Source organism: Pseudomonas sp. EU05-FHT14B02 (genome assembly GCF_058791055.1).
Genome location: NZ_JBYTDD010000025.1, coordinates 1 through 57,671, shown reverse-complemented (window position 1 = coordinate 57,671; position 57,671 = coordinate 1). Strand labels below are relative to the sequence as shown.

43 protein-coding genes and 6 pseudogenes (1 of these 49 running past the window's edge) are annotated in these 57,671 nt (G+C 59.7%); 24 read left to right on the top strand and 25 right to left on the bottom strand.

What is annotated here, in order from left to right; translation table 11 throughout:
• The 3 genes and pseudogenes from AC3WTM_RS21570 to AC3WTM_RS21560 all read right to left on the bottom strand — a co-directional run.
• On the bottom strand, nucleotides 1-860 hold the 5' portion of the coding sequence (locus tag AC3WTM_RS21570) for an NAD(P)/FAD-dependent oxidoreductase (protein WP_102672345.1). It extends 424 nt beyond the left edge of the window; 860 of the gene's 1,284 nt are visible here — the first part of the coding sequence; it begins with the start codon at nucleotides 858-860; its stop codon lies off the left edge, out of view.
• Between the two features lie 475 nt (nucleotides 861-1,335).
• Nucleotides 1,336-2,694 carry a chromate efflux transporter gene (chrA, locus tag AC3WTM_RS21565; protein ID WP_102672343.1) on the bottom strand — a complete coding sequence of 453 codons (1,359 nt, stop codon included), beginning with the start codon at nucleotides 2,692-2,694 and terminating at the stop codon, nucleotides 1,336-1,338.
• A gap of 208 nt (nucleotides 2,695-2,902) precedes the next feature.
• Nucleotides 2,903-3,346, bottom strand: a pseudogene (locus AC3WTM_RS21560) (LysR family transcriptional regulator); the annotation flags it as partial.
• 285 nt (nucleotides 3,347-3,631) lie between these two features.
• Between AC3WTM_RS21560 and AC3WTM_RS21555 the strand changes: the two are divergent.
• The 3 pseudogenes from AC3WTM_RS21555 to AC3WTM_RS21545 form a co-directional block, all read left to right on the top strand.
• Nucleotides 3,632-3,945, top strand: a pseudogene (locus AC3WTM_RS21555) (molybdopterin-binding protein).
• Nucleotides 3,942-4,239, top strand: a pseudogene (locus tag AC3WTM_RS21550) (molybdopterin molybdenumtransferase MoeA); the annotation flags it as partial. The pseudogenes AC3WTM_RS21555 and AC3WTM_RS21550, both read left to right, overlap by 4 nt.
• Nucleotides 4,211-4,294 (top strand): annotated as a pseudogene (locus tag AC3WTM_RS21545) (hypothetical protein); the annotation flags it as partial. The pseudogenes AC3WTM_RS21550 and AC3WTM_RS21545, both read left to right, overlap by 29 nt.
• Nucleotides 4,295-4,460: 166 nt before the next feature.
• Here the strand turns inward: AC3WTM_RS21545 and AC3WTM_RS21540 are convergent.
• Together AC3WTM_RS21540 and moaA are read right to left on the bottom strand one after the other, a co-directional pair.
• Nucleotides 4,461-5,360 carry a bestrophin family protein gene (locus AC3WTM_RS21540; RefSeq protein ID WP_090456124.1) on the bottom strand — a complete coding sequence of 300 codons (900 nt, stop codon included), beginning with the start codon at nucleotides 5,358-5,360 and terminating at the stop codon, nucleotides 4,461-4,463.
• Between the two features lie 5 nt (nucleotides 5,361-5,365).
• Nucleotides 5,366-6,364 carry a GTP 3',8-cyclase MoaA gene (moaA, locus tag AC3WTM_RS21535; RefSeq protein WP_102672342.1) on the bottom strand — a complete coding sequence of 333 codons (999 nt, stop codon included), beginning with the start codon at nucleotides 6,362-6,364 and terminating at the stop codon, nucleotides 5,366-5,368.
• Nucleotides 6,365-6,675: 311 nt separating this feature from the next.
• On the opposite strand from moaA, the pseudogene AC3WTM_RS21530 reads away from it, so the two are divergent.
• Both AC3WTM_RS21530 and AC3WTM_RS21525 read left to right on the top strand, forming a co-directional pair.
• Nucleotides 6,676-7,332, top strand: a pseudogene (locus tag AC3WTM_RS21530) (cytochrome d ubiquinol oxidase subunit II); the annotation flags it as partial.
• Entirely contained in the window at nucleotides 7,319-7,468 is a 150-nt protein-coding gene (locus AC3WTM_RS21525; protein ID WP_102672341.1) for a DUF2474 domain-containing protein, read from the top strand. The pseudogene AC3WTM_RS21530 and the gene AC3WTM_RS21525, both read left to right, overlap by 14 nt.
• Nucleotides 7,469-8,104: 636 nt before the next feature.
• Here AC3WTM_RS21525 and proS read toward each other — a convergent pair.
• Both proS and AC3WTM_RS21515 read right to left on the bottom strand, forming a co-directional pair.
• Complete coding sequence (proS, locus tag AC3WTM_RS21520; protein WP_102672340.1) at nucleotides 8,105-9,595, bottom strand: proline--tRNA ligase; 1,491 nt, start codon at nucleotides 9,593-9,595, stop codon at nucleotides 8,105-8,107.
• Between the two features lie 218 nt (nucleotides 9,596-9,813).
• Nucleotides 9,814-10,665 carry a CAP domain-containing protein gene (locus AC3WTM_RS21515; protein WP_102672339.1) on the bottom strand — a complete coding sequence of 284 codons (852 nt, stop codon included), beginning with the start codon at nucleotides 10,663-10,665 and terminating at the stop codon, nucleotides 9,814-9,816.
• A 142-nt stretch (nucleotides 10,666-10,807) separates the two neighbouring features.
• Here AC3WTM_RS21515 and AC3WTM_RS21510 point away from each other — a divergent pair, with 142 nt between their 5' ends.
• The 5 genes from AC3WTM_RS21510 (at nucleotide 10,808) to AC3WTM_RS21490 (ending at nucleotide 15,223) form a co-directional block, all read left to right on the top strand.
• Nucleotides 10,808-11,428 (top strand): cell wall hydrolase, encoded by a 621-nt coding sequence (locus tag AC3WTM_RS21510; protein ID WP_102672338.1) that lies wholly within the window; start codon nucleotides 10,808-10,810, stop codon nucleotides 11,426-11,428.
• 199 nt (nucleotides 11,429-11,627) lie between these two features.
• Nucleotides 11,628-12,605: an NAD-dependent epimerase gene (locus AC3WTM_RS21505; protein ID WP_102672337.1), complete on the top strand. Its 978-nt coding sequence runs from the start codon at nucleotides 11,628-11,630 to the stop codon at nucleotides 12,603-12,605.
• Between the two features lie 48 nt (nucleotides 12,606-12,653).
• Nucleotides 12,654-13,394: a glycosyltransferase family 2 protein gene (locus AC3WTM_RS21500; protein WP_102672336.1), complete on the top strand. Its 741-nt coding sequence runs from the start codon at nucleotides 12,654-12,656 to the stop codon at nucleotides 13,392-13,394.
• Nucleotides 13,391-13,669 (top strand): lipid-A-disaccharide synthase N-terminal domain-containing protein, encoded by a 279-nt coding sequence (locus tag AC3WTM_RS21495; protein ID WP_102672335.1) that lies wholly within the window; start codon nucleotides 13,391-13,393, stop codon nucleotides 13,667-13,669. Before AC3WTM_RS21500 ends, AC3WTM_RS21495 begins: the two co-directional genes overlap by 4 nt.
• A gap of 3 nt (nucleotides 13,670-13,672) precedes the next feature.
• Nucleotides 13,673-15,223: an ArnT family glycosyltransferase gene (locus AC3WTM_RS21490; protein ID WP_102672334.1), complete on the top strand. Its 1,551-nt coding sequence runs from the start codon at nucleotides 13,673-13,675 to the stop codon at nucleotides 15,221-15,223.
• Between the two features lie 125 nt (nucleotides 15,224-15,348).
• Here AC3WTM_RS21490 and ahr read toward each other — a convergent pair whose 3' ends face one another.
• On the bottom strand, nucleotides 15,349-16,380 hold the full coding sequence (ahr, locus tag AC3WTM_RS21485; protein WP_102672333.1) for an NADPH-dependent aldehyde reductase Ahr: 1,032 nt from the start codon (nucleotides 16,378-16,380) through the stop codon (nucleotides 15,349-15,351).
• A gap of 199 nt (nucleotides 16,381-16,579) precedes the next feature.
• Between ahr and AC3WTM_RS21480 the strand changes: the two genes are divergently transcribed.
• Complete coding sequence (locus tag AC3WTM_RS21480) at nucleotides 16,580-16,780, top strand: YbdD/YjiX family protein (protein ID WP_102672332.1); 201 nt, start codon at nucleotides 16,580-16,582, stop codon at nucleotides 16,778-16,780.
• A 208-nt stretch (nucleotides 16,781-16,988) separates the two neighbouring features.
• On the opposite strand, the gene AC3WTM_RS21475 is transcribed toward AC3WTM_RS21480, so the two are convergent.
• The 3 genes from AC3WTM_RS21475 to AC3WTM_RS21465 form a co-directional block, all read right to left on the bottom strand.
• Nucleotides 16,989-17,756 carry a metallophosphoesterase gene (locus AC3WTM_RS21475; protein WP_102672331.1) on the bottom strand — a complete coding sequence of 256 codons (768 nt, stop codon included), beginning with the start codon at nucleotides 17,754-17,756 and terminating at the stop codon, nucleotides 16,989-16,991.
• Between the two features lie 199 nt (nucleotides 17,757-17,955).
• Nucleotides 17,956-19,128, bottom strand: coding sequence for an acetyltransferase domain-containing protein (locus tag AC3WTM_RS21470; RefSeq protein WP_102672330.1), 1,173 nt, complete (start codon nucleotides 19,126-19,128; stop codon nucleotides 17,956-17,958).
• Nucleotides 19,129-19,420: 292 nt separating this feature from the next.
• Nucleotides 19,421-19,819 (bottom strand): hypothetical protein, encoded by a 399-nt coding sequence (locus AC3WTM_RS21465; protein WP_102672329.1) that lies wholly within the window; start codon nucleotides 19,817-19,819, stop codon nucleotides 19,421-19,423.
• A 509-nt stretch (nucleotides 19,820-20,328) separates the two neighbouring features.
• On the opposite strand from AC3WTM_RS21465, the gene AC3WTM_RS21460 reads away from it, so the two are divergent.
• Complete coding sequence (locus AC3WTM_RS21460) at nucleotides 20,329-21,231, top strand: universal stress protein (protein ID WP_102672328.1); 903 nt, start codon at nucleotides 20,329-20,331, stop codon at nucleotides 21,229-21,231.
• 105 nt (nucleotides 21,232-21,336) lie between these two features.
• On the opposite strand, the pseudogene AC3WTM_RS21455 reads toward AC3WTM_RS21460, so the two are convergent.
• From AC3WTM_RS21455 to AC3WTM_RS21425, 7 genes and pseudogenes are all read right to left on the bottom strand, one after another.
• A pseudogene (locus AC3WTM_RS21455) lies at nucleotides 21,337-22,513 on the bottom strand (PAS domain-containing sensor histidine kinase).
• A gap of 484 nt (nucleotides 22,514-22,997) precedes the next feature.
• Nucleotides 22,998-23,360, bottom strand: coding sequence for a hypothetical protein (locus tag AC3WTM_RS21450; protein ID WP_492587646.1), 363 nt, complete (start codon nucleotides 23,358-23,360; stop codon nucleotides 22,998-23,000).
• Between the two features lie 604 nt (nucleotides 23,361-23,964).
• Nucleotides 23,965-25,392 carry a GGDEF domain-containing protein gene (locus tag AC3WTM_RS21445; protein WP_102672436.1) on the bottom strand — a complete coding sequence of 476 codons (1,428 nt, stop codon included), beginning with the start codon at nucleotides 25,390-25,392 and terminating at the stop codon, nucleotides 23,965-23,967.
• A gap of 24 nt (nucleotides 25,393-25,416) precedes the next feature.
• Nucleotides 25,417-26,376, bottom strand: coding sequence for an alpha/beta fold hydrolase (locus AC3WTM_RS21440; protein ID WP_102672413.1), 960 nt, complete (start codon nucleotides 26,374-26,376; stop codon nucleotides 25,417-25,419).
• Between the two features lie 16 nt (nucleotides 26,377-26,392).
• Nucleotides 26,393-27,805 (bottom strand): FAD/NAD(P)-binding protein, encoded by a 1,413-nt coding sequence (locus tag AC3WTM_RS21435; protein WP_102672414.1) that lies wholly within the window; start codon nucleotides 27,803-27,805, stop codon nucleotides 26,393-26,395.
• A 261-nt stretch (nucleotides 27,806-28,066) separates the two neighbouring features.
• Complete coding sequence (locus tag AC3WTM_RS21430) at nucleotides 28,067-28,501, bottom strand: GFA family protein (RefSeq protein WP_102672415.1); 435 nt, start codon at nucleotides 28,499-28,501, stop codon at nucleotides 28,067-28,069.
• Nucleotides 28,502-28,572: 71 nt separating this feature from the next.
• On the bottom strand, nucleotides 28,573-29,514 hold the full coding sequence (locus AC3WTM_RS21425; protein WP_102672416.1) for a carbon-nitrogen hydrolase family protein: 942 nt from the start codon (nucleotides 29,512-29,514) through the stop codon (nucleotides 28,573-28,575).
• Between the two features lie 103 nt (nucleotides 29,515-29,617).
• On the opposite strand from AC3WTM_RS21425, the gene AC3WTM_RS21420 reads away from it, so the two are divergent.
• The 8 genes from AC3WTM_RS21420 (at nucleotide 29,618) to AC3WTM_RS21385 (ending at nucleotide 42,916) form a co-directional block, all read left to right on the top strand.
• Complete coding sequence (locus AC3WTM_RS21420) at nucleotides 29,618-30,322, top strand: winged helix-turn-helix transcriptional regulator (protein WP_102672417.1); 705 nt, start codon at nucleotides 29,618-29,620, stop codon at nucleotides 30,320-30,322.
• 621 nt (nucleotides 30,323-30,943) lie between these two features.
• The gene (locus AC3WTM_RS21415; protein ID WP_102672418.1) at nucleotides 30,944-32,194 is read left to right on the top strand and encodes an OprD family outer membrane porin; all 1,251 of its coding nucleotides are present in this window, start codon (nucleotides 30,944-30,946) and stop codon (nucleotides 32,192-32,194) included.
• A 148-nt stretch (nucleotides 32,195-32,342) separates the two neighbouring features.
• Nucleotides 32,343-33,698: a spinster family MFS transporter gene (locus AC3WTM_RS21410; protein WP_102672419.1), complete on the top strand. Its 1,356-nt coding sequence runs from the start codon at nucleotides 32,343-32,345 to the stop codon at nucleotides 33,696-33,698.
• Between the two features lie 85 nt (nucleotides 33,699-33,783).
• Nucleotides 33,784-34,758 (top strand): AraC family transcriptional regulator, encoded by a 975-nt coding sequence (locus tag AC3WTM_RS21405; protein WP_102672420.1) that lies wholly within the window; start codon nucleotides 33,784-33,786, stop codon nucleotides 34,756-34,758.
• Nucleotides 34,759-34,854: 96 nt separating this feature from the next.
• Entirely contained in the window at nucleotides 34,855-35,961 is a 1,107-nt protein-coding gene (locus tag AC3WTM_RS21400; protein ID WP_102672421.1) for an NAD/NADP-dependent octopine/nopaline dehydrogenase family protein, read from the top strand.
• Nucleotides 35,961-36,959 carry a 3-hydroxybutyryl-CoA dehydrogenase gene (locus AC3WTM_RS21395; protein WP_102672422.1) on the top strand — a complete coding sequence of 333 codons (999 nt, stop codon included), beginning with the start codon at nucleotides 35,961-35,963 and terminating at the stop codon, nucleotides 36,957-36,959. The genes AC3WTM_RS21400 and AC3WTM_RS21395 overlap by 1 nt, the downstream gene beginning before the upstream one ends.
• A 338-nt stretch (nucleotides 36,960-37,297) precedes the next feature.
• Nucleotides 37,298-38,455, top strand: a complete 1,158-nt coding sequence (locus AC3WTM_RS21390; protein WP_102672423.1) for an HD-GYP domain-containing protein — start codon at nucleotides 37,298-37,300, stop codon at nucleotides 38,453-38,455.
• Nucleotides 38,456-38,506: 51 nt separating this feature from the next.
• The gene (locus tag AC3WTM_RS21385) at nucleotides 38,507-42,916 is read left to right on the top strand and encodes a response regulator (protein WP_102672424.1); all 4,410 of its coding nucleotides are present in this window, start codon (nucleotides 38,507-38,509) and stop codon (nucleotides 42,914-42,916) included.
• Nucleotides 42,917-42,920: 4 nt separating this feature from the next.
• Here AC3WTM_RS21385 and AC3WTM_RS21380 read toward each other — a convergent pair whose 3' ends face one another.
• On the bottom strand, nucleotides 42,921-43,556 hold the full coding sequence (locus tag AC3WTM_RS21380) for a response regulator transcription factor (RefSeq protein WP_102672425.1): 636 nt from the start codon (nucleotides 43,554-43,556) through the stop codon (nucleotides 42,921-42,923).
• Between the two features lie 10 nt (nucleotides 43,557-43,566).
• Complete coding sequence (locus tag AC3WTM_RS21375; RefSeq protein WP_102672426.1) at nucleotides 43,567-45,840, bottom strand: PAS domain-containing sensor histidine kinase; 2,274 nt, start codon at nucleotides 45,838-45,840, stop codon at nucleotides 43,567-43,569.
• A gap of 230 nt (nucleotides 45,841-46,070) precedes the next feature.
• On the opposite strand from AC3WTM_RS21375, the gene AC3WTM_RS21370 reads away from it, so the two are divergent.
• The 4 genes from AC3WTM_RS21370 to AC3WTM_RS21355 all read left to right on the top strand — a co-directional run bounded on the left by AC3WTM_RS21370 (nucleotide 46,071) and on the right by AC3WTM_RS21355 (nucleotide 51,710).
• Nucleotides 46,071-47,693, top strand: coding sequence for an acyl-CoA synthetase (locus tag AC3WTM_RS21370; RefSeq protein WP_102672427.1), 1,623 nt, complete (start codon nucleotides 46,071-46,073; stop codon nucleotides 47,691-47,693).
• Nucleotides 47,694-47,811: 118 nt separating this feature from the next.
• The gene (locus AC3WTM_RS21365; protein ID WP_102672428.1) at nucleotides 47,812-49,584 is read left to right on the top strand and encodes an acyl-CoA dehydrogenase C-terminal domain-containing protein; all 1,773 of its coding nucleotides are present in this window, start codon (nucleotides 47,812-47,814) and stop codon (nucleotides 49,582-49,584) included.
• 86 nt (nucleotides 49,585-49,670) lie between these two features.
• Nucleotides 49,671-50,627: a LysR family transcriptional regulator gene (locus AC3WTM_RS21360; RefSeq protein WP_102672429.1), complete on the top strand. Its 957-nt coding sequence runs from the start codon at nucleotides 49,671-49,673 to the stop codon at nucleotides 50,625-50,627.
• A gap of 54 nt (nucleotides 50,628-50,681) precedes the next feature.
• Nucleotides 50,682-51,710 (top strand): AraC family transcriptional regulator, encoded by a 1,029-nt coding sequence (locus AC3WTM_RS21355; RefSeq protein ID WP_102672430.1) that lies wholly within the window; start codon nucleotides 50,682-50,684, stop codon nucleotides 51,708-51,710.
• A 67-nt stretch (nucleotides 51,711-51,777) separates the two neighbouring features.
• Here the strand turns inward: AC3WTM_RS21355 and AC3WTM_RS21350 are convergent, their stop codons facing one another.
• The 5 genes from AC3WTM_RS21350 to AC3WTM_RS21330 all read right to left on the bottom strand — a co-directional run.
• On the bottom strand, nucleotides 51,778-52,701 hold the full coding sequence (locus tag AC3WTM_RS21350) for a transporter (RefSeq protein ID WP_102672431.1): 924 nt from the start codon (nucleotides 52,699-52,701) through the stop codon (nucleotides 51,778-51,780).
• A gap of 107 nt (nucleotides 52,702-52,808) precedes the next feature.
• A complete protein-coding gene (gene acmB / locus AC3WTM_RS21345; protein ID WP_102672432.1) occupies nucleotides 52,809-53,993 on the bottom strand; it encodes a methyl acetate hydrolase AcmB in 1,185 nt (394 codons plus the stop codon).
• Between the two features lie 178 nt (nucleotides 53,994-54,171).
• Nucleotides 54,172-54,852 carry a TetR/AcrR family transcriptional regulator gene (locus AC3WTM_RS21340; protein ID WP_102672433.1) on the bottom strand — a complete coding sequence of 227 codons (681 nt, stop codon included), beginning with the start codon at nucleotides 54,850-54,852 and terminating at the stop codon, nucleotides 54,172-54,174.
• The gene (locus AC3WTM_RS21335) at nucleotides 54,849-56,477 is read right to left on the bottom strand and encodes a methyl-accepting chemotaxis protein (protein WP_102672434.1); all 1,629 of its coding nucleotides are present in this window, start codon (nucleotides 56,475-56,477) and stop codon (nucleotides 54,849-54,851) included. Before AC3WTM_RS21335 ends, AC3WTM_RS21340 begins: the two co-directional genes overlap by 4 nt.
• A gap of 66 nt (nucleotides 56,478-56,543) precedes the next feature.
• On the bottom strand, nucleotides 56,544-57,671 hold a 1,128-nt coding region (locus AC3WTM_RS21330), incomplete at its 5' end, for an acyl-CoA dehydrogenase family protein (protein ID WP_492587644.1).

Sequence of the window (57,671 nt, the reverse complement as noted above, 5' to 3'; positions counted from 1 at the left end):
AGCACGAAGCGGCAGTCATAGACCGCAAGGTCTTCGGGGTTGATCTGCCTGGCCAGATCGCCCAGCGGCGCAGTGGTGACGATGCCGCCCATGGCCGGGAAAATCTTGCCCTTGAGCTTGCCCGGTTCCAGTTTGTGGTAGACGTCGCCGGCCAGCAGCACCTGGTTGGCGTCGATGTGTCCGTGGGCGGTGCGCACTCCAGGCGTGTCCCCATGGATGATCTCCAGTACTTCGCTGTTCTCGAAGATCAACGCACCGAGGCTTTCGGCTGCGCGGGCCTCGCCGATGCACAGGTTGAGCGGGTGCAGGTGCATGTTGCGGGTGTTCTTGATCGCGCCGTGGTAGAGGTCGCTTTGCAGCAGGTCGCGCACCTGGCTGCGGTCGAGCAGGCTGACCTCGTTGCCCATGCCACGGTGCACCGCCTCATCGTAATCCTTGCGCAAGCCGGCCATGTGCGCGGGTTTGTACGCCGCATGCAGGTGGCCGTGCTTGAGGTCGCAGGCGATGCCGTATTTTTCCACGCGCTGCCGGATGATCTGGTGCCCGCGCCAGCGCAGGTTCCAGATGAAATCATCAACTTCATCACCAAGGGTGCGGCGCATCTGTTTGCGCATGGCTTCATCGCCCGACAGGCTGCCGGTGACCTGGCCGCCGTTGCGCCCGGTGGCGCCCCAGCCGATCTTGTGGCTTTCGACGATGGCGACCTTCAGGCCTTTTTCCGCCAGCTCGACGGCAGTGGCCACACCAGTGAAACCGCCGCCGATGATCACCACGTCAACCCGGTGCCGGCCTTGCAGCGTCGGGTAATCGGTGTCTTGGTTAAGGGTGGCGGTGTAGTAGGAATTGCAACGTTGAGTCATGTCGGTGTCCAGGCAGAATGGGGAGAAGCTCAATGCCGGTCAGTCGAAGTGCGCAACCTGTAGGAGCGAGTCTGCTCGCGATAGCAGAGTGTCATTCACCGTTGATGTCGAATGACACTCCGCTATCGCGAGCAAGCTCGCTCCCACAGGTATTGCATACGCTGAGCAAACGCAGGGATAGCGAAAGGAGGGGGCTCGCCGGTCAGGCGGGCAGGGCGCTATCCGGCGGACGTGCGGAGTGACGCAGTTTGGAGCGGCGCAGGGCCATGGGCAGGTTGACGATGCGCTTCATGCAATGCCGTCCACGGCCAGCAGCGAGGAGGCCTGGATCGAGAGGTTCAGCAGGTGCTGTTCTGACGGCAAAGTACGCATGGCGCAGGTTTCCGGCTGCGGAAATCGTCGGTGGCCAGTAGCACAAGCCATCCGGGGGATGGCTGGATACTAGGGAGGATTGCGGCGCGTGTAAATGTTTGATTCAGAACATCAGGTGCACACCCAGGCCGATCAACCCGCAGCCGATCAACACCTCGATCACCCCGCGTTTGAATCCAAGCAATGCAACGCCCGCGACTATCGCGATCAGCAGCGAAGGCCAGTCCAGTGCTCCTTCGAAGCCTTTGGGCCACAGCACGTGGTAGGCAAAGAAACAGGCCAGGTTGAGAATCACGCCCACCACGGCGGCCGTAATGGCCGTCAGTGGCGCGGTGAACTTGAGTTCGTTGTGCGTCGATTCCACCAGCGGCCCGCCGGCGAGGATGAACAGGAACGAGGGCAGGAAGGTGAACCAGGTCACCAGCGTCGCGGCGATGGCGCCGGCAACGAAGGCCTGATCCGGGCCAAAGACCTGATGCACGTAGGCGCCGATAAAACCGACGAAGGCGACAACCATGATCAACGGACCTGGCGTGGTTTCACCGAGCGCCAGGCCGTCGATCATCTGCGTCGGCGTCAGCCATCCGTAGTGGCCGACCGCGCCCTGGTAGACGTACGGTAACACCGCGTAGGCGCCGCCAAAGGTCAGCAGCGCGGCCTTGGTGAAGAACCAGGCCATCTGGGTCAGCGTGCCTTCCCAGCCGAACAGTGCGGTGAGCATGGCCATGGGCAGCGTCCACAAGATCGCACCGATCACAGCCAGGCGCGCCAGTTTCCAGCCACTGAAGCGGGCGTGTCCGGGGGGTGGGGTGTCGTCGTCGATCACTGCCGGGCCGTAGGAGCGTTTCGCAGCGCTGTGGCCACCGGTCCTGAATTTTTCCGGTGCCAGTCGCCCGCCGAAATAACCGATGACCGCCGCGCCGAGCACGATCAACGGAAACGGCACGTTGACCACGAAGATGGCCATGAAGGACGCGGCGGCGATGCCCCATAACCAGCCGTTCTTCAGCGCCCTCGAGCCGATCCGGTGAGCCGCCTGCACCACGATTGCCGTGACCGCAGGCTTGATCCCGTAGAACAGTCCGGCGACCACGGGCACGTCACCAAAGGCGATGTACACCCAGGACAGCGCAATCAGGATGAACAGCGAAGGCAATACGAACAGCACGCCAGCGATCACACCGCCCCAGGTCCGGTGCATCAGCCAGCCGATGTAGGTCGCCAACTGCTGAGCCTCAGGCCCGGGCAGCAACATGCAATAGTTGAGGGCATGCAGAAAGCGCCGCTCGGAGATCCAGCGCCGGCGTTCGACCAGCTCCTGATGCATGATCGAAATCTGCCCCGCCGGCCCGCCGAAACTGATGAAACCAAGCTTGAGCCAGAACAGGAAGGCTTCGCGCAGGCTGATGGACCGGGGTTGCAGTACATCCTGTTGCGTGATCGGGGAGGGCGTGGGGCTCAAGCGGAAACTCCTTGTGCAGAAAAGCTTTGAGCCGATGACTGTAGCCAGGCCGGAGCGCGTTGCATAGCCGCCTCATGCGGCCTATCTGCCCAGCGCTCGACGGCTGCATCTGCAGTCGACGCACGTCCTCGATGGTCTTGAGGCTGTCGGTCAGGGGCAGTTTTTCACCGCCCAGGTTGAGCTGCTCGCGGTAACGGGCTTCGATGGGCTCTTCCAGTCCACTGTCCAGCGGCATGATCGCGCAGCAGAAACCCTCGTGAATCGCCTGCAGCAACTGGTAAGTCGAATCGCTTTCCAGGATCGGCTGCGGGTCCAGTCCGCGGCTGCGAAAGCTCAGGTCGATGGATTTGCGGTAGTGCATGCCGTTGCTGCGCATCCCCAGCGCCAGTTCGGCGGCTTCCTCCCAGTTCATTTGCGTGCCGTCGAAATGGAAGTGGCGATTATCGTACAGCAGGCCGACGCGGGTCTCGCCGACCTCGGTAAAACCCTCGAAGCGCTGGCCTCGGGTGACCAGCACCAGGTCCAGTTCATCCTCCAGGTTGCGCAGGCGCATCGACAGCGTTGGCTGGGTGAGGTGGCAGCGCGCGGCCGCCTGGCCGAAGTGGCGGGTCTGCTCCAGGGCAATCAGGAACTTGAGTTGTTTGATGTCCATGACGGCACCTGCTGGCGGGGGCGAGAAGGGTTAAGTATTGACTCAGGTGCGCAAGACACAAGACGAGGCAGAAATCGTGAGCCGAGACGACCTCATTGTCTTCGGTGTGCATCCAATCACTGCGATCTAAGGTGTTATCGACGGGCTCTATCATTGCTGTTGTTTCCGGTCTTTTTATATTGATAGATTGGCTCGATAGTCTGGTTGGTTAGAGTGATTAGACACGGCTTGAATTATCGAATGAGTCTCCGGAAGTCATTTAATCAATATCTGCCTGAGAACCCCATGGGCGTCAAACCGGATGCATTGTTTATACCCCTGAATATTGCCGTGTTGACTGTTAGCGATACCCGTGAATATGCCAATGACACCTCCGGCCAATTACTCATCAGTCGATTGCTGGAAGCCGGTCATACCCTCAGCGAGCGCAACCTGCTCAAGGACGACCTGTACAAGATCCGCGCGCAGGTAGCGAACTGGATTGCCGACGACGGCATCCAGGTGGTGCTGATCACGGGCAGCAGCTCGACGCGCGCCACCGGCCGTGCAATTTCGTACCGCACCTCAAGCCAATGCAAACTTGCGGGACGCGCGGATGAGCTATTCACCGTTGATGCCGGTGGAGGATGCCATCGAACGGTTGCTGACAATGGCCGAGGCACAGTGGATTGAAGACAGTGAAACGGTGCCGCTCAGTGCCGCACGGCAAAGGGTGTTGGCCAATGACCTGGTGGCGACCCTCGATCTTCCGCCGTGGCCGAGCAGCGCCATGGACGGCTATGCCCTGAATGTCGATGGTTGGGACGGGGCACCGCTGACCGTGTCGCAACAGGTATTTGCCGGTCACGCCCCCGGTTCCGCCGGGTGCCAACGGCGTGGAGATGCAGGAGAATCCATCCGAACCAGAGTTCCGGCGTATTGCTGGGCGCATCCTGGGCCGATGGGCTGGTGGAAGTGCCGGAAGGCTGCACGCTGGAAGTTGGCGATACGGCGCGGTTTATTCCATTCAGCGAGCTTGCTCGCGATGAGGCCGGCAAATCCAATAGAGATATTGGCAGGCAGACCGCTATCGCGAGCAGGCTCGCTTCCACAGTTTTTGTGTATTTCCTGAGACTCAGTTCAACACAAAATCCACCGGCTCCAGTTGCGGTGGCAGTTCCGTCACACCCAGGGCCGCCAGCACATCGCGCTCGATATTGCGCACGATGGCATCGGTGGGCAGGTCGTTTTCGTCGCGGCCGAAGGGGTCTTCCAGTTCATCGGCAATCGCATCCAGTCCGAAAAAGGTGTAGCTGACAATCGCGGTGAAAATCGGTGTCAGCCAGCCCAGGGGTTCGGCCATGGCAAAGGGTAAGAGGATGCAGAACAGGTAGATGGTGCGGTGCAGGAGCAAGGTGTAGGGGAAGGGTAGCGGGGTGTTCTTGATCCGTTCACAGACGGCCTGGGCATGGGTCAGGCTGGTCAAATGGTTGGCCATGAGCGTGTAGCGCCAGTCGTTGATCGCCCCGGATTCGTTGAGTGACGAGCACTGTTGACCGACCTGCATCAGTATCTGCCCGCTGATGTCCGTGGTGTTGCCCTTGGGCATCGGGTGCAGCCAGTCGCCACTGGCGGCCATTTCGTTTTCCTGGCGCAGCCGCGCGTTGAGGGCATGGGCGAAGCCGCAGAGGTTGCTGAGGATCGTGTGGCGCTCAGCGGTGTCCTTGATCACCAGGGTTTCACGAATCATCGAGCGGATCTCCACGATCACATCGCCCCAGGCCTTGCGCGCTTCATACCAGCGGTCGTAGCAGGCGTTGTTGCGAAAGCTCATGAAGATCGACAGCGACAAACCCAGCAGCGTGAAGGGCGTGGCGCTGACCTTGGAAAAGTAGCTGGGATGCAGGGTTTCGATGAGCACGATGGCCGAGGCGAGCAGCGTCACCATCAGGCTGCGCCAGGCGATGCGTTTGGCAATCGAACCCTTGAGGGACGTCAGCACGCCGATCAGGTTGGGTTTGGGTCTCACGATCATGGATTTCAGCCGCCCGTCATGTTCATGAAGCGAATGACCTGAACATCGTCGTTCACTTCGAAGTTGTGTCGATAAGGCTTGAGTTTCATCGCCTCGATAATGGCTTTTTCCAAGCGCTCGGGCTGTCCGGGGTGGCTGCGCAAGACCGCCTTGAGATCCACGGAGTGCTCATTGCCCAGGCACAGCAGCAGACGTCCCTCCACGGTCAGCCGTACCCGATTGCAGGTGCCGCAAAAGTTGTGGCTGTGGGGTGAGATGAACCCCAGGCGAATCTGCGGCGCCTCGGCCAGGCGCCAGTAGCGCGACGGTCCTTGGGTCGACTCGGCGGAATCAATCAATGTGTAGCGTTCGGCAATGCGTTCGCGGACCTGGCTACTTGCGAAAAACGATTCGGCGCGGCTGTGCTCGTCGATGGTGCCCAATGGCATTTCCTCGATGAAGGAGATGTCGAGGTTACGGTCGATGGCGAAGCTCACCAGATCATTGATCTCATGGTCGTTGCGGCCTTTCATCACCACGCAATTGAGCTTGGTGTTGCGAAATCCGGCTTGGTTGGCGGCGTCGATGCCCTTGATCACCTGCGCCAGGTCACCGGTGCGTGTCAGTTCGCGAAAACGTTGCGGGTCCAGGCAATCGAGGCTGATGTTGAGGCGCTTGACCCCGGCTTCGAACAACGGCCCGGCCAATTTGGCCAGCTGCGAACCGTTGGTGGTCATGCACAGTTCACGCAGGCCGGGCAGGGCGGCGATCTTCTCGCACAACTGCACCACGCCGGGACGGATCAGCGGCTCGCCCCCGGTCAGGCGGATCTTGCGGGTGCCCAGCGCCACGAAGCTTTGTGCAAGTTGATAAATCTCTTCCAGGGTCAGCACCCGTTGGCGGGGCAGAAACTGCATGTCCTCGGCCATGCAATACACGCAACGGAAATCGCAGCGGTCGGTGACCGACATCCGCAGATAGTCCACGCGCCGGGAGAATTCATCGATCAAGACGCGTTCTGACATGGCACCCTCGCTTGGCACGCATTGAATGAATGTTCTGTGTAGGAGCGAGCTCTGCTCGCAATGGTCGTGAACGATTACGCCTGCTTGTTGGCTGAACGCGGTGCTCTTGAGTCCATCGCGAGCAGAGCTCGCTCCTACAAAAAATGCGCTGATAACGGATTTGTTGAGTGCAGGCTAAGAGCAACTTTAGGGGCCGTCCAATCACTATTGGCAACCGGTTGATCGACTGGGTCTATGATGGATTAAATTGCTGCCTAAATGACTGTTAATGTTTTATAAGTAACTGAAAAATAACAATAAAAACAATGATAAGTATCCTCGGCGGTTCGCTGCTGGCGACCTTTTCCCAGGGCGTGGTGATCGGCACTTACATTGCCGGCATCCCAGTGGTCGATCGCCAGTTCGCCGGCGGTTCGCTGGACTGGCTGGCACCGTTTCCGCTGTTCTGCGGTGTCGGTCTGATCGTCGCTTATGCGCTGCTCGGCAGCACCTGGTTGCTGGTCAAGACCGAAGGCATACTGGAATCGCGTATGCGTCTGTTCACCCGGCCCCTGGCCTGGCTGCTGTTGGCGGTAATCGGCGTGATCTGTGTGTGGACGCCGATTCTGCATCCGGAAATCGCCACGCGCTGGTTTGCCCATGCGCACCTGGTGGTGTTCGGTGGTCTGGCGGCGCTGGCCTTGCTGGCGATGTTCGGCTTGCTCAGGACCCTGCGCCAACGTCACACCCATTGGCCGTTCGCCTTCACCTTGATGCTGGTGTTCCTGGGTTACATCGGCCTGGCGTTCAGCATCTGGCCGAACATCGTGCCGCCATCGATCAGCCTGTGGGCAGCGGCGTTACCGGCGACCAGCCAGTTGTTCATCCTGATCGGGACGTTGTTCATTTTGCCGATCATCTTGATGTACACGGTCTGGAGCTACTACGTGTTCCGCGGCAAAGTGAGGATTGGCGATGGCTATCATTGATTCTTGTGAACGGGCACCTTGGTACAAGCGACTTGGGTGGCTGGTGGTGATCTGGTTGGGCAGTGTGGTTGCGTTGGGAGTGGTGGCGGGGGGATTGAGGATGTTGATGCATGCGGCCGGGATGAGTAGCCACTGATGGCAAGTCGTTAAGGGGGGGGCAGTTCAGTTTGAGGCGTACGTTTGTATGGATTGGATTGGATTGAGTGAATATCCATTTCTGCGGTATTGGCCGCTGACGGTTCCGCTTTTACAGCGGGTTACTTGGAAGAGCCCCAAGTAACCAAGGGCTCTTGCCCCTGACGTTCGGTGCCTCGCCCAGGCTCGGCCTCTCGACGGGGCAAGAAGATCAAAAGCAAAAGCGAGGCGGCCTGCGGGCCGACCTGGTTTTGGCTGGCGTCCCCGATTCCCTGTAGGAGCGAGCTTGCTCGCGAAAAACGTCTAAACAACGCGATCATTCAGACAGCCCGCGTTATCGTTGACGTCCATCGCGAGCAAGCTCGCTCCTACAGGTACGAAGTAGACGGCAAACGGCCCAACTGAGAACCTGGCAACAGATCATCGAGGGTCGGGCGTTGTTGCAGCAACGCTCACAACGAGCCCGGATACATTTGCGCAAGCCAGCTTTACCGAAAACAGCCCATGAAGTTGCAGGAGATGGGCTGACCATAAATTTTGTTGGATAGGCAGTGTGGTTTTTTACAAAGCAGGCGGCAAGTTGGTTTCTTTGGAAACAATACAGCCCCGCAATAGCGGGGCTGTAGGTGATCAGCGATCAATATGACTTTGCATAAAGTGCCCACGTGTCCGTTTTACGACCGGTGAATAAACAGGTTGCGGAAACTCTAGGTTGTTTTAGCGGAATACAGCGAACGGTTACTCCAAGCTCTCCGATAGCTTTTTCAACTTTTTTATCTTCGGTGAAGGGGGCGAGAACAAAAGCGTTAAGTTTTACGTTCTGTTTAAAGTGTTTTTTGAGTTCATCCAGAGTAGTGACGGTTGTGGTGTTATCGGACAATTTTTTCTGTGCCATCTCCAACATGTTTTTTTGAAGTGTGGCCAGTGTTTTCGAGATGTTATTAACGAAAGCTTCAATGTCAAGTTTTAGAAGGTTTTTGGAGTTGTTTCGACAGGAATAGGACACTCCATTTTGCTCCAGTTCCTTTATGCCAATCTCGACCCGGACAGGGACGCCACGCTTGATGTGGTACCACTTTTTTTCGCCACTGTTCAGGTCCCGCCAATCAACACTGGCCCGAAGGTTTTGCCCCTTCAGTTTTTTCCGGCAAATCTGCTTTTGCAGTTTTTTGCAGTACTCATGAATGGCATCTGCATGCTGTTCGTTGCGCACGATCGGGATAATGACGACTTGTGTCGGTGCCACGAGGGGCGGGAGCACTAGCCCGTCATCGTCACCATGGGCCATTATCATCGCGCCGATCAATCGCGTGGATACTCCCCAAGACGTGGTCCATGCCAGTTCTTTTATCCCTTCTTTGTTCACGAAGCGGATGTCTGAACTCTGTGCGAAGTTCTGGCCTAAAAAATGAGAAGTACCAGCTTGCAAGGCCTTGCCGTCTTGCATCATTGCTTCAATGGTGTAGGTGCTGACGGCCCCCGGAAAACGTTCCCAGGAGCACTTTTCGCCCTTGATTACCGGTATGGCCAGGTGCTCGGTAGTAAAGCGCTCGTAGATATCCAACATCTTTAGCGTTTCGTCCAAGGCCTCATCATGAGTTGCGTGAACGGTGTGGCCTTCCTGCCATAGGAATTCCGATGAGCGAAGGAAAATCCGAGGGCGCATTTCCCAGCGCAGTACGTTCGCCCATTGATTGATAAGTAGAGGCAGATCCCGATAACTTTGTACCCATCGTGAAAAGGATGCACCGATGACCGTTTCACTGGTGGGTCTGATGATCAACGGTTCTTCTAGTGCTCCTGCGGGAGTAAGCGCTCCATCTGCTGACTTTTCGAGACGGTGATGGGTTACAACTGCGCACTCTTTGGCAAAGCCTTCAACATGCTCGGCTTCTTTTTGAAGAAAGGATAACGGAATCAAAAGTGGGAAATATGCGTTTGAATGTCCTGTGTCTTTGATTTTTTTATCAAGTTCTCGTTGAATCTGCTCCCATATGCCATACCCCCAAGGGCGGATAACCATGCAGCCTCGAACCGGAGAGTTCTCAGCCATTTCCGACTGGATAATCACTTGTTGATACCAGTCAGAAAAGTTTTCATTTTTTGTAGGTGATATTGCGTTTTTCATAGGTCCCTTGCTTTGAAGTCGAAATTGTTATTCGAAATGGCATCGTAAGGGGTAGGTATATTTATTGATCTTTGAAATTTCAAGACTTCATGTGTGGTTTTTCATATTTCAGAAATTTCCTTCTGAAGGATCTTTCTTTTTGTAAAGTTACTCCGCTCTTCGACGTATTCGTTGACTACAAACAGCCCCCAAAGCAATCGCTTCGGGGGCTATGGCACTCACTGCGCCCCAAACATCGCCGTCCAGTAAATCCCCGCATCGCTCTTCGGATCGGTCGCGTAAGCCGCGCCCAGTTCGCGGAACTGTGGGTTCATCAGGTTGGCGCAATGGCCGGGGCTGGCCAGCCAGCCTTCGACCACCTTATGCGCGGTGTCTTGGCCGGCGGCGATGTTTTCGCCGATTTGCTGGAAGTCGTAGCCGGCCAGTTCCGCGCGGTCGCCCGGGGTGCGGCCATCGCGGTCTTTGTGATCGAAGTAGTTGTTGTTGGCCATGGAGCGGGCGTTGCCTTCGGCGGCGGTGGCCAGGGTGGCGTTCCAGGCCAGCGGTGGCGCGGCGGCGAAGGATTGCGCGCCGCACTGGCGTGGCCGGGTGCGTGCGGCGTTGAGTTCGGTGAGCAGCTTCTGGCCTTCGGCCTGTGCGTCGCCCAGGCGTGCGCTCAACAACGGCCGTGCGACCACGATGCGCCATTCACGGTCCTGGCGGCTGACACCGACATCGACGAATTGCGGGTCGAGGACGATCTGACAAAAGCTCTCCTGAATCGCCTTCATCGCCGAGGCCGCATCGCGAGGCCCGGACAGGCTGATGGCCTGCACATTCTTCATGGGATAACCCGCAGTGGCCATGGCCTGTTGCAGATTGCCGATGCTCGGGGCGGTCAGCACCAGGCGTGGATCGGCCGACAGCGGCGGCAGCTCAGAGGAGACCTGGCCGGCACAGCGCTGCAGTTGGCTACGGTAGACGTTGATCGATTCGATCAATTGCGCTTCGTCGGCCGTGACGGCGTTGGCGGCGAATACCAGGCCCAGTGATACACCGGCCAAACGCATTGCGGATGAAATGAAACCCATGAAAATCCCCCTTGAGCAGATTGCGCCCATGATGCGCGAAGTTGGCCCATCTAAGACAACGGATTTATCCAGAGTGTAGTGGGGTGGGCGAAATCATTTCACTACTAGACTCAATTGAACCACTCACCCTGTGACACCGACCATGCGCTTCGACTGGATCGCCACCTGCCTCGCCCTGACGTTGCTTGCCTGCCCGGTATCCGCTGTGGATCAAGTGCAAAAACAGGAATCGGCCGAGAACAAGGCCGAGGTACTGGAACACAAAGCCGCCGAGAGTAACAACCCGGCACCAGCGCCCAAGGCAGAAGCCATTACCCCTTCAGAAGTCCAGGCCGTCGACCCGGCCGGCGCTGCGCCGCTGGACGATGCGATCACCTGCCTGGCCCGGTCCATTTACTGGGAAGCCAAGGGCAAGGATGCCGCCGACATGGAGGCGGTGGCCAATGTGGTCATGAATCGCCTGGGCCACGAGGGCTTTCCGGACACGGTGTGCAAAGTGGTCAAGCAGGGTTCGGAAACCAAGAGTTGCCAGTTTTCCTGGTGGTGCGACGGTAAATCCGATTCGGTCCAGGAGGAAGTGCCTTACGCGATGGCCAAGGAAATCGCGCGCAAGGCCCTGAACAAGGAACTGCCGGATCGCACCCAGGGTGCCCTGTATTTCCATGATCGTACCGTCAAGCCGGATTGGGCCAGGCAATACATCAGGACCGTGGATATCGGTTTGTTCCGGTTTTACAAACCCCATGGCGGATCGGCCAGATAGCCACGGTGTTTTCGGCCGGATATTTTATTTTTTTCGAGGTGGCGCGAGGCGTTATCCAAACTGAAATGTGTCTGTTTTATAAGCTTCATAACGCAACCGTGCTCGAATGAAGCCATAAGCAGGGACTACACATGAAGTTGACGAGGGTCCGGATCAGTCATCTCGCGTCGATCGCGGCGCAGTCGCCGGCGCGTTTCCCATGACCGTCCTGGTCACCGGTGCGGCCGGTTTCATCGGCTTTCATACGGTGCAGCGCTTGTGCCGCGAAGGTCAGGAGGTCGTTGGTATCGATAACCTCAACGACTATTACGACGTGGAACTCAAGCACGCACGCCTCAAGGTGCTGGAGACTCTGCCGGGTTTTCGCTTCCGGAAAATGGACATCGTCGACAAATCTGCCCTGATGAACCTGTTTCAACAACACGCTTTTACCGAGGTGGTGCACCTGGCCGCCCAGGCCGGGGTGCGCTACTCGCTGGACAACCCGGATGTCTACGGGCAATCGAACCTGGTGGGTTTCCTCAATGTGCTCGAAGCCTGTCGGCACCATCGCCCGGAGCACCTGATCTACGCCTCGAGCAGTTCGGTGTACGGCGCCAACAGCAAGATGCCGTTCAGTGTCGAGGACCCGGTCGATCATCCCGTTTCGCTGTACGCCGCCAGCAAGCGCGCCAATGAACTGCTGGCTGAAAGTTACTGCCATTTGTATGGCCTGAAAGCCAGTGGCCTGCGCTTCTTTACCGTCTACGGCCCGTGGGGTCGCCCGGACATGGCGCTGTTCAAGTTTACCGACGCCATCCTCAAAGGCCTGCCCATCGACATCTACAACCAGGGGCAGATGTACCGCGACTTTACCTTTGTCGACGACATTGTCGAAGGGATCGCCCGACTGCGCCCAAGGCCTCCGGTGCCGGAAGGCTCTGTCGCCGGGGTCAACCGGCTCTTCAACATCGGTCGCGGCATGCCGGTGGCGTTGCTGGATTTCGTCGAGTGCCTGGAATCAGCCCTGGATCTGCAGGCCCGGCGCAACTACTTGCCAATGCAGGCCGGTGACGTGGTCAAGACCTGGGCCGATGTCTCGGCGCTGGCCGATTGGGTGGGCTTCAGCCCGCAGGTGACGCTGGAAGCCGGTGTCGGTGAATTCGTGAAGTGGTATCGGCAGTTCTATCAGATTTGAAGCGTTCGCCTCTGATCTCGAACAATCAAAAAAGGCGAGAGAGCCCCCATGAGCCAAGACATTTTTGTATCCGTACTGATTCCCGCCAAAAACGAAGCGAACAACCTCAAGCCATTGCTTGAAGAAGTCCGCGTGGCGCTGGCCGATGAGGCTTACGAAATCATCGTGGTCGACGATGGCAGCACCGATTCGACCCTGCAGGAACTGCGGCAGATCCGCCAAAACGGCTTGAACACCTTGCGCATCCTGCATCACGAGCGGTCGCTGGGGCAGAGCACCTCGCTGTACCACGCGGCCCGTGAGGCACGCGGGCAGTGGCTGGTGACCCTCGATGGCGACGGCCAGAACGACCCGGCGGACATTCCCGGCATGCTGGCGCTGGTGCGCGGTGAACCGGGCAAGGTCGATGTACAACTGGTGGCCGGACACCGGATCAATCGCCGTGACACCGCAAGCAAGCGCTACGCCTCGCGGTTCGCCAACAACCTGCGTCGGCGCCTGCTCAAGGACTCCACCCCGGACACCGGTTGTGGCCTGAAGCTGATTGAGCGAGCGGCGTTCTTGCGCCTGCCGTACTTCGACCACATGCATCGCTATATTCCGGCGCTGATCCAGCGTCATAACGGGCGCATGATCGTGCACCCGGTCAACCATCGTCCGCGCACGGCCGGGGTATCGAAATACGGCAACCTCGACCGTGCGCTGGTCGGCATTCTTGACTTGATCGGCGTCTGGTGGCTGATCAAACGCACGCGCCTGAACACCCAGGCCCAGGAGCTCGAAGGATGATTCTGACCCGTGAAACCCTGTGGTTGCTGGTCGGCTTTGCCGGGCAGGCTGCCTTTACCGGGCGGTTTGTCTTGCAGTGGTTGTACAGCGAGTACAAGAAACGCAGCGTGATCCCGACCAACTTCTGGTACCTGAGCATCGTCGGTAGCACCTTGTTGCTCGCCTATGCCATTTACCGCCAGGACCCGGTGTTCATCGTCGGGCAGGCGTTTGGCTCCCTGGTCTATTTTCGCAACCTGCAATTGATTGCCAAAAGCAAAAGCGCAAAGGAATAAGCAATGCGTAGATCGTTGTCGCCCAGGGTCGAGTGCCTGGGTCTGATGCTGCTTGCCCTGTTGCTGATCGGCGCGGGCATGGGGCTGCGTCAGGCTCAGAATGTGGACGAAGAGCGTTTCCTCGGTGTCGCGCTGGAGATGCTGCAGAACGGCTCGTGGCTGATCCCGCACCGGGCCGCCGAGATCTACGGTGACAAGCCGCCGATTTTCATGTGGACGGTGGCGTTCTTCACCTGGCTGACCGGCAAACCCAACATCGCGCTTTATATCCCGGGACTGTTTTCGGCGGTGACTGTCACGGCGATGGTCTATGACCTGGGCCGTCGCCTGTGGACCCAGCGTACCGGGCGCAACGCCGCGCTGTTGTACCTGGCGACCTACCAGACCTACAGCATCCTGCGCACCGGTCAGATCGACAGTTTCTTGATTCTGTTCACCTCCCTGGGCCTGTACGGTCTGGCGCGGCACCTGCTGCTGGGGCCTGTGTGGCGCTGGTTCTACGCGGGCTGCGTGGCCATGGGCATTGGCGTGATCACCAAAGGTGTGGGTTTCCTGCCGGCGCTGTTGCTGATTCCCTACGCCTATGGGGTGCGCAAAGGCTGGCCCGGTGTGGTGGCGATGCCGGGCGAGGCGCGCAAGTGGTTGCTCGGGTTTGCGCTGATGCTTGGCGCCATCGCGATCTGGCTGTTGCCCCTGGCCTTGTCCATCCTCTTCAATGGCAGCGCGGAGGAAGTTGCCTATGCACGGGAGATCCTCCTGCGCCAGACCGCGGGCCGCTATGCCGCCGCGTGGCATCACCGCGAACCGTTCTGGTATTTCTTCACCAACGTAATCCCGCAGTATTGGCTACCACTGGTGCTGGTGCTGCCATGGCTGGTGCCGGCCTGGCGCCGTCAGTTGCAAAAACGCGACGGCCGGGTCTTGGTGTTGCTCGGCTGGGTGGTGCTGGTGGTGCTGTTTTTCTGCATCAGCACAGGCAAGCGCAAGTTGTACATCTACCCGGCGCTGCCTGGGCTGGTGCTGGTCGCCGCGCCGTTGATCCCGTGGCTGCTCACGCGCTGGTTCAAACGGCACCCGCGTATGCGTCGGGTGTTCCCGGCACTGGTTGCGACCTGGTTCGCGTTGTGGTTCGCCCGTGGTTTCATCGAACCGCTCAAGGACGGCACCAACGTTGATCAGGTGCTCATGACCCAGGCGGCGTCCATGACCCGGGGCGCCGATCTGGTGTTGGTCAACTGGGAGGAGGGACACTGGTTGTTCGCCCGGCAACCGATCGTGCATTTCGGCATGGACAATTCGACCGTCGAAATGGCCGCGCTGTATCTGCGCGAACACCCCAAGGCCTACGCATTGGTGCCGGATGACGTACTGAAGCAGTGCTTCAAACCCGAAGCGGCCCGTGAATTGGGGGAAAACGCCCGGGCGAACTGGTCGATCGTGAGCGCGGATGCCGACAACGGCAAATGCCTGCCGCAAGAGGCCGGCAGATCTTATAGGTTCAGCTGGAATGACCCGCACATGCCATTGGCGCCTGCGCAGGTAGCCATTCCCTGAGGGGATTTGTAGGAGCCGGCTTGCCGGCGATGGACTCAAATGCGCCGCGTTTATCCAGCTCACGCGCGTTATCGTTAACGACCATCGCTGCGATGCGGCGACCCGACAAGCCAGCTCCTACAAGGTTACTGACTGGCGTCCAGCACCACGCGGTAGCGCGCCTTGCCACTGCGCAAGTGATCGATGGCCTCGTTGATGCGGCTCATGGGAAACATCTCGACCTGCGGCACAATCTGGTGGCGTGCGCAGAATTCCAGCATGGTCGCGGTGTTGGCGGGCGAGCCGACCGGTGAGGCGGACATGGTTTTTTGCTGGGGAATCAGCTCGAACACGTGCATCGGTATGGCATCGGGCACGACGCCGACAAAGTGCAGGCGACCCTTGCCGCGCAGGGTGGCGAGCATGGCGCTCCAGTCGAGGTTGGCGTTGGCGGTGACCAGCAGAAAATCCAGGGTGCCGGCAATGGCATTGAGCGCATTGGTATCGGTCGAGGCGACCACCTTGTGTGCGCCCAGTCGCTTGGCTTCGTCCTGCTTGCTCAGCGATGAGGTGAACGCAGTGACTTCGCAGCCCCAGGCGTTGAGGAAGCGCAGCGCCAGGTGACCGAGACCGCCAATACCCACCACGCCGACCCGGTCAGTGGGCTTGATGCCGAATTCCATCAGCGGGTTGAACACGGTCGAACCGGCACAGAACAGCGGCCCGGCCATTGCCGGATCGAGTCCGGCCGGGATCGGCAGGGCCCAGGCCCAGTGCGAACGAATGCGGTCGGCAAAGCCGCCGTTGCTGCCGATGATGGTCGGTTGCACGGTGCGACACAGGTTATGGGAACCTTCGATGCACGACGTGCAATGCATGCAACTGCCCTTGTACCAACCGATGCCCACCCGTTGCCCCATTTCCAGACCGCGAACCTGGTCGCCCAGCCGCACGATACGGCCGACCACCTCATGGCCGGGAATAAACGGGTAGTGGCTGATACCCCAATCGTTGTCGATCAACGACTGGTCGGAGTGGCAGACGCCGCAATACTCCACGGCGACTTCCACCTCGTCGTTGCCCAACGGACCGGGATCGTAGCTGTAGCGTTCCAGCGGCGCGCCTGCTGCGGTGGCGGCCCAGCCGGTAAAGGTGGTGAGTTCGCTGCTGTCGCTCATGGGATACCTCCAGATCAGTAGTCAGGGGTCTTGACCGCTTTGGTGCCGCGGCGGAGCGAGGAAAGTGTAGCGGGTTGCCGGCGTTCCATCGGGTGCGAGCCTGGATACATAAAAATACAAAGGCGCCCGATGTGGACACAGTGCAGATACATGAGCGCGGTTTCATGGGGCAGGTCCCACGCATACAGAGAGATCAGTCATGTTCCGCAAACTGCAGCAGGTTGCCAGATTGTTCAGCCAGAGCGCCCGATTGATGGTGGGCGTTCCCGAGTACGACAACTATGTGGCACAGATGGCCCGCACCCGTCCGGGCGAGCCAGTCATGAGCTATGAGATGTTTTTCCGCGAACGCCAGGAAGCGCGTTTTGGCCGGGGCAAATGCAATACGCGGTGTTGTTGAAGGCGTTGGGCGTATGCGCGGTGATTTACCCGATCACGCCATTCACGCCGGAAAAGATTCCGTTCTGGTAATCGACAGCGACCGCCAGGAAGTGCTGGATGGCAAGTTCCGGCAGACCGTAGCTCTGCAGGTGCTGTCGATACCCCTCCAGCGTGGACGTACTCAGGAAGGTGTTCGATACGCTGGAACTGTTGATCTGAGGGTTGCCTCAGATCTCCAGATCGATCACGAAGGCATCATCGAAATCAGGATTTTCATTGATGCCATTCTTGGCATAGCCCCGGGGGTTGCAGATCACGCGGGTGTTACCCACTCGATAATCAAAGCTGCCATGGGTATGGCCATGCAGCCACAGTGCCGGCTGCCAGTCCTTGATCCGCGCTTCGAGGTCCGAGACAAAGCTTGAGTTGATCGGCGAACCGGCAAAGGTCGGGCTGATGCTCGACTTTGTCGGGGCAAAATGAGAGACCACCACCGTGGGTGTGCTGCTGTCGCGGGTGAAGCAGTCTTCCAGCCAGGTGACCGTCTGCAGAAACACCAGCTGGGAAATGGCTGGCGTGAACAGGTCAGGGAAATCGGGGGCGATCTTGATGTGGCTGAAGTCACGAATCAGCCGGGTCGCCAGATCGATGCCCAGCGCCCGGTCCCCGGGGACGTCGAGAAGGCGATAGTCAGACCACAAGGTGCAACCGAGAAAACGCACGCCGTCGTGGACGTACTCCGAACGTTCCAGAACGTGGATCTGCGTACCTTGCGTCAGGCTGTTCAACTGTTCGTAGGTGGAGACCAGGTCACTGCCATAAAACTCGTGATTGCCTGCCACGTACAGCAATGGAACCGGGCAGGCTCTGGCCCACTCGATGGCCTTGGCCGGCCGGGCGATGTCCCCGGCGAGCACGACAATATCGGCATCCACGACGGGAAACGGGATCGTGTTGACGGACAGGTGCATGTCGGACAGCAAGGCGATGCGCATGGATCAACTCCGGCGTGTCGTTAAGGGCAGGCCATCAACTTACGCGTTGATAACCCGTTGCCACAAGTCTGCCGCCCACAGTTTTGATCCTCGGTGAACGCTAATCCAACAACCGGCCACTATCCCTCTGGAAGGCGCCCAAACGCTTACTTGACTGGCATTGCTACCCAGGGGCCGTTTTTGTGAGCAAATGTCCTTATCAGAAATATTTGAGCCATCTGATATCGCGACGGCGTGCCTTCAATGCCGCGAACCAGCGCACGGGTAGATACAGGGATAAAGCCAGGAGCACCGCCGTCAGCCACACAGCCCAAATGCTGTCGAAACCGAAAAAATTTCCCTGGTTCAATCCGAACAACGCCACGCTGACCAGATACAGCGCCTTGAGTACGTAAAGGTGGAGCAAGTAGAAGAACATCGGCGCCGCGCCAAAGACTGCCAATGCATTGACCCATTTGCGTTGTTGAGCCTGTTCCAAGGCACGAAGCAGTAACAGGCCCATGCCCAACGTCAGCAAAAGGAACAACAGGGAGGGCGGGTATTTTGTAATGTTGAAGAAGCTCATGAGGGTTTGCGTGATGCCTTCATGGGCGACCCAATGCACCTCGCCATAACCATTGACTGCTCGCAGTGCGACAAATCCGACCAATGTCCCGGCCCCGGCAAGCAGCAGGGTACGTTGACGCTCCGCGGCCAGAACCTGGCCAGCAAACCAGGGGCCGATGCTGTATCCAAGGGCGATCACACCGATCCAGGGAAGCACAGGATAAGAGGTGCGCAGACGTAAGCTGTCGCAGACATCGATCCAGCCGCGATCATGCAGAATGGCCCAGGGAATATGCATGGGCGAGCCTGTCGCGAATTGCACATTATCCAGCAGATTGTGCCCGGCCACGATCACCAGGCCCAGGCAGCACAAAATGGGCCTGGGTAACCAAACCAGTCCGGCCAGGGCCATCATGCAGATGCCAATGGCCCAAATCACTTGCATGTAGATCGCCGTAGGTGGGAGCTGAAATGTCCAGGCGAAATTCACCAGGGTGAACTCCAGCAGTACGAGCAATAGACCACGCTTGAACAAAAAGGCTGACACATCGCCCTTGCCCTGGTGCTTTTGGCCATACAGGTAAGCGGAAAGTCCAGTGAGCAGTATGAACACCGGCGCACACAAGTGAGCAAGTGTGCGGCTGAAAAACAGCGCCGGCTCAGTGGATTCGATGTCCATGGGGTCTGCTACTTGACGGTGCAAAAAGAACGTCTCGCGCACGTGATCCAGCAGCATAAGGAGGATTACCAATCCCCTCAGGGCATCAATGGACAGCAGGCGTTGGTTCAAGCTTTTGATGGGGGGGATGTGAGTAGAAGTTGTCATCGAATGTCGCAAGCAGGGAGTGGATGGCTCTGCCAGTGGCAACTGACAGTTCATGTTTCTATAAGATATAACATAACATGAGTGCCTGCCTCGTGTGCATTCGCATGGGGGGGCCAATTTCGGTGTCATCGGAACTGGAGGAGGGCGGCAGCAAAACAATGATCGTTTGCATATCGCTTTTCACGCCGGCGAGGAGGGCGAAAGGGAGTCGCTCGTACCTCGTCGACGTTTCTAGCCAGCTTCTACAACCAGTGCATGCCCGTGTTACAGGCGAATTGCCCTTGGCGTCGCACTAGCGACGATAGTAGCGGCGATCATCTTCATAGCGGTGCCGCATGGCCCGATCATGGTGGCGTTCCCAATAACGTTGGCGTTCTGCTTCGCGGCGGGCCTGCTCTCTGCGCCAGTTATCTCTACGCCAGTCGTCACGGCGCCAATCGTCTCTACGAGAGTGCCAGCGGCCGTCATGCCAGTATCGGTCGTCATGGGCAAGCAATGGCCCTGGCTGCTTGTCGACCATGCTGGCCAAGGTCGGCCAAGGATTGCCGACAGTCTGGGCCGGCACCTGAACTGCTACGACTTCAGGCGCGAAAACAGGGGTTGAGGTCTTCATCTGTGTTGCTGATGCCGAGCCCACTGCCGCGAACGCGAACAGGCCGAAGAGCACCATCCGTGGGTCATGGAATTTCATGAGCGAAGACAACCTCTGGTTGATTTGTGGGCGTGTGGCCATCCAGCTGCGAGGGAGCCTGCGGGTTCGCGTTTACCGAATGGATGTGGCTATCCACATAGACCGATAAATAGAGAAAAGTTCTAGGGGCCACTGCTTAAATAGCTAACGACGCCAGCGTGCGGCCCCTTTGAGGTTCGCTTTCACGAGAACCGTTCCTGGCGGTTTTAATGTCTTTAGTGAACAGCGGTAAACGACAGGGGATTCAACTGGTCATGCGTCCAGTAAATCGGGGCGACTCAAATACAACGCACTGACAGTGGGCTTTGGGTCGAATATTGGCGACGGCGACCGGCAGCGTTCGGTCAATTCCGTTGAAAAAGTGGACTCGGCCAAGTAGGGGGTTGATGGCATCCAGGCGTATATTGATAGTGTCGATCCAGATAGTTGAGGCGATAGTAAATCGTCGGTGGTGTGACAGACGAGAGCGCTGGGGGAGCTAGATATCCCGGAGCATTTGGAGGTGTTACATGAGCCAATATCAACGAATCTTTCTGATAGCCGGTCCAGTCATGCGTCACACCCCGGCATTGGAGCGAGCTGTCGCCATTGCCGAAGCCACTGGCGCAGCGCTGCATATCACGGTGTTTATCGAAGACTCCCACCTCTTGGGTTTGATGAGCGCCGGTGCGCGCTTTCGTGAGGCCTGTCAGCAAGAAAACGAAAAGTGGCTGAAGGATGAGGCTGATCTAATCCGCGGACGCGGAGTTGCAGTGAGCACCGAAGTGATTGTTACGCGCACCGCGCTGCAGGAAATACTTCGGCATGTGGCAGAAATGCAACCGGATCTGGTTATCAAGGACGTGCAACACGAGTCAGCGCTCAAACGCGTTTTCATTACGCCTCTGGATTGGCACTTGTTGCGCGAATGTCCGGTGGCTGTGCATCTGGTCAGCGAACTCAGGTGTCCACTTCCACGGGTGGTAGTGGCGGCAGTTGATCCGTCACAACCCGAGACTCAGATCACTGGCATCAACGACCGCATCATCCAGGCGGCGAACGGGTTGTCGATGCAATGCAACGCAGAGTTGCATCTGCTGTATGCCTACGATCTATCGCTGACACATATATCCGACGCAGGCGCTGGTGCAGTGACGATGCCAGGCTTCAGCAGCGATGTACGCAAGTCACTGCAAAAGTCATTTATCGCATTGGCCGACCACTATGGAGTGCCCACTGAGCGGCAACACTTCGTTGCAGGGCCGCCTGGCAAAGCGCTGGCCGACTTTGCAGCGCATCACCGGGCCGATGTGATCGTCATGGGAAATGCGCATCGCAAGGGACTGGGCAAATGGGTGGGCAGTACGACGGAGCATGTTCTGTATCAAGTGCCCTGCAACATTTTCGCCGTAGCGGGTTCTGCGGATCAGTGATTGAGAAGCCGCACTTGGTTGTGGGTTCAACCGGTTGAATCCACAACCAAGTGCGGCCAGTCACGCCGGGCTATCGTCGGCTAGCAATGGAGGGGCGATTCCAAGCTAATTTAAAGTGCGAGGAAAGGTTGCAGTGAATGTTGTACCGGTGGTGAGAGTAGAAGTGACAGCCACTTCGCCATTGTGCGCCTTTACGATCTCCCGAACGATGAACAGACCCAACCCGACACTTCTGAGTTCGGCATTGTCATGACTGCCTCGGATCATCGGCTCGAACAAATCCCCAAGCAACACCTCAGGTATCGGGGTGCCAAAATTGTGCACGGTAATAACGACCGCTTGATCTTCAATGCGTGTAGAAACGGTGACTTCGCTATCGGCGGCGCCGTAGGCGACTGCATTGGCGACCAGGTTGCCGATGAGCTGATAGAGCCGATCACTGTCTGCAGAAAAATCACCTTGCCCATACCTCAGATGGGTCAACTTATGCCCGGGAAAGGCCAGGCTCAACTCGTCCAGGCAATCGGCCACCAGTTCGTGTAAATCGACGGGTTTGGGCAGGACTGAGATACCTCGTCCGACCTGAGTCAAGGTGAAATCCAGCAGATCGGCCACCAGGCGCTGCGCACGCTCAGCCGAATGGGTGATGTGGCCAAGTATCTGGACCTGTTTGGCATCCATTTCTCTGCGGCCCAGCAGTTCCGCCGCCAGTTTTATGGCCGACAACGGGTTGCGCAGGTCATGACTGACAATCCCGATAAGCTGCTCGGCGAACAGAGCCCTGTCCTCAGCCGCGGCGTACGTGATACGCAACTTGTCCTGGGTCATATCCAGTACGCGTTGGTCCTTGAGGTGTTTCGCCAAATGCCTTTCGGCAAGCATTCGGGCATTGAGCAGGTCGCGCTCGTACCTTTGGCTATCCGCGGCTTTGAACAGCGTCATTTCATGAAATATGCCAGCAGAATGCTCACAGCTGATGGCGCTGAGCATCATTGGAATGGAATGTCCGTTGTAGTGAACGAGATCGAACTTCACCTCAGCCACTACGCCCTGTATCTGCATGAAGGGGGGCCCAGTACATCTTGTGGAACGTCCTTCCCTCGAGGCTCATCAAGTCCTGGATGTGACGACCGAGCAGCTCGTCTCGCCGGTAGCCTAACCAGCGGCAGAACGTCAGGTTGACCTGTGCGATCTCGCCATTTTCTGCGGTAAGCAGTAAGCCGCAGTCAGCTTCGTCGAAGAGAACGTCAGAACTGGGCAGCGACTCGTCATCTGCGGGCATTTGTATTCACTGACCAATAGGGCCGATATCTGAAAAATTATAGACACGACTGGCGCAAGGCCCCACCGAATTTACCCCTTTCGCAGTGAATGGTCTCGACGTTCGGGGGATACACCCGCTGTGAATGAGCGTTTATGGCCGATTGCTACCTGTCGCGAATGCCGATCGGCTGAGGGGCGATGCTCCAATGGGTCAGGTTGAAGTTTTTGCTCAACGCACGCTTTGGTCCTGATACTCATTTTTTGAACTCGGGCTGAAAGCACTCATCTAACATAAACGTGGGAATATTTCCCGCGCAACGTTACTGACTGGCTTTGAAGGATCGTGCGGAAACCGCAGTTGCTCGTTAATGCTGCAGATTTATGACCGTGCCGGTTGGCTGGCCGCTCCAATGGGCGGCCGGGAACTCACTGGACATTGCGTTCGATACGGAGATAACGACGCAACTCCAAGCGGAGGTTGCAACATGCAGCTCAAAAAATGTTTATTGGCTCTGGCAATTGGCGCAGTCCTGTCGGCATCGACTGTCCTGGTGCCCGATTACATCGGTAGTTTCTCCAGCGCGTATGCCAAAGATGGCGGCAGCGGCAGCGGCAGCGGCGGTGGTGGTAGCGGCGGAGGCGGAGGCGGTGGCGGTGGCGGTGGCGGTCACGGCGGTGGTGGCGGTTCCGGAGGCGGTGGTCACGGTGGTGGCGGTGGCTCCGGAAGCGGCGGTCACGGTGGCGACCACGGAGAGGGTGGCGATCATGGTGCTGCAGGCCATGACGGTGATGGTCATGGAGGCCCGGGGCGCGGCGACGCTGACCATGGTGGTGTTGCCGGGAACAAAGGCCCGGGCAAAGCGCATGACAATAACAACGATGCCGCAGATGCAACCCGGGACGCTGCCAAAAACGACGCAGATACAGCGCGGGATGCGGCAAAAGCTACTGCAAATGCAACCAGAGACGCCGCCAGAGCTGAGGCGGATGCAGCCAGAGACGCCGCAAAAGCTGCTGGCGTAGCCGGCGCAGATGCAACCAGAGATGCTGCCAGGGCCGCTGCAGATGCAGCCAGGGACGCCGCCAAGGCAGACGCAGATGCAGCCAGAGATGCTGCCAAAGCTTCTGCAGATGCAGCCAGGGACACAGCCAAAGGTGACGCGAAAGCAGCCAGAGAGGCAGCCAAAGTTGAGGCGAAAGATGCCCGAGACGATGTGGCTGACGCACCAGACGCCCCAGACGCCCCGGATTTCGACGCGGTTGAGGTACACAACTAGGCCTGCACGTTCCGCAATGAACATGGTTGGCCTGGCCGTAGAAAACGTCCCGGGAGCTTGAGGGGCGTATCACCAATGAGTCGCAAGTCCCGAAGCATAGTGGGGTTTGCGACTTTTCTTAAATCTGTCGCACAGTCCGAAACACTGACACGGGGTATCGGTGCCGACGCTTTCAGCGACATCGAGACGATGGTCAAGGAATAGGTTGGAGGCTGGTTTTGGAGGTAGTGACCACACGGTTACGGCCTTCGTGTTTAGCGTGATACAGGCGTTGATCGGCTGTACGCAGAATTGCCTCGATGGTGTCGCCATCGCGACCGGATTGCGATACGCCGATGCTCACTGTGACCACGGTTGACCGCTGCTGGCCATGGAAAACACTATTTGCAACGGTGCTTCGCAGACGCTCAGCGATTTCGTGCGCGCCTTCAAGTGAAGTCTGAGGCAGCAGTATCATGAATTCCTCCCCGCCCACTCGGGCTACACCGTCATACGGGCGGATCGAATCGAGGCATTTCTCCACGAAACTCTTCAGGATGTCATCGCCAACCTGATGCCCGAAGCGATCGTTGATGGACTTGAAATTATCCAGATCGAGTGCCAACACGGAGAACGGCGCACCGCCGCGGTTGGTCCGGCCCATTTCGACTTCGACCCGCTCCATGAACCGACGCCGATTATCAGCGCCGGTCAGTGGATCGGTCGCCGCAAGGTGCCCGAGCTCTTGATTGGTGCGCTGGAGTTCCTGCAGGGCGCTCTCGGCATACGCCATCGCTTCGGCAAGACGCACCATCAACTCCTCCTGGCTGTAAATCTTCGAAAACGACCGCGTGGTGAGGAACGCTTGCACTACCCCATAGCTCAACATGAAGAATCCACCGGCGAAGATCGCGTGAGCGAGCCACCACATATGGTTCCAGGGACGTGCAAGGATGAAGGCAAGAGAGGACAGCGCGAACGCGGTGACCGAGACGATAAAAATGGTCATCAGCGGCGAACGGATACGGCGCAGCAGGAGTATTGTCACGGTCAATGTGGAAAGAACGAGGGCACCACCTTCCATCGACAGGCGCACCGCGAGATTGCTGGCGATTGGCGAATTCGCGACGTACGCCACTGCCACGTCGACCAGCAGGAACAGTCCTATCCAGGTCAACCACGGGCGGGCCTTCATTCGTTGGTCCGCGGCAACAGGTGGGCGGTGGTACGACAGCATTCCGACTAACAGCAGAATCGACATGACCAGGCGAGAGGCCGGTCCATAAAGCAGGAAGAGCCAGATATTGTTGTGTGCTTGCCCGGTGAATGCGCCATGCAATGCATAGATCAGTACAAAGCCGAGAAAACCAAGCGTCATCCATCGCAGCAGCGGATCTCCCGATGACTGATAGCAGCGCCACGTTACGTACGTAACAAACGAGCCGGCCAGGGTGGCTGTCGTGATCGCAACTATATGGAACAGGTGATTCTCGAATGTAAGCGTGGGGTCCTGAAAAAAGTACAAGTACCCAATCAGATAGGCCGGAACAAACGCAAATCCTGCGAGTAGCAAGTAGGCGTAAACCCTGACCATGAGGCGAACGGCTTCAGGTGACTCGTCGGTGGCGATGAGATTGCTCATGGTTCCCTCCAGTTTTAAATCCATTCAGAGTTCCTTCAGGAAGCCCAGTAGCAGCTCATTGACCTCTGTCGCGCGCTCTTGCTGTATCCAGTGGCCTGCACCTTCGAGGATATGACTCCCGCGCAGTCCCGGCAGTGTCTGCGCGAAGGCTTCGATCTGCCGCGGGGAGCCGGGAAACTTCAGCACGCCGTCGCGGCTCCCGGCAATGAACATCGACGGCTGCCGGATAATGCAACCGCGCCAAGGTGCCAGAAGCGCCCATGAGCGCGTCATGTTGCGGTACCAGTTCAAGCCGCCGCGAAATCCGCTGCGGGTGAATTCGCGGGTGTAATAGGCAATGTCCTCAAGGCTTAGCCAGACTGGCAGGGTTTCGGGCTCGACCATCGCGCCCAGGAAGCCCTGGCCCGGCTTCAGCTGGCCGAACACAGGCCAATCGGGTCCGTCACCCGAGCCACTGAAGTAGATGCGCCGGATCGACGACTCGACGTCCCTTTCCAGCTCGGCCTCGGCCACACCCGGCGTCTGGAAATACTGGATGTAGAAGTCGCTGATACCCCGCGAGGCAAGCGCACTGAGGAGCTCCACGCGCGCCGGTGGCGAGAAGGGAACGCTCATGCCGACCACCGCGCGGAACAGATCGGGTCGCATCAATGCTGCGCTCCAGGCCACCAGCGCCCCCCAGTCATGGCCGACGATCACGGCTTGCTGTTCGCCGAGAGCGTGGACCAGTTCGACCATGTCGCCTACCAGATGGAGCGTGGTGTAGGCGTCGGGTTCGGCCGGCGCATCTGTGCCGCCACAGCCGCGCATGTCGGGCGCTACCGCTCTGTAGCCGGCGGCCGCCAGCGCAGCAAGCTGGTTGCGCCACGAGTACCCCAGCTCCGGGAATCCGTGGCATAGCAAGACCAAGGGACCGGAGCCCTGGATGGCGACCTGCATACGGATGCCATTGATGTCGAGCAGTTCGAGGTGTGGCTCGTTCATGTGCGCTTCCTGCGATTCAAGCGATGGCCTCCAGCAAACGCGGCAGATTCGTCAGAGCCTGTTGTCTGCTGACAGCGAGCCGATGCAGCTGTGCCAGTTTCTCGGTGTCGGTTTCTTGCAAGCCCCTGACCACCGCCGTCATGAAGTACAAACGCGACTGCCTGATCCAGCGGGACAGACCTTCATGCTCTCCCCAGCGTAGTTGGTTACCCAGGTAGACCGCCCAGATTCTGATCCAGTCCGTGGGGACGTGAGGCGGGGGGACCATTGTGCAAAACGCGTTCATTTGTGCTTGATCGTCCAGGTGGCTTTCCACATAAGCGATCAAGGCCGCGCTGAACAAGGGTTGGCAGCTGCTTACCATCAACAGGTTGATCTTGTCGCCGTCGAATACCTGCATTTCGGGGAGTGTCGGGATGGCACTGGCGCTGCAATCAATGTGCAGAGCATTTGGGCTTGTGGCGATGCTGCCCTGCTCGAGCACGATGCGCGTTGGCTCGATAACGCTCACTCTCCCCAGGCGCACAATATTGTCGATGCGTCGAAGCTCGCGCATTTCCGCTTGAGTGACGGTGGCGCAGCGGTAAGCGGTGGGTTCGACGGACGTATCCATGCGCAAGAGCTGGCCCGCCGCCTCAAGCCTGGAGAACAGGTCCGGGATCGAGTCCGCGGCTGCGATAGCGTCGAACTGTGCCGTGAGGCCGCCGATTGTTCGTTCGAAGCTGTCGAGGCCGGGTTGCAAGTTGGCCCGGTCGATCAACCACGGATCGTTCGGCATGATCCAGCAGATTTTTTCGGGCGCAACACCGTTTTGCAGGCACCACAGGCAGGCGTCGATCCCGGTCTTGCCCGATCCCACCACTACGTAGCCAGTGTGTGGGTGCCGGATCTTCGGCAGGTCGTTCAGTGGCACGCATTGCACACCGGGCTCCACCTTGTATCTGGGCGGGTGGGTCGAGGGCACAGCCGTCTGGGCATGGGTGGCGTCCACCACCTTTTTGTGCACCCGCACCTGATGGCTTACGCCGCTGATCAGCGAGGTAAACCGGTGGTCGTCAATGCGGTCGCCGGTGTAGTCGCACATGGGGAAGTAACGGACCTGACCTGACGGCAGAAACTGCTGATTCATCACCTGGTCGAAGTAGCTCATCACCTCGGCGCCGGAGGCTAGCTCATACAAGCCCTCGTTCAGCGCCGTCGTGTCCTTCGTTCCGCTGCCCAGTTCCCGTGAGTTGACGCCATAGAAGGCCGAGGGCTGGTGCAATCGGACAAAGGGGTAGGCATCATTCCAGTGCCCGCCAGGTCGACCGTGTCGATCCACCATCACGATACGTGCATTCGTTTCCTTGAGTAGCGTATCGACGAAGGCCATGGCCGTCGCGCCAGCCCCGATGATCAGATAGTCGGTTTCGATCGGATTTTCGTCCATATGGTTGCACCTTCCTGACGGTTGCCCCCCTCAACCTCCGTAGATTAGCCACCCATGCCGCGCGCAATAGAACGAATGCTCCTCACCCACATAACCAATGGAATTAATGGCTGCCGCCTGAATGTCCATACTCAAGCCGGCATGCGCGAAGAAAAACTACGCGGCCTGGATTTCAGTTAACCGGTAGTCATGACATTGCCGAACAGATGGCAACTGGCGTAATCAGGCAAGGTTGGATCGCCGCACGCTAGCGTGCTGGCGCTATTCGTCCATGCTGACGCCCGATCCTCCTAATTCGCTGGGGACATCCTTCAGCTTGGGCAACCCGTCTTTGATGCGTAGCCTTGCCTCCTGATAGTGCACGTGAACCCCTGGCGAATACGCGAGATCCGGGATGACAGCGGCATACACGTCGATGAGCCCCATCCCAGGGTGTTCGGTAAAGAGGTGTCCGCCGCAACTCTTGCACCATTTGCGATAACTCTGCGGTGTCTTGTTGTAGGTACCAATGTTGTCAGCCCCCCGAGTTACTTGCACCGCCTCGGGTTTCCACAGCGTGAAGGCGTTGACCGGCGCTGCTGACCAATGTCGACACGACTCGCAATGGCAATAGCCCATTGCGGCCGGCTCACCGCTGACGGTGAACTCGACTGCGCCGCAAAAACAACAGCCTTTGTAAGACCTTTGGATGCTCATGGAATGACTCCTTCATCAGTTATTACACATACCGTCGAAGTTGGGATGGATCGCCTGAGCGTTGGTTAGCGTCACTCGTCGATGAGGCGCACCGCTGTCGCCGGCGTGCGTCGCACCTGCAGTTCAAAAATGTCAGGGCGCGCATAATGCCCGGTGACGTCGAGCGTCCGTCGCGCTGGCGCCACGAGTGAGGTGTCGATGTCCGCATACAGAATGCCTGCCTCACGGTGTAATGGACCGGCTGTGATCCGGCCTTGAGGGTTGACCACCACCGAGTCGCCATCGTTGATCCACTCTTGCGGATCGGGAAACAGTTGCATGCGAGCCGGAAAATCATCGGGAATGTCGCTGCCACGCAACGAGGTGCCACTGCCGATCACCCAGCATCGACCTTCCAGTGCAATGTGACGCATCGTGCTGATCCAGCCATCGCCGGTGTCGTACGTGGGGGCGACATAGATTTCCACTCCCTGGGCATACAATGAATAGCGCGCCAGGGGCATGTAGTTTTCCCAGCAGATGAGCGCACCAATGCGGCCGACGGGTGTATCGACCGTACGCAACCCCGACGCATCACCGAAACCATGGACCATGCGCTCGGGGTTCGTTGGCATCAGCTTGCGATGCCGGTTGAGCACTTCACCGTTCGTACCGATAACGACTACGCTGTTGTAGAGCGTGCCGCCTCCATTGCGCCGCTCGCATTCATTTATGCCGCATACGATTGTCACGGCATGAGCGCTGGCGACCTCGCACAATTCGTTCAGGTCACCGTTCGCGATATCAACGGCGTTGGCCAGCAGACGCGTGTGTAACTGGCCCATTAAAGCCCCGTCTTTTCCCGCCGCCAGCCGCCAGATCCACGACGGGTAACCTGGAATGAACGATTCGGGTAAAACAACCAACGAGGCTCCAGCCGCCGCAGCCTCAGCGACCGATTGCACGGCTCGGGCGATCGTCGCGCTGCGATCGAGCAGCACTGGCGGCCGCTGAATGATGGCTATCTTGGTCATGGCGTTCTCCTGATACGGTGGCTTTGGCAGGTTTCAGCGTGCACGTGGCGATACCGCGAGGCTAGTTCAGAATCTGAAGCGTTGTATGTGCGGAGGACAGGCAATGGATGAAAGCTACGGTCAGTTCTGTACGGTCGCGCGCGGTGCTGAAGCACTGTGCGAGCGCTGGACGCCTTTGGTCGTGCGCGAACTGCTGTGCGGCAGTAAGCGCTTCAATGAACTGCACCGCGGCGTACCACGGATGTCCACCAGCTTGCTGGCACAGCGGCTGCGCCACCTGGAAGATATCGGTGTCGTACATCGCACGGCCACGGGCAAAGTCTGGGAGTACAGCCTGACCGAGGCAGGCGAGGAACTGCGCCCCATCATCATGGCGCTAGGGCATTGGGGCGCGCGTTGGATAGGTAGTCGCCTTCGCGATAACGAACTCGACGCGGGCCTGCTCATGTGGGACGTGCGCCGGTTCGCGCGCATCGAGATGTTCCCGTCCCGGGCGGTGGTCATTCACTTCAGGTTCCGCGACGCGCGGTCCGGCGAGCAAGAGTGGTGGCTCGTGGTCGAACATGGTGTGGCAGATCTGTGCCGCGACGACCCCGGACGCGAACTCACACTCGTCGTGGACTCTAGCGTGCGCGCGTTGACCGAGGTGTGGACTGGCGACCGCACACCAAGGGAGGTTCTTCAGTCGCGAGAGCTGCGTGTGGACGGCGCTGTGCAGGATGCGGAAAACCTGTGGCGCTGGCTTGGCACGAGTGCGTTCGCCGGTACCCGGAGCGCTGCAATCCAGCCTTTGCAATATCCATCTTGAGATTGCGATACAGCATCAGCAGCTTGTGCGCTTCCGGATGGCCCGGCGCCAGGGGATGGGCTTCCAGTTCGCCGAATGGCGCGGCGAAGTGCTGTTGCTGCAGGGGGGCTTGCAGGCTGCAGTGCTCAGGCAGTCTGCATCAGGCTGCGCAATTGGAGAATCGCCTGCGCAATCGGGGAGGTTGGCAGGCAGTGCAATCGCTAGCTTAGGGCCCATCCAACAACAAGACCTCGCTTAAGGAAGGCTTATGCAATTCAGGCTTGCCATCTCCCTCCGTGTGCCCTGCGCTTTTGAGTCGACTAAGGGAAACCTTTAGCTGGGTTGAAGTTTTCCCCCCAACGGATGCTGTTCATCTCGATATCGGCGCGGCGCCTACTCGCTTACCTTGGGTAGACAAGAGGTGTGTCCTCTTGGCTGGCTGTTCCACTGAGCCCGCCTGGCGCTTTACCCCATAACAACAATAGGTCTGACAATGCTCGAACCCATCGTTCTTTATATCCCTGATGCAATCCGCCTTGCTGCTCAAGAGGGCTCGGTGTTCGGCTGCCGGCATTTTTAGTTTTAGTTCGAATCTGCTCCTATAAATACAGTGCCCAGCACATACAGATGTGGAGAAGTTAGATGTATCAGGTAAATCAATGTTGCCGTGGGCTCGGTATTGCCGGTGTGTTGGGAATTATCTGTTCGCCATTGACAGCCTATGCCGATATTGTTGATGACAGTCACTTGAAAGTGGATACGCGAAACTTCTACTTGCACCGTAACTACACCAATACCAATGCGCCGGTTTCTGAAGTGCATAGTTGGTCCCAGGGTTTCGATGCGCAGTTTACCTCCGGTTACACCGACACGGCCCTGGCAATCGGCCTTGATGTGGATGCGCAGTACGCCGTTCGCCTGGATTCGTCGGGCAATGACGGTTCGCTGCCGTACAGCGTCCGCGACCAGCAGACGGCCGATGACTACAGTCGCGCCGGTGCAACCTTCAAGATGCGCTACAGCAAGACCGAATTGAAGGTCGGTGATCTTCGTCCACAACTGCCGGTGGCGTCCGATGACCCCAGTCGGCAACTGGATACGATCTATCAAGGGGCCGTGGTCGAGTCCAGGGAAGTCGATGGGTTGACGATGACCGGTGGCCGGTTCTGGTCTGCCGTGACACGGGAATCTTCCAACCACGAGAAGCTGTACAAGTTTGGTTCCACCGATAATCTCGACAGTGACGGCCTGGACTTCGGCGGTGCAACTTACGACATTGCCAAGAACCTGCAAGCCAGTTATTTCTACGGCGTGTTGCACGACATTTATCAGCAACACTATTTCGGCCTGATGCATATGGCTGACTTGGGTAATGGATACAAACTTAAAACTGACTTGCGCTACTTCAATAACAATGAAGATGGCAATGCGTTGAACGGTGAGATCGACAACCGTTCCTACGGCGCCTTGTTCACTTTGCTCAAAGGCGCCCACATGTTTGGCCTCAGTTACCAGCGTATGCTCGGTGACAGCGTGTTCCCGACGATGAACGGTTATATCCCGCAACCTTACCTGGTGCACTGGTCGTCCCTGGGGTTTGTCCGCCCGGATGAAAAGTCCTGGGGGGCGCGGTACAGCTATGACTTTGCCGGGATGGGCGTGCCAGGGCTGAAGCTCTACACCCGCTATATCAAGGGTACCAACTGGGACCGTGGCAACAACCTGAGCGACAACCAGGAAAGCGAACGTTTTCTGGGGCTCAGCTACGTGGTCCAGAGCGGGGCGCTGCAAGGCCTGGGGCTGGACCTGCGCAACATCGACGTGAAACAGAAGTACGGCTACGACTACAACGAATTCCGTGTCGCCACGACCTACACCTGGAAGTTCTGGTAAGCCCGGTCCACCCGGGATTTGCCCCCATAACAATAAGAGGCCTGACCATGTTCGAACCCTTTGTCCTTTGCATCTGCCCCGCAACTTTCCAGTCGTTGTTCTGCGCACCGCTACGCGCATGAGCGGATTCCAAGAGGAGCAAACACTAGTGAATATCCAGGTCGATAACGCGGTCCTGCAGAAGAAGAAAACCTACATTTACGAGTGGTACGTGGTCGGCCTGTGCATGATCGCCTACATCTTTTCATTCGTGGATCGGCAGATCCTGGCGCTGATGATCGAGCCGATCAAAGCCGACCTGCAGATCAGCGACACCCAGTTCAGCTTGCTGCACGGGCTGGCCTTTTCGTTGTTCTACGCGTTCATGGGCATGCCCATCGCCTATCTGGCCGACCGCTTCTCCCGACCGAAGATCATCGCCGTCGGCGTGGTGTTCTGGAGCCTGGCGACTGCAGCGTGCGGCCTGAGCAAGAACTTCCTGCACATGTTCCTCGCCCGCATTGGCGTCGGTGTCGGCGAGGCGGCGCTGTCGCCCTCGGCCTACTCGATGTTCAGCGACATGTTCCCCAAGGAGAAACTCGGCCGCGCGGTGGGCATCTACTCGATCGGCTCGTTCGTCGGTGGTGGCCTGGCCTTCCTGGTGGGCGGCTATGTGATTGCGATGCTCAAGGACATGAACACCATCGAGGTCGCCTTACTCGGCGCGATGAAGGCCTGGCAACTGGCGTTCTTCATTGTCGGCCTGCCCGGCATCTTGGTGGGCCTGTTGATCTGGCTCACCGTGCGCGATCCGGCGCGCAAAGGCCTGCAGGTGGATGCGCAGGGGCAGGCCAAGAAGGTCGGGATGGGCGATGGCCTGCGCTTCCTCGCTCGCCACCGCGCCACCTTCACCTGTCATTACCTGGGCTTTTCATTTTACGCCATGGCCTTGTTCTGCTTGATGAGCTGGAGCCCGGCGCTGTACATCCGCAAGTTCGGCCTGTCGCCGATGGAGGCGGGCTACATGCTCGGCACCGTGCTGTTGGTGGCCAATACCGGCGGGGTGCTGTTCGGTGGATGGCTCACCGATTATCTGGCCAAGAAAGGTCATCAGGACGCAGCCATGCGCACCGGCGTCATCGGCGCCCTCGGCATGGCGGTGCCGGCCGTGCTGTTCTCTCAAGTCGATCAACTGTGGCTGTCGGTGACCCTGTTGGTGCCAGCGATGTTCTTCGCCTCGTTCCCGATGCCGGCGTCCACGGCGGCGATGCAGATCCTCGCACCGAACCAGGTGCGCGCACAGGTCTCGGCCGTGTTCCTGCTAATCAGCAATCTGCTGGGTTTGGGCCTGGGCACCACGCTGGTGGCGCTGTTGACCGACCGCTACTTCGGATCGCCCGCGGCGGTAGGGTCGTCGATGTCGCTGGTGATCGCCGGTGCATCGGCGTTGACCGTGCTGCTGCTCTGGCGTGGTTGCCGTCGTTTTCGCGAAAGTTATGCCCGGGAGTATCCGACCCGGGCTTGATTGGTCATAGTCCACGATTGGTGCCTCGGCCTCGCTCCTGTCAAAGGGAGCGGGGCCGAGACGCTCCACGTCAGGAGAACCCTTGATGTTGAATGACGTACACCTGCTGGAACGGCACAGCCTGCTCAGTTCGGCCGACTACCGAGAGATCAAGGACAAGGTCAGCCAATACCTGTGCCCGCACAGTTTCAACGTGCTGCGTGACGAGCCGATCTACACCCGGCTCAACGGCGTATTCTTCGGCGATTCGGCGCTGCTCGACCTGCGTTATGGCGCGCCGGTGGAGATCACCATCGGCGACATTGCCGATCAGTACCTGTTTCGCATCACCTTGCAGGGGCATTGCGAAGTGGCCCACGGGCGGCGCAGCGCGGCGATGCAGTCGGGCTACCTGAGCGTTTCCTCGCCGTTCGCGCAAAGCCGCATCGTCACCGATGGCGAGTGCCGCAACCTGATCCTGCGCGTCGACCGTGATGCCCTGGAGACGCAGCTGCAACGCCTGCTCGGCCGCAGCCTGCGCCAGTCGGTGATCTTTGATATCAGCGTCGACCATCTGGGCGCCGGTGTCGTAAGCCTTTATCACACCCTGGACTACATCTGCCGGCTCTACGGCAGCGGCGTTGACGGTTCGCGCCTCGCCAGCGGCCTGTCCGAATACCTGATGCAGTTGCTGCTCACGCAGCTGCCGCATAACTACTCCGCGGATCTGTTGATCGATTCGCGCGTGCCGCTGCCGCATCACGTGAAAAAGGCCCGTGACTACATCGAGGAACACCTCGACGAACCGATCAGCCTGACGACCCTGAGCGAACTGTGTGGTGTCTCGGTGCGCACCTTGCAGAACGGCTTCAACCAGTTCCTCCAGCAGGCGCCGGTCGAGTACATCCGCGATCGTCGCCTGGCGGTCATCCACGAGTCGCTCAAGCAGGGCAGGGCCGGCGAAACCGTCACCGATATCCTGTTGCGTCATGGCATCAACAGCTTCGGGCATTTCTCCAGTGCTTATCGGCAACGCTATGGTTGCCTGCCGTCGGACACCCTGCGGCGGCAGAAGCATTGAGACACCTGCGCAATCCGTCATTCGGCTGCGCAATCGGAGGAGTCTGTGGCGGTGCGGCTCGATAGGATCGAGTCTCTGACAAAAAGGAGTATCTGCATGAATATTACCGTGCTGGGTGGTGGTCACGGCTGTTACGCCGCTGCTGTCGAAATGGCTGAAAAGGGGCACCAGACCCGCCTGTGGCGTCGAGACTGCGTCGCGCTCAAGGAGCTGCTGGCCATCGGCAGCCTGACCATCAGGGACTACCGGGGCACTCGCCAGTTATCTGTCGGCCAGCAGGGCGACAAGCTGTCCCTGACCGACGACCTGGCCGAAGCCCTGGGCGACGCGCAACTGGTGATCATCCCGCTGCCGTCGACCTCCCACGAAGACCTGGCCAAACATGTTGCGCCGCACCTGCACGACGGTCAGGTGGTGTTCCTGCCGCCGGGCACCTTTGGCAGTTTCGTGTTTGCCAAGGCCATGGCCGATGCGGGCAACCGGAGCAAGGTCGCCTTCGCTGAAACCGGTACGCTGCCGTACCTGGTACGCAAGCATGGCGCCAGTGACCTGGTGATCAGCGGCTACGCCACCCGCCTGCCGACCGGTGTATTCCCCAGCAACCTGTCCGAGCATGCTTTTGCGGTGCTGCGTGAAGCCTACCCGAGCGTCGAGCCGATTGAAGACGCCCTGAGCGGTGCGTTGATGAACGCAGGCCCCATTATCCACCCGCCGCTGATCATGATGAACGCGGGGCCGCTGGAGCATTTCGAGGCCTGGGACATTCACAACGAAGGCACCCAACCGTCGATTCGTCGCGTGACCAACCAGCTTGATGCCGAACGCATGGCCGTGCGTGAAGCACTGACCTACGGCGCGCCGCACTTTCCCCTCGCTGACCACTACAACACCACCGAAGGTGATGAGTGGATGTACGGTCGCGGTGCCCATGGCAAGTTGACCGATAGTGGTGACTGGCGCGAGGACATCGACCTGCAGAAGCATCGCTACATGCTCGAAGACACCCGCCTGGGCCTGTCCTTCCTGGTGTCCGTCGGCCGCTGGGCCGGTGTGCCGACGCCGGTCGCGCAGGGCCTGCTGAGCATTGCCTCGGTCGTCGCGGCGCGCGATCTCTACGCCGAAGGCCGCACCCTGGAAAACCTCGGTCTGGCCACGCTGAGTCGGGCTCAGATGACCGAACTGCTGACCAGGGGCTACAACTGATGAACGCCGCGCTGCCCCAAGTCAGCGTGGTCGGTGCCGGCCGGATGGGTGAGGGCATTGCCCTGGCGTTCATCCATGCGGGCCTGCCGGTCACCCTCATCGATATCAAGGATCGCGCCGAGGATGAGCGGCACGGCTACTTCGAACGTGTGCGCAACAACATCCGCAACGAATTGCAGATGCTGGTACGCCTCGGCATGCTCCGGCTGGAACAGGCCGACATCGCGATAGCCCGGTTGACGCTGCAATCCAGATCCCAGGCCGCAGATGCAATGCGCAGGTGCGACCTGGTGTTCGAGGCGGTGCCGGAAGTCATCGCGGTCAAGCAAGAGACCTTCGCCTGGGTCAGCGAGCATGTGCCGGTGTCGACCATCATCGCGTCGACCACCTCGACCTTCCTGGTTACCGAGTTGAGCGAAATGGTCAGCACACCTGCGCGCTTCGTGAACGCGCACTGGCTCAATCCCGCGTACCTGATGCCGCTGGTGGAAGTCAGCCGCAGCGAAGCGACCTGCCCGCAGGTGGTCGAACGACTGCTGCAACTGCTCAAGCGCATCGGCAAGGTGCCCGTGGTGTGCAGCCCGGTGGCTGGCTACATCGTGCCGCGCATTCAGGCACTGGTGATGAACGAAGCGGCACGGATGGTGGAAGAGGGCGTGGCCAGCGCAGAAGATATCGACACGGCGGTGCGCGTCGGCTTTGGTTTGCGCTTCTCGGTGCTGGGCCTGCTTGAGTTCATCGACTGGGGTGGCGGCGACATTTTGTACTACGCCTCGCGTTACCTGAGTGGAGCGCTATCACCGCGTTTCGAGTCACCACAAGTGATCGCCGACAACATGCAGAACGGCCGCAATGGCTTGCGCGATGGCCAGGGTTTCTACGACTACCGTGACATGGACGTGGACGCCTACAAACAGCAGCGTCTGGGCGACTTTGTCCGCAAGCTGAAGTTGTCGGGGCTGACGCCCGCGTTCGATGGCGCCTTGAAGCAGGCCTGAGCATCAGGGCCCGGATGCAGGGCCCTGACACGCTTGACGATTTTCCGGTCCTACAGGCAGTACTGGCTGGTGGGCAGCACGTCGATCTTGGAGCGACGGTCGTGCTGCCTGGTCCATCCGGATGACCGAAAATCCCTGGCGTCATAGTCAATCAAGGTCAGCGTTGGGTAATACCTCAAACAGACTATTGACCCACACTATGAGGGCAACGGCTGACGCTTCTGGTTCGGGCTCGGCGCCGGGCAGGTCCGCAGAACAGCAGCTAAGCTCTCTTGCGCTGGGGCGGCGCTGGAAGTGTTGCCTCGGGATGTCCATTTCCGGCAAGGGAGCCATCCGCCATGAGTGCCGAACAGAGTCATTACAGTCCGCCGACCCTGCTGGTGGTCGATGACACGCCCGACAACCTGATGCTGATGACGGATCTGCTCAAGGATCGCTATCGGGTCAAGGCTGCCAATAGCGGTGAAAAGGCGTTGCGCATACTGCAGGGCGACGCACTCCCTGACCTGATCCTGCTGGACGTGATGATGCCCGGGCTGTCCGGCCATGAAGTGGCTCGGCAGCTCAAGCGCGACCCGCGTACCCGTGACATTCCCATCATCTTTCTGACGGCCATGGCCGACACCGAAGACGAGATCCATGGGCTGGAACTGGGGGCTGTCGACTACATCACCAAACCAATCAGAGCGGCGCTGGTCCTGGCGCGGGTGGATACCCAGCTCAAGCTCAAGGCGGCTGCAGACTTCCTGCGCGATCATAACGACTACCTGGAGAAGGAAGTGGCGCGCCGGACCCGCGAGGTGATTGCGATCCAGGATGTGGCCATCCAGGCCATGGCTTCACTGGCCGAGACTCGCGATAACGAAACGGGCAACCATATCCGGCGGACCCAGCATTACATCAAAGTGCTGGCCGAGCATCTGCGTGCTCATCCGCGCTTCAGTCACTTTCTCACCGAGGACACCATCGAGTTATTGTTCAAGTCGGCGCCGCTGCACGACATCGGCAAGATCGGCATCCCCGACCATATTCTCCTCAAACCGGGACGCTATACCGAGGAAGAGTTCGAGATCATGAAGACTCATACAACGCTGGGACGTGACGCCATCCAGCATGCCGAGGATCAGCTCGGCATTCGCGCCGAGTTCCTCAGCCTGGCCAAGGAGATTGCCTACAGTCACCAGGAAAAATGGGACGGAAGTGGGTATCCGCAAGGGCTGGCGGGTGACGACATCCCCGTCAGCGCCCGGTTGATGGCGGTGGCGGACGTCTATGACGCATTGATCAGCCGTCGGGTCTATAAAGCGGGCATGCCCCACGCGCAGGCCGTCGAGATTATTCGTCAGGGGCGAGGCACGCACTTCGACCCCGACATCTGCGATGCCTTCCTCGATTGCCTCGAACAGTTCCAGACCATTGCCGAGCGCTTCGCCGATACCGACCAGGACATGGCCGGCAAGCGGGCTGCTCTGGAACGTATCGGCCAGACTCCGTGAACCCGCCATTGCCCCTTCGTCAGTGTTTTCATCAGGTCTACGAGGATAGTCATGGCCGGATTGCGTACCCTGCTTGAGCGCCTCGCGCTGCTTCACAAACTGATCCTGGGTTTCTCAGCGCTGCTGCTACTGGTGCTGGTGCTCGGCGTGCAAAGCCTGCGCACCCAGCAATCGCTGAAGCAGGACATGCAGAACCTCTATCTGCAGGAACTGGTCGGCATGGAGCACTTGCAGGAAGCACGTGTGCAATTGCCCCATATGATGCAAGCACTGCAGCGTGCGGTGGGCACCGACAGCGCGCAGATTCGCGTCGAATCCCTGCAGCAACTGAATGATATCCGCGAAGGCCTGCAGCAGGCCTTGGCCCGCGCCAAAGTGACCCTCAGGCGCGCGGATAATCTGGCGCGTCTCTCCGAGCTCGAGCTGTTGCTGCAACAGTTGCAGCGCCATAGCGATCAGGCCTTTCTATCGATCGACCAGGGCCAGCAGAACAAGGCGTTGGTGCTGCTCAATAGCAGCGAATTCCAGCAACTTGCCCGCCAGGCCGACGACCTTTTGTACGCTATCGTCCAGATCAAGGAAGCCTCGATTCGCAACACGGCGAAGGACATTGCCGGGTTTGCCGAACACAGCACCAGGCTGACCTACGTACTGTTGTTCGGTGGTTTGTCGCTGGCGTTGCTGTTGTCCTGGGTCGTCAGCCAGTCGATCCGCAATCCACTCAACCGAGTGAGGGTGGCGGTAGACCAATTGGCCGCGGGGCAGCTCGATCAACCGATTCCCCACACCGACCTGAACAACGAAACCGGCGATCTGGCGCGGGCCATCGCCAAACTGCAGACCGAATCCCAACAACTTGAGCGTCAGCGCTGGATCAAGGCCCATACCGCCCAATTGCAGGTCGATCTGCAGCAGGCAGAAACCCCGGCCGAACTGGCGCAGGTGTTCCTGCAATGCATGGCCAGCCTTCACGGAATCTGCCAAGGGGTGCTGTACAGCGCGCAGGAGGATTCCGGCACGCTGGTGTTGATGGGTCGTTATGCCACCGATTCCGAACGGCCACCCGAGGCGCAAGTCATGTTCGGCGATGGCCTGTTGGGGCAGTGCGCGGTGGATCGCGTGCCGCGTCAGTTTCAGGCGATGCCGGAGCAATACTGGCGTTTGCGCTCGCCCCTTGGCGAGGTCCCGGCCCGTTGCCTGCTGCTGCAACCCATTGTTCGTGGCGAGCGGCTGCTGGGGGTGCTCGAACTGGCCGGGCTGGAGCCCTTGGGCGAGCGTGAACTGCTGCTGTTGCAGGAAGCCACCCCACGTTTGGCCGCTGCCATGGCGATTCTGGAGCGCAATCAGGCGGTCAAGACCCTGTTGGCGGAAACCCGTCGCCAGGCCAATGAAATGGCGGAACAGGCGCTGCAACTGGAGCAGCAGGCGCAGGCACTGGAAACCCAGCAATCGGCGTTGCGCGCCACCGAGGCCTGGTATCGCGGGATTATCGAAGCGGCGCCGGACGGCATGCTGGTGGTCGATGCCCAAGGACAGATTCTGCGCACCAATCGCCAACTGGATCAGCTGTTCGGCTATAGCGCCGGTGAGCTGCTCGGTGAGTCCATCGATCGTCTGGTGCCGTTGGCCAGCAGAGGGCGCCACGAGGCGCTGCGCAAGGGCTTCATGGCCCACGGCGCCACTCGCCAGATGGGGGCCAACCTGGACGACCTGCAAGGCGTGCGCAAAGACGGAAGTCTGTTCTCGGCAGAGATCAGCCTGTCGCATCTGCCGAGCCTGGAAGAAGGCGAAGTATGCGTGTGCGCTTCGGTGCGCGACGTGAGTGAACGGCGTCATCTGCAGGCGGCACTCAAGACCAGCGAGGCACAGTTGCGCGCAGTACTCGACAGCAGCCCGGTGGCCATCGTGATCAGGGACGTCGATGGCCGTCCGACCTACTGCAATCCGCAGTTCGACAGTCTGTTCGGGACTTGTCTGGCTGAGCTCGAAGGTGCGGATCCGGCGCAGTTCTGGGTCGACCCGCAGGCACACCAGCGCTTTCTCGAAGCGGCAGCGCAAGGTGCAGTGCTGAACTTCGAGACCACCCTGCAGCGCGCTGGAGGCGAGCGCTTCGACGTACTGGTTTCAGCCGTCACGATGACGCTGGGGGAGCGGGGCATGGAGGCCAACTGGTACTTTGACATCACCGACCGCAAGACCGCGGAGGCCGAGGTGCAGCGCGCACGGGAGGCTGCAGAAGAGGCGACCCGGGCCAAGAGCAACTTCCTGGCCACCATGAGCCACGAGATCCGCACACCGATGAACGCCATCATCGGCATGAGCTACCTGGCATTGCGAACCGAGCTCGACCACCGCCAGCGCAACTACATCGAAAAGGTCCATCGCTCGGCGGAGTACCTGTTGGTGATCATCAACGACATCCTCGACTTCTCCAGGATCGAGGCCGGCAAAATGCACCTGGAGCACATTCCCTTCCACCTCGAGGCCGTGCTCGACGGCTTTGCCAGCATGATCGGCCTCAAAGCCGAGGACAAAGGCCTGGAATTGCTGTTTAGCACCGATGCCGAACTGCCGACCGCCTTGATCGGCGATCCGTTGCGCCTTGGCCAAGTGCTGATCAACCTGGGCAACAATGCGACGAAGTTCACCGAGCAGGGCGAGATCGTCCTCGGCGTAGAGCAGCGGGGCGCGGCAGGAGAGCAGGCGCAGCTGCATTTCTGGGTGCGCGATACCGGTATCGGCATGGATGCCGAGCAATGCTCGCGCCTGTTTCAACCCTTCAGCCAGGCCGATAGCACCACCACCCGCAAATACGGTGGCACCGGGTTGGGCCTGGCCATCTCTCGGCATCTTGTGGAATTGATGGGCGGGCGCATTTGGGTAGAGAGCGAGCCGGGCGTTGGTTCCACTTTCCACTTCGAGGTGAGCCTGGGAGTGCAGCGCGACAGCCATTTACGGCGCATGGTGACCGCCGACGAATTGCTGGGCAGCCGTGTGTTGGTGGTCGATGACAACGCCAGCGCGCGGGAGATCCTGTCCAGCATGGCGCGCAGTTTTGGCGTGGAGGTGGATGTCGCGCAAAGTGGCCAGGCCGCACTGGCCATGCTGGTGGACGCCGAAGCGAAGGTACTGCCCTATGATCTGGTGCTGATGGATTGGCGCATGCCTGGCATGGACGGCGTGGAAACGGTGCGGCAGATGCAGGCCGCCAAACTGGCGCAAACGCCGTCGGTGATCATGGTTACGGCGTTCGGTCGCGAGGAAGCCCGCGAAGAGGCCAGTCGGCACGGGATTCATTTGCCGGTGGTACTGACCAAACCGGTGACGCCGTCCACTTTGCTTGAGGCACTGGGCACGGTGCTTGGCAAGATCCCCCAGGCCGATACCCGGGCCCGCGCGCGACTCGGCCAGAGTGCCAGCGCCATGGCCAGCCTGCGTGGCGCGCGACTGCTGTTGGTCGAAGACAATGAGCTGAACCGCGAGCTGGCCTGTGAACTGCTGGAGAGCGCCGGGATCAAGCTGAGCCTGGCCGTTCACGGCGCAGAAGCGCTCGACCAACTGGAGCGTGACGCAGACTTCGATGGTGTGTTGATGGACTGCCAGATGCCGGTGATGGACGGTTATACCGCGACCCGCAAGATACGTGAGCAGCCACGCTGGGCGAATCTGCCGGTGATCGCCATGACTGCCGACGCCATGGCGGGGGATCGCGAGCGGGCGCTGGCCTGCGGCATGAACGACCACATCTCCAAACCCTTGAACGTCGACGACATGTTCGCCACGTTGGCCAAGTGGATACATCCGCGAGCTGACCGTGGCGCGATGTCGGCCGACGTTTCACCGGTCGTCACGGAGTCAGCGGCGAGCCTGCCAGCCAGCTTTCCCGGCATTGATTTGAAAGCGGGCCTGGGCACCTGCATGGGCAAGGTCGAACTCTATCTGCGGCTGCTGCGCAAGTTTCGCTCCAGCCACCAGGTTTTTTGCGCCGAGTTCCTGGCTGCCCGAGGCCAGGGCGATCGTTCGACGATGGTCAGGCTGGCCCATACCCTGCGCGGAACGGCGGGCAACATTGGTGCCGTTGAAGTGGCGAATGCAGCCGCCGCACTGGAGCAGGCGTGTCTGAACGATGGGACGAGCGATGGGGCGGAGCAGGACCTGACTGACCGGCTGGTGGAGGTCGAGCGTTGCCTGACAACGGTGCTGGAAGGCTTATCGGTGCTCGGCGAGCCGACATCGTGCGCAGACTCATCAAGCGTGCCACCGGGCAGCGAATGGCAAGCGCAATTGGCCCACGTCCGGTCTCTGCTGGCCGAGAGCGATACCCAGGCGCTGACGGCCTTGCTCAAACTGCAGGGGCTGGTTTCAGACCCGCGAATGACCGAGCAATTGCTTCGGGTTGTGCGGCAAGCGGAGTGCTTCGATTTTGATCAGGCACTGGAGCTGCTTGAAAACCTGTCCTGAGGAATCACCGCAACTTCAGCGGATCGACCATCTGCGCCGCGATGGCCATGCCCACCAGGTCCGGCAGCGTGTTGGCCTGCATGCGCTTCATGACGCGCGCGCGATACAGGTCAACGGTTTTTGCACTTACGCCCAGTTGCTCCGCGATTTCACGGGTGGTGTAACCCTGCACCAGTGGCAACAGGATATCGCGCTCGCGCGGGGTCAAGGTCAGCAAGCGCGCCTGCAAGGCTTCGTGGCCCTGGTTGCCCGAACGGTTGGCGGCACAGTTGCTGAGCGCCTGTTGCACGCTGTCCAGCAACAGCTGTTCGTTGTAGGGCTTCTCGATAAAGTCATGGGCACCGGCCTTGAACGCGCGCACCACGATCGGCACATCGGCATGCCCGCTGACGAAGATGATGGGCAGGTTCAGTTGGCGCACACGCATTTCTTCCTGCACGTTCAACCCGCCCATACCGGGCATGCGAACGTCCAGCAGCACACAAGCATCGAGGCTTGCATCGCAGGCATCGAGGAACGCGACGCCACTGGTAAACGGCAAGGCCTTGAGCCCGACCGACTCCAGTAACCAGACCGTCGATTCGAGCATGCCCTGGTCATCATCGACCACGTACACAACGTGCTCCGTTACACCTGCCATTACCTGATTCCTATTGTTGTTGTTTTGATGGGCCGGCAAGCGGCAAGCGGCAACACATCAGCAGCCCGACAGGCTGGCGCCGGGCATTCAATTCGCCACCGAAACCTTCGATGATGCTGCGGCTCATGGACAGACCGAGCCCCAGGCCGTCGGCCTTGCTGGTGTAAAACGGGGTAAATATCTGTTCCAGTTCCGGCTCGCTTACGCCCGGCCCTTGGTCTCGCACACTGATTTCCACGCAGGCGCCACTGCCATGCTCCACGGCCATCACGATCACAGAGGGTTGCCCGGGATGTTGCTCTCGGTTGGCATCGATGGCATTGCGCAACAAATTGAGCAGCACCTGTTCCAGCAACACGCGGTCGGCATAAACGGGTGGCAGATTATCCGGCAGTCGATCCTCGATTGTCACTTGGCAATTACTCGCCTCCCAGGCACACAAACGCACGGCTTCGCGGGCGACGTTGGTCAAGTTCAGCGCCTGCATGCGACGCTGTCCCTTGCGCAAAAAGGAGCGTAACCGTCGGATCACTTCGGAGGCGTGGGTGGCGTGATGGGTAATGCGTTCCAGGCCCTGGGTCACTCTGGCAGCGGCCTGGGGATTGGAATCCAGCGTTTGCAGGTAGCGCTGGCTTGCATTCGCATAGTTGACCACGGCAGCCAGCGGCTGGTTGATTTCGTGGGCGATCCCCGAGGCCAGTTCACCGAGAGTGACCAGCCGTGCGGTGTGTGCCAGTTCGTCCTGATGACGGCGCTGTTGCACTTCCCGCAGTTCGCGCTCGGTCATGTCGCGCGCGACCAATGAGTAATAACGCTCACCGCCGGCGGAACGGTGCGCCAGCAGTACCAGCGACACCGGCACCGATGTGCCCCCACCCGGTGGTTGCAAACGCGCATCGGTGCTCCAGACACCGTCGCGCTCGGCGCGCCTCCAGCCATCGCGTTGCAGGCGCGCAAGGTCGTCGCTTGCGAACAACGCGGCCAGGGCCGGCATGGGTTGTTGCTCATCAATCCCGAGGATGCGTCGCGCGGCTGGATTGAGGTAAGTGACCTGGCCCTCGGGAGCGATGAACAACACCGGGTCAATGTTGGCCTCGACCACTTCGGCCAGGCGTCGCTTGTTCTCCTCGGCCTGCACCCGGGCCGTGATGTCCCGGGATATGCTGACGATTTCGACCACCGCCCCGGTGTAGGTTTCGCGGATCGCCCGGCTGGCGGTTTCGAACCACAGGTAATGGCCGTCGCGATGGCGAATGCGGTAGGTCATGGTGTGATAACCATCCTGCTCCAGCGCATCGCGCGCGCGCTGCACCAGAGCGGCCAGGTCCTGGCTGTGAAACAGGCCCTGGGCCATTTGCCCGCGCAACTCTTCGGGCCAGTAACCGAGCAGGGTCCAGGACGCCGGTGATGCATCGATAACGCGACCTTCGGGGGTGTGACGGGATATCAGGTCAGTCGTGTTTTCGATGATCAACCGGTACAGCCGTCGTGCGGTGGCCGCTTCACGCTCCGCCAGCACTTGCGCCGTGGCGTCACGGCAACGGGCGAGCACTCGGTTGTCCTGGGGGTCGGGAATGAACGTCCAGATCAGGATCTGCGTTTCAAACTGAGCCTCGACACCTTCGACGGCGCGTTGCTGATCCAGGCAGGCACGCACCAGCACCCGATGATTGACCGGTAAAAAGCCCAACACATCGGTCAGTGACTTCTCGGCGAGCAGCGCCATCAGTGCCGCGTTGAACTCCAGCGGTCGACCTTGCGCATCGAGCAACAGGCTCGGTTGCGGATCGTGACCCAACAGTGGCGAACCACGCAGCAGGCCGTTGACGCTGCTCAGCAGCGTCGTCAGCAAATCCTGCACCCAGCCCAGCCAATCGAGACTCACGCCCTCGCGCACTTCCATCAGCAACAAGCCCGGCTGCCCCGGCTGCAAGGCCAGATCAAATACCTGGCCATGGCTGATTGCGGCCCGGCGCAACCGGCCGGACAACCAGCAATCGAGTTGACGGACTTGAGCCAGGTCCAGGCGGCCTGCCTCGACCAGATGCTCGAAGAGCAACTGGTCGCTGGCCAGCGCCGGGTCGCCAAGTCCCGGCGGTAAGTGCTGGGCGGCGCCCTCATGGCTATAGATCCGCGCATTGGGCTGCCAGCTCAGGTAAACCGCCCGCTGCACCTCAGGGCAATCCTGCAGCGCCCGACACAACGCATCGGCCCGGGCGGCCAGAGACACACCCTCGCGCTGCAGGCGCAACCAACTGTGCAATCGAACGGGCGTCAGGGTCATTGCGGGTCCACTTTCTCAGGGAAACCAAGCATATACCAGCCTTGGAACGTTGGCGGCATTGATTCGGATTTGGAAGAAGTGAATATAGTATTAATACTATACGACGTAGGTTTTACTTCCATATCAATGACAGGGTGTTATATAAAGTCATCCGGACTTTGAAGGTGACTGCGGCGACTACGCTGCAAGGTCAACCATAGAGCTAACAATCAGCCATCGAGTACCCGCACATGTCTATCTATGACCAAGGCCTAGGCCCTTCGGCTGTCAACCACATTGCCTTGTCTCCGCTGAGTTTCATCGAGCGCACCGCCAGCACTTATCCCGATCACCTCGCCGTCATCCACGGTTCGATTCGCCGCACCTGGGCGCAGACCTACACCCGTTGCCGACGCCTGGCCTCGGCGCTGGCCGGTCGCGGTATCGGCAAGGACGACACGGTGGCGGTGATGCTGCCCAACATTCCCGAGATGCTTGAAGTGCATTTCGGTGTGCCGATGATCGGCGCCGTGCTCAACCCGCTCAATGTGCGCCTCGATGCCGAGGCGATCGCATTCATGCTGCAGCATGGCGAAGCCAAGGTGTTGATTACCGACCGCGAGTTCCATGATGTGATCCAGGCGGCGCTTGGCATGCTGGATCACCCGCTTTTGGTGATCGACGTCAATGACCCGGAATACGGTGAAGGTCAGGCCGCGAGCGACCTTGACTACGAAGCGCTGTTGGCCGAAGGCGACCCGGCATTCGACTGGCAATGGCCGGGCGACGAGTGGCAGGCCATTTCACTGAATTACACTTCTGGCACCACCGGCAACCCCAAGGGCGTGGTCTACCACCATCGCGGCGCTTACCTGAGCGCATTGGGCAACCAGATGACCTGGGCCATAGGCAACCATCCGGTGTACCTCTGGACCCTGCCGATGTTCCATTGCAATGGCTGGTGCTATCCATGGACCATCACCGCCCTGGCGGGTGTGCACGTTTTCCTGCGCCGGGTCGATCCACAGAAAATCCTCACGCTGATCCGCGAGCATCAGGTCACTCACCTGTGCGGTGCGCCGATCGTGCTCAATGCATTGGTGAACATGCCCGAATCAGCGAAAGCGGCCATCGATCACCCGGTCAATGCCTTGGTTGCGGGCGCTGCGCCACCGGCCAAAGTCATTGGTGCCGTCGAAGAGATGGGCATCAAGGTCACCCATGTGTTTGGCCTGACCGAAACCTATGGTCCAGTGACGGTCTGCGCCTGGCACGCCGAATGGGATGAGTTTTCCCTGGAGGAGAGGGCGCAGATCAAGTCGCGACAGGGCGTGCGCTACCCGACGCTGGAAGGCTTGATGGTCGGCGATAGCACAACGCTGGAGCCAACCCCGCGTGACGGCCAGACGATCGGTGAGATCTTCATACGCGGTAACACCGTCATGAAGGGCTACCTGAAGAACCCGAGCGCCACTGCCGAAGCGTTCGAAGGCGGCTGGTTCCACACCGGTGACCTGGCCGTCTGGCATCCTGACGGTTACGTCGAAATCAAGGACCGGCTCAAGGACATCATCATCTCGGGCGGCGAGAACATTTCCACCATCGAACTCGAAGGGGTGCTCTATCGCCACCCGGGTGTGATGGAAGCAGCCGTGGTCGCCCGTCCCGATGAGAAATGGGGCGAAACGCCCTGCGCCTTCGTCACCTTGAAGGCTGGCCACCAGGACGTTCGCGAGACTGACATCATCAGTTTCTGTCGTGAGCATCTGGCCGGATTCAAAGTACCGCGCACAGTGATCTTTACGCTCTTGCCAAAGACGTCCACAGGCAAGATCCAGAAGTATGTGTTGCGCGACCGGGCCAAGACGCTCTAACCCGATCTGACATTGCATCCATCTGGCAGCAGGTGTTTGACCTGCTGCTGCGGGTTCGTGCAGGCCGAATTCGGCTGTGCCCTGCCCATGACACAACCGTGCCAACGAGGTTTACGTTATGCCCGAATTCAAAGTCCCGCTGCGTGACATGCGCTTTGTGCTGCACGAAGTGTTCGATGCTCCGGCCATGTGGGCGCGCCTGCCGGCCTTGAGCGACAGCATCGACACCGATACGGCAGACGCCATTCTTGAGGAGGCGGCCAAAGTCACCTCGCACCTGATTGCGCCCCTCAATCGCAGTGGCGACGAAGAAGGCGCGCAGTGGCATGAAGGCCGGGTCACCACCCCCAGCGGTTTCAAACAGGCTTACGCAACCTACATCGAAGGCGGTTGGGTGGGACTGTCCGGCAACCCCGGGTTTGGTGGCATGGGCATGCCGAAAATGCTGGCCGTGCAGTTCGAAGAGATGCTCTACGGCGCCAACTCAAGTTTTGCGCTGTATTCCGCATTGAGTTCCGGTGCCTGCCTGGCGTTGGACGCCCACGCCAGCGATGCCCTGAAAAACCTCTATCTGCCGCCGATGTATGAAGGCCGCTGGGCCGGCTCCATGTGCCTTACCGAGGCCCATGCCGGTACCGACCTGGGGCTGATCCGCACCCGCGCCGAACCTCAGACTGACGGCAGCTACAGGATCACCGGCAGCAAGATTTTCATCACCGGGGGCGATCAGGACCTGACCGAAAACATCGTTCATCTGGTACTGGCCAAACTGCCGGACGCGCCTGCTGGCCCGAAAGGCATTTCGCTGTTTGTCGTACCTAAAGTCCTGGTCAATGCCGACGGTTCCCTCGGCGCGGCCAACGCCGTGAGTTGCGGTTCGATCGAACACAAGATGGGCATCAAGGCCTCGGCCACCTGCGTGATGAACTTCGACGGCGCCAGTGGCTGGCTGGTCGGTGAAGAGAACAAAGGCTTGGCGGCGATGTTCACCATGATGAATTACGAACGCCTGTCGATTGGCATTCAGGGCATCGGCTGCGCCGAGGCGTCTTACCAGAGCGCCGTCACCTATGCTCGCGAACGCGTTCAAGGTCGGGCGCCCACCGGTGCCTTGGCCCCGGACAAACCGGCCGACCCGATCATCGCTCACCCGGATGTGCGGCGCATGCTGCTGGGCATGAAAGCCATGACCGAAGGCGGTCGCGCATTCGCCTGCTATGTCGGGCAACAACTGGATCTGTCGAAGTTTTCCGACGATGCCAGCGAGCGCGATTGCGCGCAGATCCTGGTTGCGTTGCTGACGCCAGTGGCCAAGGCGTTTTTTACCGACACCGGCCTGGAAAGCTGCATCAACGGCCAGCAGGTTTTCGGCGGCCATGGCTACATTCGCGAATGGGGTCAGGAACAATTGGTCCGTGATGTGCGTATTGCACAGATCTACGAAGGCACCAATGGCATCCAGGCATTGGACCTGCTCGGACGCAAAGTGCTGGCCAACGATGGCGTCGCGCTACGCCTGTTCGCTCGGGAAGTCCGCCACTTCGCGCTGCACCACGAAAGCGCGTATGGCAGCGAACTGCTGAAGGCCCTGGAGCGCCTGGAGGGCCTCAGCAACTGGCTGCTGGAGCGGGCCAAAGCCAACGCCAACGAAGTCGGCGCAGCCTCCGTGGAGTACCTGCACCTGTTCGGCTATGTCGCCTACGCCTACATGTGGTCGCGCATGGCCGCCGTGGCCCGGTCCAGACTTGACCGGGACCCGCCGTTCTACGCTGCCAAACTGGCCACCGCCGAGTTCTACTTCGCCCGCCTGCTGCCACGGACGCTGAGCCTGGAAGCCAGCATCCGCGCCGGCAGTGCGCCCCTGTACGGCCTTGCTGACGAACAGTTCTGACGATTGAGCGTTGCGCGGCGCCTTGCCACTCCCCAGGCCCGCGCTTTTTATTCACTGGCCCTCTCAAAGTACGGCAGGAAAGCCTGATGAATATGCAAACAAGTACAACGCAAGGTCACTTGAACTGGGACGACATGCGCTTCTTTCTCGAGGTCGCTCGTGCCCGCACCGCCAGCGGTGCAGCCCGCCGTCTGGGGGTGGACTACACCACGGTAGCGCGACGCATCCGCGCCCTGGAGCAGAGCCTGGGCGCCATGTTGTTCGAGAAATCGCGAACCGCAGGCTTCGTGCTGACCGTGGAGGGGCAGCGCCTGGTCTGCCACGCCGAAACCCTGGAAAGCACACTGCTGGTGGCCTGCGAGCAGGTTTTCGGTACCACCGGAGGGCTTGCCGGGCACCTGCGCATCGGCTGTACCGAAGCCTTCGGGTCCTGTTTCATCGCCGCACAGATGAGCCACTTCCTCGAGCACTACCCGAATATCTCGGCGGATATTTTGCCGGTCCCGCACTTCGTCAACCTGTCACGGCGTGAGGCGGACATCGCCATCACCCTGGAACGGCCCGAGCGCGGTCCGTACGTGTGCTCGCGGCTGTGCGATTACCGCTTGCGTGTGTATGCGACGCCGGAGTACCTGGCCAGTCATCCGCCGATTGGCTGTCGCGAGGACCTGGCCGGTCACCCGTTCGTGACCTACGTCGATGATCTGGCCTTCAGCTTCAAGCTGCTCTACCTGAACGACCTGATGCTCGGCGCGCGCAGCCGCCTGCGCAGCACCAGCGTGGTCGCGCAGTACCATGCGGCTCTGGAAGGGCGCGCGCTGGCGATCCTGCCTTGCTTCCTCGCCGGGCCCGACCCGCGCCTGTGCGAGGTTTTGCCGGATCAGGTGGAGGTCACGCGGCAGTTCTGGATGTACTACTGTGAGGACCTGCGCAACCTCAAGAGGATTACCCTGGTGGCGGACTACCTGCGCACCTGCGCGAAGCTCAATCGCCCGCTGCTGATGGGCGAATCACACCAGATGGCCTACCTGCCGTTGCTCTGAGTTGCAGGACTGGACATCAATTGGACCCTAGAAAAATAAAAATCAGGTGTCTCTATGCTTCTCGAACATGCCTTGTTAACCGATGCCAGCGGCAAGCCGATTCACCAGCATCACAAAAGTTTTTCAACCGAGTGGGATGAAATCAGCGACTGGTCGGATCGCATGTATATGCCCTACCGTGTGGCACCCAAAGGGCAAGCCATCAAGCCGCACGCCACCATGCATTCGTCCAGGATTGGCGAGTTGACGCTGACTCGTTTTGCCTATGGCGTGCCGGTGAGCGTCGATGAATTTTCGCCCGAAGCGGGGAATGCGCTGCTGCTCACCACTATTCGCGGCAATGCCCGGCACTGGACCCGGCGCTCCGTCACCGAGGACACGGCAATAGGTGAATCATTCGTTGCCGATTGCAGTCGTGTCGATTACCGGATCGACCTCGACCCTGATCACCTGCAACTGAATCTGACCATTCCTCATGCCGTATTGGAGCGGATGGCGCTGCAGTGGTTTGGGTTCGTGCCCGATGATCAGTTCTGGAGACACAAGTGCGTCATCGGCGGTGTCGGATCGAGCTGGCTGAGTTTGCTGGAGTACACGGTACGTTGTATTGCCGAAGCTCCCGCACACATGGCTGAAGGACGTATGGGTACTCACCTGGCGCAAAGTCTTTGCGTTCATATGCTGCAAGAATGGGCTGGCCGCGCCGGGCGGGCAGGGCTTGATTTGAATAGTCCACTGAACCGGATTGCACCCCGTTATGTCAGGGCTGCCGAAGAGTTCATGAGTGCCAATGCTGCGAGCCTGCCGACGATGGGTGAGATTGCCAGTGCGGTAGGGACCAGTGTGCGGACATTGAGTGGCGCTTTCGCGCGTTTTCGCGGCATGACCCCCGGTGCGTTCCTGCGTGAGCAGCGATTGCAGGGGGTGCACCGCGATTTGCTGGCGGCGGACCCGCAATCGGGAACCACCGTTTCGGCCATCGCCTTTCGTTGGGGTTATCTGAACCTGGGCGAATTTTCGGGAATCTATCGCAAGCGTTTCAGTGAATTACCCTCCCAGACCTTGCAGCGCCGGCTGCGCTAGCGATTCGAGGCGGTACGAGGGCATCGAGAGCGGTGTCCAGCCCGCTCTCGGTGCCATTCACTGTGGGTCAGAACACCCACAACAGCCTTAGGTTAACCCGCTGGTTTTCCTTGAAACCGTTGTCGACCGAGACGTCCTGGCCATAGTTGAGCAAGGCCTGGAAGGAGGGGGTTATCCAGTATGACGAGCCGATACGGTATTTACGGGTATCGGGTTCATCGTTCTGATCCTGACCGTCAATGCGCGTCTCACCACCCCAGAGTCGAGACGCACCGACATGCACCGAAAGCTTTGGTGTCACGGCGTACCTCAGGTAGGTCTGGGCTTGCCACTGCGGCTTCTGGCGCAACGTCAGGTCTTGACTCGTGAGGTCGTCATTTTTGCCAAAGAAGGTCACATCCGCGGTGAGGTCCAGGGAAAGTTTTTCAGTGAGACCGGTCACATAGCCTGTCTGCAATGTCATCTTCCAACGGTTTTCACCAAGGTTGAGTGCATCGTTGCGGTCATAGTTACCGGTCGGCACGTACAGGTAGGGTGCAATACCCCAGTAACGATTTTTCGCCGGATCATTCACGAGCCATAGGGTGGACGCCAGAATCAGATCGCCCACGCCACTGGTTTGTCCCAGCGAGTCGTTATCGCGTGTTCCTTCCAGGCGGCCGAAGGGCAACAGGAACTGTGTATTGATCGTGTAGTCGCCCAACTGTTGGTAATGCGCGGCGCGCAGTATGCCGATATCCGAGTCGAGCCCCGCTTTGATCGCAACCTTGTGACCATCGCTGTAAAGCGACCGCCGCTGCGCATGCTGCAGGTAAAGCAAACCGATATTGCTGCCGGCTGGAAGCGCAGCGGTGTATTCGCCGGCGTCCACATCGATGGCCTGGGCGTTGCCCGCCAGAATCGCCAGCACGAGGCCGGCACCGATCGTTGAAGTGTCAAGTGCGCGCACCAGGGGCCGAACGCGCGCAGGGGGACGTGTGGAGATCTCCATGAATCACCTGTTTTGTTTTTGTTGGTTTTTGGAGAGGAATTTTTTCGTGCAGCATCGCCTGGAGCCCCAGGGGGCTCTCATGCGATCTGCATCGAATCAGTGCCGGGTCAGCGGGTCAGATAGCGGTAGGCCGCCGTTTCGAAATCCAGATAGGCACTGACCGAAACGGGATCGGCGAACGGCAATATCTGGGTGGCCCAAAAACCGCCGATGCCGTTCTTGCGGTCGATCCAATAGAAAAGATTGGCCAATCCGGCCCACGCCAAAGAACCCGCAGGGCGACCGGTGGGGGCATCTTGATCGTTGATCATGAAACTCATCGCCCACGACTTGGGCATGCCCGGGAAGAACTCTGCGGTATTGGTGAGACTGGGGATAACGCCGGGTAGGGCTTTTACTTTCAGGTTTTCGAGACCATTTTTTTCAGCGAAACGAATCGTTTCCGGTTTGAGAATCCGTCCGTGATCCCCCTGTCCATCGTTAAGCCAGGCACGGATAAACTGACAGTAATCCTTCACGGTCGAATACAGGCCATGGCCTCCCATGTGCACTTCGGGAGCCTGTGGCAGGATGAAATCCTCGAGTGCGCAAAGCGATCGATCTTCTGCGCGTTGGTGCATGCTGGCTCGCCGCTGGAGCATCGACGGGGTCATGGTAAAGGCGGTATCGGTCATGCCCAGCGGCTCGAAAATACGCTGCTGCATGACTTCACCCAGACGTTTGCCGGTGATGGCCTCGACCACCAGGCCGGCCCAATCCATGTTCGAGCCGTATTCCCACTGTTCACCCGGCTCAAACAGCAAGGGTGTTTGAAGTGCCGCCAACGACCCGCTGGTGATGCTGGGTTGTCCTTGTTCCTGGGCTAGTCGATTGTAGTTTTCGTTGAAGAACTCATAACCCAGACCTGCCGTATGAAGCAGAAGCATTCGAGTGGTGATGTGTTTTCTGGGGGCGCGAAGGCGAGGCGTTCCGTCGCGATCAAACCCCTCGAGCACCTTCAGTTCACCGATCATCGGCACATAGTTCCTGGCAGGCGCATCGAGATCCAGTCGGCCCTCTTCGAACAACTGCAGCACCACCGTGGCGGTTATCGCTTTGGTCGTGGAAAACATGGCGAAAACGCTATCGGTCGTCATGCCAGGGGCTTGACCGAGCGTCCGTTGACCTGATGCACCCTCATAGACCAGACCGTCACGCCCGACTATTGCCGCGACTACGCCCGGGACGCGCTGCGATCCAGCCGTGGCAGCATCGAGCAAGTGGTTGAGTGATGATGTAAAACCTGGATTCATTATTTTTATTCTCCTTACACCCCACCCATAGCCCGCTGGGCTGGAGCTTATGGTGGGGTGTGCAGTGGCAGGACTGATTGACCCGACGTGAAGCGATGAACATCGGGGTCAGTGGAGAGTAAGAAAATAAAGTCCGAGGGTTTGTCGGTTGCCGGCAGAGGGTGTCGAAATCAGGTACTTATTTAAGTGCCTGGGAGGAGGGCGATGCGTGAACGACTGCCACCTCAGTTGCCCGCAATGCACCCTGCAGGGTACTCATCACCATCTCATGCAGCAGCTTGCGGCGTGCTCCATTGCCGGCCTTGGGCTGCCCAACCCAGGCCGGTAGTTGATTGAGCAAGGACACGATGCCGCTTACGGTCGCGCGCCGGGTGACGCTAGCCGGTTTACCCGTGAGTTGGTCTATGGTCTCCACCAGATGCTGCTCGTAGCGTCGGCGCAGGGTCAGAATCGAGGCTTGCTGTTCGCCGCTCAAACAATGGAGGTCGTACTCAGCCAGGCGGAAATGCGCGGCCATACGCTCGTGGAGCCGCAGGTGCGCCTCAAGCAGGCCGTGCAGTCGTACAGTGGGGGCGGATTTGCGACGAGTCACCAGGCTGGCGCCGTCAAGCAACGCTTCGTAGAGCTCCTCGATCAGTTCAAACAGCAGTTCCTCTTTGCTATCGATGTGGTTGTAGAGGGAGCCGGCGGTGATCCCCAGGCAAGTGGCCAGGTCGCGCATGCTGACTCGGCTGAAACCATGCCTGGCGAACAGCTCGACAGCCTTGTGCCGGGTTTCCAGGTAACGCGTGTTGCGTTCTTCGTCGACAGGCACGGTAAAAAGGGTTTTGGAGGGCTGCATGTGACTCATCGACCTCATACGCGAAACTGTCCCAATAGCCGATTGAGCTGACCCGCGAGTTGGCCCAGTTCCTGGCTCGCCTCGTTGGACCGGTCTGCTGCCTGGGCACTTTCGTGGGCCAGAGAGGCTGCGCGGGTCACGTTCTGGTTGATGTCTTCGACCACGTGTGACTGCTCCAGGGTGGCGCTGGCGATCGAGGCGTTCAGTTCAGTGACATTGCGCAGTGCGCCGAGTACGTGGTGCAGGCTTTCAGCCGTTTGGTGGGCCTGTTCCACGGTTTGTCGAGCGGCTTGACTGCTGGCATTGATGACATCTACTGCAGCTTGCGAGTTGCCGTGCAGGCGCTCGATCATGTCCTGGATTTGCGCGGTGGACTGCTGGGTGCGCTGGGCCAGCAGGCGCACTTCGTCTGCTACCACAGCGAAGCCGCGACCCTGTTCGCCAGCGCGCGCCGCCTCGATCGCGGCGTTCAGCGCGAGCAGATTGGTCTGCTCGGCGATGGCACGGATCACTTCCAGCACGCTGCCGATCTGGGTGCTTTCCCGGGCCAGGCTCTGGATCACTTCGACGGCCTGGCCGATGGTATCGGACAACTGGTCGATCTGGAGCAGGCTGATGTCGATGTTGTGCTGGCCCCGACGTGCCTGTTCTTCGGCCTGGCGAACTTCGTTGGCAGCGTGCTCGGCGTTCTTCGCCACTTCCTGCACGGCGTAGGAGACCTCGTGGATGGCGGCGGCCACCAGTTCCATCTGCTGCGATTGCTGCTGGCTGTGGTTGTGGCTATCGGCGGCGATTTCGCCGAGCGACTTCGAAGCCTGGTCCAGGCTGTCAGCGGACTGTATGGATTGACCGATCACGCCACGCAGCTTGTTGGTGAACACGTTGAAATGGCCGCTCAAGTCTGTCAGTTCATCGCGCCAGCGGTTATCCAGATTGCGGGTCAGGTCGGCTTCGCCGCTGGCGATGTTCTCCATCGCATCGACCACCCGCGCCAGTGGCGAGGCGATACTGCGGGCAATCAGCAGGATCAGCGCACTGAGCAGCAGGGTGATCGTCAGCAATATGACGCAGGCCTGAATCAGCTGGCGGCGGAACTCGACTTGCACGTCGTCTATGTAGATCCCCGTGCCGACAATCCAGCCCCAGGGCTTGAACAATTCGACGTAGGAAACCTTTTCCACCGGCGCGTCGGAACCCGGTTTTGGCCAGCGGTAGTGCACCAGGCCGGCGCCATCGCGTTTGGCCGTGGCGACCATTTCGTCGAACAGCGCCTTGCCGTCCGGATCGAGTGTACCGGCCATGCGCTTGCCCTCGAGCCCGGCATTGGGGTGCATGACCATTCGCGTGTCGAGGTCTTCGAGCCAGAAGTAATCCTCGCGGTCGTAGCGCAAGTCGCGCATGACCGCGATGGCCTGCTGCTGCGCCTGCTCACGACTGAGGCCCTGGCCTTCCAGGCTTTGGAAGTGACGCAGGATGCCGCTGGCGGTCTCGACCACGTGGCGGGTTTTCAGCGCCTTGGCGGTATAAAGGTCGTTATAGCTCTGCTTGAGCATCAGGCCGGCGAGTATCAGCAGCATCAGGATGGATGTCAGCAAAATCAGCCACAGACGGCGGCTAATGGAAATATTGCGCAAGCCGGGCATGGGCAGCTCCACAAGGGGCAAGACAGGGAAAAGCCGGACGCGGCAGTCGCGTCCGGCTGGAGGAGGTCAGAGCGCGTAGTGGCTCAGTTCGCGGGCGATCAGCAGGCGCTGGACTTCGCTGGTGCCTTCGTAGATCTGGGTGATGCGCGCGTCGCGGTAGTAGCGCTCTACCGGGTAGTCTTCCAGGTAACCGTAGCCGCCATGGATCTGCATGGCGCTGGAGCACACGCGCTCGGCCATTTCCGAGGCGAACAGCTTGGCCTGGGAGGCTTCGGACAGGCACGGTTGCCCGGCGCTTTTCAGGCGCGCCGCATGCAGGATCAGCAGGCGGGTGGCGTTGAGTCGGGTGTGCATGTCGGCGAGCAGGTTGGACACGCTCTGGTGCTCGATGATCGGCTTGCCGAACTGGATGCGTTCGCGGGCATAGCCCAGGGCAGCCTCGAAGGCGGCGCGGGCGATACCCAAGGCCTGGGCGGCGATGCCGATGCGGCCGCCTTCCAGGTTGGACAGGGCAATGGCCAGCCCCTTGCCGCGTTCACCCAGCAGGTTGGCCTCGGGGATTGTGCAGTTGTTCAGAGTCACCGCGCAGGTATCGGAGGCCTTGATGCCCATCTTGTGTTCGCTGCGGTCGACCACGAAGCCGGGGTTGTCGGTCGGTACCAGGAAGGCCGACAGCCCCTTCTTGCCCAGTTGCGCATCGGTCACGGCGAAGACGATGGCCAGCCTGGCGCGCTTGCCGTTGCTGACGAACTGCTTGGCGCCATTGAGTACCCATTGACCGTCGCGCAGTTCGGCACGAGTGCGCAGGTTGTGTGCCTCGGAGCCAGCCTGTGGCTCGGTCAGGCAGAAGCAGCCGATCGCTTGACCGCTGACCAGCAGCGGCAGCCAACTGTCCTGCTGCGCGGGGGTGCCGTATTTCAGCAGGGGGCCGCAGCCTACCGAGTTGTGGATGCTCATCAGCGCGCCGAGGGCACCGTCGCCGGCCGAGATTTCTTCCACGGCCAGGGCGTAGGCCACATAGTCGGTGTAGCTGCCGCCCCAGGTGTCCGGCACGACCATGCCCAGCAGGCCCAACTCGCCCATCTGCGCCACCACGGCGTCATCGATCCAGCCGGCCTTCTCCCAGGCCTGGGCATGCGGCGGGGGGGGGGGGGGGGGGGGGGGGGGGGGGGGGGGGGGGGGGGGGGGGGGGGG

Excerpts from the sequence above, each read along its gene's own strand:
- AC3WTM_RS21525 (WP_102672341.1), top strand. The coding sequence starts at position 7,319 with ATGGCTATCATTGATTCTTGTGAACGGGCACCTTGGTACAAGCGACTT.
- AC3WTM_RS21470 (WP_102672330.1), bottom strand. The coding sequence starts at position 19,128 with ATGACAACTTCTACTCACATCCCCCCCATCAAAAGCTTGAACCAACGC.
- ahr (WP_102672333.1), bottom strand. The coding sequence starts at position 16,380 with ATGAGCGACAGCAGCGAACTCACCACCTTTACCGGCTGGGCCGCCACC.
- AC3WTM_RS21420 (WP_102672417.1), top strand. The coding sequence starts at position 29,618 with ATGGATGAAAGCTACGGTCAGTTCTGTACGGTCGCGCGCGGTGCTGAA.
- AC3WTM_RS21435 (WP_102672414.1), bottom strand. The coding sequence starts at position 27,805 with ATGGACGAAAATCCGATCGAAACCGACTATCTGATCATCGGGGCTGGC.
- AC3WTM_RS21375 (WP_102672426.1), bottom strand. The coding sequence starts at position 45,840 with ATGACCCTGACGCCCGTTCGATTGCACAGTTGGTTGCGCCTGCAGCGC.
- AC3WTM_RS21540 (WP_090456124.1), bottom strand. The coding sequence starts at position 5,360 with ATGATCGTGAGACCCAAACCCAACCTGATCGGCGTGCTGACGTCCCTC.
- AC3WTM_RS21370 (WP_102672427.1), top strand. The coding sequence starts at position 46,071 with ATGTCTATCTATGACCAAGGCCTAGGCCCTTCGGCTGTCAACCACATT.
- AC3WTM_RS21390 (WP_102672423.1), top strand. The coding sequence starts at position 37,298 with ATGAGTGCCGAACAGAGTCATTACAGTCCGCCGACCCTGCTGGTGGTC.
- AC3WTM_RS21425 (WP_102672416.1), bottom strand. The coding sequence starts at position 29,514 with ATGACCAAGATAGCCATCATTCAGCGGCCGCCAGTGCTGCTCGATCGC.
- AC3WTM_RS21385 (WP_102672424.1), top strand. The coding sequence starts at position 38,507 with ATGGCCGGATTGCGTACCCTGCTTGAGCGCCTCGCGCTGCTTCACAAA.
- acmB (WP_102672432.1), bottom strand. The coding sequence starts at position 53,993 with ATGAATCCAGGTTTTACATCATCACTCAACCACTTGCTCGATGCTGCC.
- AC3WTM_RS21505 (WP_102672337.1), top strand. The coding sequence starts at position 11,628 with ATGACCGTCCTGGTCACCGGTGCGGCCGGTTTCATCGGCTTTCATACG.
- AC3WTM_RS21450 (WP_492587646.1), bottom strand. The coding sequence starts at position 23,360 with ATGCGCTTTGCCCGGGCCTTTGTTCCCGGCAACACCACCATGGTCAGC.
- AC3WTM_RS21355 (WP_102672430.1), top strand. The coding sequence starts at position 50,682 with ATGCTTCTCGAACATGCCTTGTTAACCGATGCCAGCGGCAAGCCGATT.
- AC3WTM_RS21400 (WP_102672421.1), top strand. The coding sequence starts at position 34,855 with ATGAATATTACCGTGCTGGGTGGTGGTCACGGCTGTTACGCCGCTGCT.
- AC3WTM_RS21365 (WP_102672428.1), top strand. The coding sequence starts at position 47,812 with ATGCCCGAATTCAAAGTCCCGCTGCGTGACATGCGCTTTGTGCTGCAC.
- AC3WTM_RS21460 (WP_102672328.1), top strand. The coding sequence starts at position 20,329 with ATGAGCCAATATCAACGAATCTTTCTGATAGCCGGTCCAGTCATGCGT.
- AC3WTM_RS21510 (WP_102672338.1), top strand. The coding sequence starts at position 10,808 with ATGCGCTTCGACTGGATCGCCACCTGCCTCGCCCTGACGTTGCTTGCC.
- AC3WTM_RS21395 (WP_102672422.1), top strand. The coding sequence starts at position 35,961 with ATGAACGCCGCGCTGCCCCAAGTCAGCGTGGTCGGTGCCGGCCGGATG.
- AC3WTM_RS21415 (WP_102672418.1), top strand. The coding sequence starts at position 30,944 with ATGTATCAGGTAAATCAATGTTGCCGTGGGCTCGGTATTGCCGGTGTG.
- AC3WTM_RS21335 (WP_102672434.1), bottom strand. The coding sequence starts at position 56,477 with ATGCCCGGCTTGCGCAATATTTCCATTAGCCGCCGTCTGTGGCTGATT.
- AC3WTM_RS21405 (WP_102672420.1), top strand. The coding sequence starts at position 33,784 with ATGTTGAATGACGTACACCTGCTGGAACGGCACAGCCTGCTCAGTTCG.
- proS (WP_102672340.1), bottom strand. The coding sequence starts at position 9,595 with ATGAAAAACGCAATATCACCTACAAAAAATGAAAACTTTTCTGACTGG.
- AC3WTM_RS21490 (WP_102672334.1), top strand. The coding sequence starts at position 13,673 with ATGCGTAGATCGTTGTCGCCCAGGGTCGAGTGCCTGGGTCTGATGCTG.
- AC3WTM_RS21515 (WP_102672339.1), bottom strand. The coding sequence starts at position 10,665 with ATGGGTTTCATTTCATCCGCAATGCGTTTGGCCGGTGTATCACTGGGC.
- AC3WTM_RS21475 (WP_102672331.1), bottom strand. The coding sequence starts at position 17,756 with ATGCGCATCGCCTTGCTGTCCGACATGCACCTGTCCGTCAACACGATC.
- AC3WTM_RS21480 (WP_102672332.1), top strand. The coding sequence starts at position 16,580 with ATGTTCCGCAAACTGCAGCAGGTTGCCAGATTGTTCAGCCAGAGCGCC.
- AC3WTM_RS21340 (WP_102672433.1), bottom strand. The coding sequence starts at position 54,852 with ATGAGGTCGATGAGTCACATGCAGCCCTCCAAAACCCTTTTTACCGTG.
- AC3WTM_RS21445 (WP_102672436.1), bottom strand. The coding sequence starts at position 25,392 with ATGAGCAATCTCATCGCCACCGACGAGTCACCTGAAGCCGTTCGCCTC.
- AC3WTM_RS21380 (WP_102672425.1), bottom strand. The coding sequence starts at position 43,556 with ATGGCAGGTGTAACGGAGCACGTTGTGTACGTGGTCGATGATGACCAG.
- AC3WTM_RS21440 (WP_102672413.1), bottom strand. The coding sequence starts at position 26,376 with ATGAACGAGCCACACCTCGAACTGCTCGACATCAATGGCATCCGTATG.
- AC3WTM_RS21360 (WP_102672429.1), top strand. The coding sequence starts at position 49,671 with ATGAATATGCAAACAAGTACAACGCAAGGTCACTTGAACTGGGACGAC.
- AC3WTM_RS21495 (WP_102672335.1), top strand. The coding sequence starts at position 13,391 with ATGATTCTGACCCGTGAAACCCTGTGGTTGCTGGTCGGCTTTGCCGGG.
- AC3WTM_RS21350 (WP_102672431.1), bottom strand. The coding sequence starts at position 52,701 with ATGGAGATCTCCACACGTCCCCCTGCGCGCGTTCGGCCCCTGGTGCGC.
- AC3WTM_RS21500 (WP_102672336.1), top strand. The coding sequence starts at position 12,654 with ATGAGCCAAGACATTTTTGTATCCGTACTGATTCCCGCCAAAAACGAA.
- AC3WTM_RS21430 (WP_102672415.1), bottom strand. The coding sequence starts at position 28,501 with ATGAGCATCCAAAGGTCTTACAAAGGCTGTTGTTTTTGCGGCGCAGTC.
- AC3WTM_RS21465 (WP_102672329.1), bottom strand. The coding sequence starts at position 19,819 with ATGAAATTCCATGACCCACGGATGGTGCTCTTCGGCCTGTTCGCGTTC.
- moaA (WP_102672342.1), bottom strand. The coding sequence starts at position 6,364 with ATGTCAGAACGCGTCTTGATCGATGAATTCTCCCGGCGCGTGGACTAT.